The sequence below is a fragment of the Ruegeria sp. CDSC079 genome (assembly GCF_059610505.1).
Genome location: NZ_JBXWNT010000008.1, coordinates 109,965 through 165,635 on the forward strand (window position 1 = coordinate 109,965; position 55,671 = coordinate 165,635).

General features: G+C 58.0%; 58 protein-coding genes, 1 other RNA gene and 1 riboswitch (2 of these 60 running past the window's edge). Of the genes, 32 read left to right on the top strand and 27 right to left on the bottom strand.

Going from position 1 to position 55,671, the window contains the following annotated elements:
* A protein-coding gene (rarD, locus tag AC2FIC_RS15810; protein ID WP_496692500.1) for an EamA family transporter RarD crosses the window boundary here: on the top strand, positions 1-513 show its 3' portion. 390 nt of this gene lie to the left of the window's left edge; 513 of the gene's 903 nt are visible here — the last part of the coding sequence; the start codon falls outside the window, past its left edge; the stop codon is at positions 511-513.
* Here the strand turns inward: rarD and AC2FIC_RS15815 are convergent.
* Both AC2FIC_RS15815 and AC2FIC_RS15820 read right to left on the bottom strand, forming a co-directional pair.
* Positions 504-1,220: an SGNH/GDSL hydrolase family protein gene (locus AC2FIC_RS15815; RefSeq protein ID WP_496692499.1), complete on the bottom strand. Its 717-nt coding sequence runs from the start codon at positions 1,218-1,220 to the stop codon at positions 504-506. The genes rarD and AC2FIC_RS15815 overlap by 10 nt on opposite strands.
* Positions 1,217-1,627, bottom strand: a complete 411-nt coding sequence (locus AC2FIC_RS15820) for a nuclear transport factor 2 family protein (RefSeq protein WP_496692498.1) — start codon at positions 1,625-1,627, stop codon at positions 1,217-1,219. The genes AC2FIC_RS15815 and AC2FIC_RS15820 overlap by 4 nt, the downstream gene beginning before the upstream one ends.
* 60 nt (positions 1,628-1,687) lie before the next feature.
* On the opposite strand from AC2FIC_RS15820, the gene AC2FIC_RS15825 reads away from it, so the two are divergent.
* The gene (locus AC2FIC_RS15825; protein WP_496692576.1) at positions 1,688-2,371 is read left to right on the top strand and encodes an RluA family pseudouridine synthase; all 684 of its coding nucleotides are present in this window, start codon (positions 1,688-1,690) and stop codon (positions 2,369-2,371) included.
* A 2-nt stretch (positions 2,372-2,373) separates the two neighbouring features.
* Here the strand turns inward: AC2FIC_RS15825 and AC2FIC_RS15830 are convergent, their stop codons facing one another.
* Complete coding sequence (locus AC2FIC_RS15830) at positions 2,374-2,559, bottom strand: hypothetical protein (RefSeq protein ID WP_496692497.1); 186 nt, start codon at positions 2,557-2,559, stop codon at positions 2,374-2,376.
* 103 nt (positions 2,560-2,662) lie between these two features.
* Between AC2FIC_RS15830 and AC2FIC_RS15835 the strand changes: the two genes are divergently transcribed.
* The 4 genes from AC2FIC_RS15835 to AC2FIC_RS15850 all read left to right on the top strand — a co-directional run bounded on the left by AC2FIC_RS15835 (position 2,663) and on the right by AC2FIC_RS15850 (position 5,640).
* Positions 2,663-3,355, top strand: a complete 693-nt coding sequence (locus AC2FIC_RS15835) for a helix-turn-helix transcriptional regulator (protein WP_271949714.1) — start codon at positions 2,663-2,665, stop codon at positions 3,353-3,355.
* Between the two features lie 117 nt (positions 3,356-3,472).
* On the top strand, positions 3,473-4,144 hold the full coding sequence (locus AC2FIC_RS15840; protein ID WP_142637036.1) for a YiaD family glycine zipper/OmpA-like lipoprotein: 672 nt from the start codon (positions 3,473-3,475) through the stop codon (positions 4,142-4,144).
* Between the two features lie 115 nt (positions 4,145-4,259).
* Complete coding sequence (locus AC2FIC_RS15845; protein WP_496692496.1) at positions 4,260-4,802, top strand: NADPH-dependent FMN reductase; 543 nt, start codon at positions 4,260-4,262, stop codon at positions 4,800-4,802.
* A gap of 49 nt (positions 4,803-4,851) precedes the next feature.
* Positions 4,852-5,640 carry an HTD2 family dehydratase gene (locus AC2FIC_RS15850; protein ID WP_496692495.1) on the top strand — a complete coding sequence of 263 codons (789 nt, stop codon included), beginning with the start codon at positions 4,852-4,854 and terminating at the stop codon, positions 5,638-5,640.
* Here the strand turns inward: AC2FIC_RS15850 and AC2FIC_RS15855 are convergent.
* Positions 5,632-6,111 (bottom strand): GNAT family N-acetyltransferase, encoded by a 480-nt coding sequence (locus AC2FIC_RS15855; RefSeq protein ID WP_496692494.1) that lies wholly within the window; start codon positions 6,109-6,111, stop codon positions 5,632-5,634. The genes AC2FIC_RS15850 and AC2FIC_RS15855 overlap by 9 nt on opposite strands.
* Positions 6,108-7,148, bottom strand: coding sequence for an NAD(P)/FAD-dependent oxidoreductase (locus AC2FIC_RS15860; protein ID WP_496692493.1), 1,041 nt, complete (start codon positions 7,146-7,148; stop codon positions 6,108-6,110). The genes AC2FIC_RS15855 and AC2FIC_RS15860 overlap by 4 nt, the downstream gene beginning before the upstream one ends.
* Positions 7,149-7,197: 49 nt before the next feature.
* Between AC2FIC_RS15860 and mnmC2 the strand changes: the two genes are divergently transcribed.
* Positions 7,198-7,863, top strand: coding sequence for a tRNA (5-methylaminomethyl-2-thiouridine)(34)-methyltransferase MnmC2 (gene mnmC2 / locus AC2FIC_RS15865; RefSeq protein WP_496692492.1), 666 nt, complete (start codon positions 7,198-7,200; stop codon positions 7,861-7,863).
* The gene (locus AC2FIC_RS15870; protein ID WP_281973084.1) at positions 7,860-8,729 is read left to right on the top strand and encodes a DMT family transporter; all 870 of its coding nucleotides are present in this window, start codon (positions 7,860-7,862) and stop codon (positions 8,727-8,729) included. The genes mnmC2 and AC2FIC_RS15870 overlap by 4 nt, the downstream gene beginning before the upstream one ends.
* On the opposite strand, the gene AC2FIC_RS15875 is transcribed toward AC2FIC_RS15870, so the two are convergent.
* Positions 8,703-10,667: a lytic transglycosylase domain-containing protein gene (locus AC2FIC_RS15875; RefSeq protein ID WP_496692575.1), complete on the bottom strand. Its 1,965-nt coding sequence runs from the start codon at positions 10,665-10,667 to the stop codon at positions 8,703-8,705. The genes AC2FIC_RS15870 and AC2FIC_RS15875 overlap by 27 nt on opposite strands.
* 133 nt (positions 10,668-10,800) lie before the next feature.
* Between AC2FIC_RS15875 and dapA the strand changes: the two genes are divergently transcribed.
* Positions 10,801-11,673, top strand: coding sequence for a 4-hydroxy-tetrahydrodipicolinate synthase (gene dapA, locus AC2FIC_RS15880; protein WP_496692491.1), 873 nt, complete (start codon positions 10,801-10,803; stop codon positions 11,671-11,673).
* A 7-nt stretch (positions 11,674-11,680) separates the two neighbouring features.
* Here the strand turns inward: dapA and AC2FIC_RS15885 are convergent, their stop codons facing one another.
* The 6 genes from AC2FIC_RS15885 to pdxR all read right to left on the bottom strand — a co-directional run bounded on the left by AC2FIC_RS15885 (position 11,681) and on the right by pdxR (position 20,584).
* Positions 11,681-12,553, bottom strand: a complete 873-nt coding sequence (locus AC2FIC_RS15885; protein ID WP_496692490.1) for a dimethyl sulfoxide reductase anchor subunit family protein — start codon at positions 12,551-12,553, stop codon at positions 11,681-11,683.
* A complete protein-coding gene (locus tag AC2FIC_RS15890) occupies positions 12,553-13,302 on the bottom strand; it encodes a 4Fe-4S dicluster domain-containing protein (RefSeq protein WP_496692489.1) in 750 nt (249 codons plus the stop codon). The genes AC2FIC_RS15885 and AC2FIC_RS15890 overlap by 1 nt, the downstream gene beginning before the upstream one ends.
* Positions 13,299-16,112 (bottom strand): molybdopterin oxidoreductase family protein, encoded by a 2,814-nt coding sequence (locus AC2FIC_RS15895; RefSeq protein ID WP_281995401.1) that lies wholly within the window; start codon positions 16,110-16,112, stop codon positions 13,299-13,301. Before AC2FIC_RS15895 ends, AC2FIC_RS15890 begins: the two co-directional genes overlap by 4 nt.
* Before the next feature lie 87 nt (positions 16,113-16,199).
* Positions 16,200-17,213 carry a phosphate acetyltransferase gene (gene pta / locus AC2FIC_RS15900; RefSeq protein ID WP_496692488.1) on the bottom strand — a complete coding sequence of 338 codons (1,014 nt, stop codon included), beginning with the start codon at positions 17,211-17,213 and terminating at the stop codon, positions 16,200-16,202.
* Between the two features lie 5 nt (positions 17,214-17,218).
* A complete protein-coding gene (gene xsc / locus AC2FIC_RS15905) occupies positions 17,219-18,997 on the bottom strand; it encodes a sulfoacetaldehyde acetyltransferase (protein WP_142637005.1) in 1,779 nt (592 codons plus the stop codon).
* A gap of 126 nt (positions 18,998-19,123) precedes the next feature.
* Complete coding sequence (gene pdxR / locus AC2FIC_RS15910) at positions 19,124-20,584, bottom strand: MocR-like pyridoxine biosynthesis transcription factor PdxR (protein WP_282021956.1); 1,461 nt, start codon at positions 20,582-20,584, stop codon at positions 19,124-19,126.
* 135 nt (positions 20,585-20,719) lie between these two features.
* Between pdxR and AC2FIC_RS15915 the strand changes: the two genes are divergently transcribed.
* Positions 20,720-21,028, top strand: a complete 309-nt coding sequence (locus AC2FIC_RS15915) for an ArsR/SmtB family transcription factor (protein WP_142637001.1) — start codon at positions 20,720-20,722, stop codon at positions 21,026-21,028.
* Complete coding sequence (locus tag AC2FIC_RS15920) at positions 21,021-22,052, top strand: permease (protein WP_496692487.1); 1,032 nt, start codon at positions 21,021-21,023, stop codon at positions 22,050-22,052. Before AC2FIC_RS15915 ends, AC2FIC_RS15920 begins: the two co-directional genes overlap by 8 nt.
* A 42-nt stretch (positions 22,053-22,094) precedes the next feature.
* Here AC2FIC_RS15920 and AC2FIC_RS15925 read toward each other — a convergent pair whose 3' ends face one another.
* Together AC2FIC_RS15925 and AC2FIC_RS15930 are read right to left on the bottom strand one after the other, a co-directional pair.
* The gene (locus tag AC2FIC_RS15925) at positions 22,095-22,484 is read right to left on the bottom strand and encodes a hypothetical protein (RefSeq protein ID WP_142636997.1); all 390 of its coding nucleotides are present in this window, start codon (positions 22,482-22,484) and stop codon (positions 22,095-22,097) included.
* Positions 22,485-22,535: 51 nt separating this feature from the next.
* The gene (locus AC2FIC_RS15930) at positions 22,536-23,294 is read right to left on the bottom strand and encodes a DUF1013 domain-containing protein (protein ID WP_142636995.1); all 759 of its coding nucleotides are present in this window, start codon (positions 23,292-23,294) and stop codon (positions 22,536-22,538) included.
* Between the two features lie 130 nt (positions 23,295-23,424).
* On the opposite strand from AC2FIC_RS15930, the gene AC2FIC_RS15935 reads away from it, so the two are divergent.
* The gene (locus AC2FIC_RS15935) at positions 23,425-24,054 is read left to right on the top strand and encodes a ribonuclease T2 family protein (RefSeq protein ID WP_496692574.1); all 630 of its coding nucleotides are present in this window, start codon (positions 23,425-23,427) and stop codon (positions 24,052-24,054) included.
* Positions 24,055-24,423: 369 nt separating this feature from the next.
* Here AC2FIC_RS15935 and AC2FIC_RS15940 read toward each other — a convergent pair whose 3' ends face one another.
* The 4 genes from AC2FIC_RS15940 to AC2FIC_RS15955 all read right to left on the bottom strand — a co-directional run bounded on the left by AC2FIC_RS15940 (position 24,424) and on the right by AC2FIC_RS15955 (position 28,008).
* Complete coding sequence (locus AC2FIC_RS15940) at positions 24,424-25,011, bottom strand: hypothetical protein (RefSeq protein ID WP_496692486.1); 588 nt, start codon at positions 25,009-25,011, stop codon at positions 24,424-24,426.
* Positions 25,012-25,110: 99 nt separating this feature from the next.
* Entirely contained in the window at positions 25,111-25,704 is a 594-nt protein-coding gene (gene recR / locus AC2FIC_RS15945; RefSeq protein WP_496692485.1) for a recombination mediator RecR, read from the bottom strand.
* A 64-nt stretch (positions 25,705-25,768) separates the two neighbouring features.
* Positions 25,769-26,113: a YbaB/EbfC family nucleoid-associated protein gene (locus AC2FIC_RS15950; protein ID WP_496692484.1), complete on the bottom strand. Its 345-nt coding sequence runs from the start codon at positions 26,111-26,113 to the stop codon at positions 25,769-25,771.
* A gap of 143 nt (positions 26,114-26,256) precedes the next feature.
* On the bottom strand, positions 26,257-28,008 hold the full coding sequence (locus AC2FIC_RS15955; protein WP_496692483.1) for a DNA polymerase III subunit gamma/tau: 1,752 nt from the start codon (positions 28,006-28,008) through the stop codon (positions 26,257-26,259).
* A gap of 156 nt (positions 28,009-28,164) precedes the next feature.
* Here AC2FIC_RS15955 and AC2FIC_RS15960 point away from each other — a divergent pair, with 156 nt between their 5' ends.
* Positions 28,165-28,665: a protein-tyrosine phosphatase family protein gene (locus tag AC2FIC_RS15960; RefSeq protein WP_425595855.1), complete on the top strand. Its 501-nt coding sequence runs from the start codon at positions 28,165-28,167 to the stop codon at positions 28,663-28,665.
* A 1-nt stretch (position 28,666) separates the two neighbouring features.
* Here AC2FIC_RS15960 and AC2FIC_RS15965 read toward each other — a convergent pair whose 3' ends face one another.
* A complete protein-coding gene (locus tag AC2FIC_RS15965; protein ID WP_282021950.1) occupies positions 28,667-29,071 on the bottom strand; it encodes a hypothetical protein in 405 nt (134 codons plus the stop codon).
* A gap of 83 nt (positions 29,072-29,154) precedes the next feature.
* A riboswitch (cobalamin riboswitch) is annotated at positions 29,155-29,374 on the bottom strand.
* 139 nt (positions 29,375-29,513) lie between these two features.
* Here AC2FIC_RS15965 and AC2FIC_RS15970 point away from each other — a divergent pair.
* Complete coding sequence (locus tag AC2FIC_RS15970; protein ID WP_496692482.1) at positions 29,514-30,371, top strand: alpha/beta hydrolase family protein; 858 nt, start codon at positions 29,514-29,516, stop codon at positions 30,369-30,371.
* A 24-nt stretch (positions 30,372-30,395) separates the two neighbouring features.
* Here AC2FIC_RS15970 and rsgA read toward each other — a convergent pair whose 3' ends face one another.
* The 3 genes from rsgA to AC2FIC_RS15985 all read right to left on the bottom strand — a co-directional run bounded on the left by rsgA (position 30,396) and on the right by AC2FIC_RS15985 (position 33,562).
* Complete coding sequence (gene rsgA, locus AC2FIC_RS15975) at positions 30,396-31,424, bottom strand: ribosome small subunit-dependent GTPase A (protein ID WP_496692481.1); 1,029 nt, start codon at positions 31,422-31,424, stop codon at positions 30,396-30,398.
* Positions 31,425-31,582: 158 nt separating this feature from the next.
* Positions 31,583-31,681, bottom strand: an RNA gene (gene ffs, locus AC2FIC_RS15980) — signal recognition particle sRNA small type.
* A gap of 39 nt (positions 31,682-31,720) precedes the next feature.
* A complete protein-coding gene (locus tag AC2FIC_RS15985; protein ID WP_496692480.1) occupies positions 31,721-33,562 on the bottom strand; it encodes a 5'-nucleotidase C-terminal domain-containing protein in 1,842 nt (613 codons plus the stop codon).
* 195 nt (positions 33,563-33,757) lie between these two features.
* Between AC2FIC_RS15985 and nudC the strand changes: the two genes are divergently transcribed.
* From nudC to AC2FIC_RS16000, 3 genes are read left to right on the top strand one after another with little or no spacing between them, the layout of a single operon-like run.
* Complete coding sequence (gene nudC / locus AC2FIC_RS15990; protein ID WP_496692479.1) at positions 33,758-34,738, top strand: NAD(+) diphosphatase; 981 nt, start codon at positions 33,758-33,760, stop codon at positions 34,736-34,738.
* Between the two features lie 40 nt (positions 34,739-34,778).
* A complete protein-coding gene (locus AC2FIC_RS15995) occupies positions 34,779-35,246 on the top strand; it encodes an SRPBCC family protein (protein WP_142636970.1) in 468 nt (155 codons plus the stop codon).
* A 24-nt stretch (positions 35,247-35,270) separates the two neighbouring features.
* Entirely contained in the window at positions 35,271-35,738 is a 468-nt protein-coding gene (locus AC2FIC_RS16000; RefSeq protein ID WP_496692478.1) for a GNAT family N-acetyltransferase, read from the top strand.
* 1 nt (position 35,739) lies between these two features.
* Here the strand turns inward: AC2FIC_RS16000 and AC2FIC_RS16005 are convergent, their stop codons facing one another.
* On the bottom strand, positions 35,740-36,573 hold the full coding sequence (locus AC2FIC_RS16005; protein ID WP_496692477.1) for a prephenate dehydratase: 834 nt from the start codon (positions 36,571-36,573) through the stop codon (positions 35,740-35,742).
* Positions 36,574-36,692: 119 nt separating this feature from the next.
* On the opposite strand from AC2FIC_RS16005, the gene AC2FIC_RS16010 reads away from it, so the two are divergent.
* The 5 genes from AC2FIC_RS16010 to AC2FIC_RS16030 all read left to right on the top strand — a co-directional run bounded on the left by AC2FIC_RS16010 (position 36,693) and on the right by AC2FIC_RS16030 (position 43,057).
* The gene (locus tag AC2FIC_RS16010) at positions 36,693-37,202 is read left to right on the top strand and encodes a c-type cytochrome (protein ID WP_281973121.1); all 510 of its coding nucleotides are present in this window, start codon (positions 36,693-36,695) and stop codon (positions 37,200-37,202) included.
* 174 nt (positions 37,203-37,376) lie between these two features.
* A complete protein-coding gene (locus AC2FIC_RS16015; protein WP_496692476.1) occupies positions 37,377-39,281 on the top strand; it encodes an extracellular solute-binding protein in 1,905 nt (634 codons plus the stop codon).
* A gap of 9 nt (positions 39,282-39,290) precedes the next feature.
* Positions 39,291-40,376, top strand: coding sequence for a microcin C ABC transporter permease YejB (locus AC2FIC_RS16020; RefSeq protein WP_142636962.1), 1,086 nt, complete (start codon positions 39,291-39,293; stop codon positions 40,374-40,376).
* Complete coding sequence (locus AC2FIC_RS16025) at positions 40,377-41,483, top strand: ABC transporter permease (RefSeq protein ID WP_142636960.1); 1,107 nt, start codon at positions 40,377-40,379, stop codon at positions 41,481-41,483.
* The gene (locus tag AC2FIC_RS16030; protein ID WP_496689902.1) at positions 41,480-43,057 is read left to right on the top strand and encodes an ABC transporter ATP-binding protein; all 1,578 of its coding nucleotides are present in this window, start codon (positions 41,480-41,482) and stop codon (positions 43,055-43,057) included. The genes AC2FIC_RS16025 and AC2FIC_RS16030 overlap by 4 nt, the downstream gene beginning before the upstream one ends.
* A 19-nt stretch (positions 43,058-43,076) precedes the next feature.
* Here AC2FIC_RS16030 and AC2FIC_RS16035 read toward each other — a convergent pair whose 3' ends face one another.
* Positions 43,077-45,005, bottom strand: coding sequence for an elongation factor G (locus tag AC2FIC_RS16035; protein ID WP_496692475.1), 1,929 nt, complete (start codon positions 45,003-45,005; stop codon positions 43,077-43,079).
* A gap of 207 nt (positions 45,006-45,212) precedes the next feature.
* A complete protein-coding gene (gene hemN, locus AC2FIC_RS16040; protein ID WP_496692474.1) occupies positions 45,213-46,568 on the bottom strand; it encodes an oxygen-independent coproporphyrinogen III oxidase in 1,356 nt (451 codons plus the stop codon).
* Between the two features lie 61 nt (positions 46,569-46,629).
* Here hemN and fnrL point away from each other — a divergent pair, with 61 nt between their 5' ends.
* Positions 46,630-47,373, top strand: a complete 744-nt coding sequence (fnrL, locus tag AC2FIC_RS16045; protein WP_281973102.1) for a transcriptional regulator FnrL — start codon at positions 46,630-46,632, stop codon at positions 47,371-47,373.
* 72 nt (positions 47,374-47,445) lie between these two features.
* The gene (locus AC2FIC_RS16050) at positions 47,446-47,700 is read left to right on the top strand and encodes a GlsB/YeaQ/YmgE family stress response membrane protein (RefSeq protein ID WP_142636950.1); all 255 of its coding nucleotides are present in this window, start codon (positions 47,446-47,448) and stop codon (positions 47,698-47,700) included.
* Between the two features lie 28 nt (positions 47,701-47,728).
* On the opposite strand, the gene AC2FIC_RS16055 is transcribed toward AC2FIC_RS16050, so the two are convergent.
* Entirely contained in the window at positions 47,729-48,568 is an 840-nt protein-coding gene (locus tag AC2FIC_RS16055; RefSeq protein ID WP_142636947.1) for a universal stress protein, read from the bottom strand.
* A 195-nt stretch (positions 48,569-48,763) separates the two neighbouring features.
* Here AC2FIC_RS16055 and ccoN point away from each other — a divergent pair, with 195 nt between their 5' ends.
* From ccoN to ccoP, 4 genes are read left to right on the top strand one after another with little or no spacing between them, the layout of a single operon-like run.
* The gene (gene ccoN / locus AC2FIC_RS16060) at positions 48,764-50,371 is read left to right on the top strand and encodes a cytochrome-c oxidase, cbb3-type subunit I (protein WP_142636945.1); all 1,608 of its coding nucleotides are present in this window, start codon (positions 48,764-48,766) and stop codon (positions 50,369-50,371) included.
* Positions 50,372-50,385: 14 nt separating this feature from the next.
* A complete protein-coding gene (gene ccoO / locus AC2FIC_RS16065) occupies positions 50,386-51,114 on the top strand; it encodes a cytochrome-c oxidase, cbb3-type subunit II (RefSeq protein WP_142636943.1) in 729 nt (242 codons plus the stop codon).
* Positions 51,115-51,125: 11 nt separating this feature from the next.
* Positions 51,126-51,338 carry a cbb3-type cytochrome oxidase subunit 3 gene (locus AC2FIC_RS16070; RefSeq protein ID WP_142636941.1) on the top strand — a complete coding sequence of 71 codons (213 nt, stop codon included), beginning with the start codon at positions 51,126-51,128 and terminating at the stop codon, positions 51,336-51,338.
* Positions 51,335-52,198, top strand: coding sequence for a cytochrome-c oxidase, cbb3-type subunit III (gene ccoP, locus AC2FIC_RS16075; protein WP_142636939.1), 864 nt, complete (start codon positions 51,335-51,337; stop codon positions 52,196-52,198). The genes AC2FIC_RS16070 and ccoP overlap by 4 nt, the downstream gene beginning before the upstream one ends.
* Before the next feature lie 103 nt (positions 52,199-52,301).
* On the opposite strand, the gene AC2FIC_RS16080 is transcribed toward ccoP, so the two are convergent.
* Entirely contained in the window at positions 52,302-52,484 is a 183-nt protein-coding gene (locus tag AC2FIC_RS16080; RefSeq protein ID WP_281973103.1) for a hypothetical protein, read from the bottom strand.
* 100 nt (positions 52,485-52,584) lie between these two features.
* On the opposite strand from AC2FIC_RS16080, the gene AC2FIC_RS16085 reads away from it, so the two are divergent.
* From AC2FIC_RS16085 to AC2FIC_RS16100, 4 genes are all read left to right on the top strand, one after another.
* Complete coding sequence (locus AC2FIC_RS16085; RefSeq protein ID WP_281973104.1) at positions 52,585-53,460, top strand: LysR family transcriptional regulator; 876 nt, start codon at positions 52,585-52,587, stop codon at positions 53,458-53,460.
* A 100-nt stretch (positions 53,461-53,560) separates the two neighbouring features.
* Positions 53,561-54,988, top strand: a complete 1,428-nt coding sequence (ccoG, locus tag AC2FIC_RS16090; RefSeq protein WP_281973105.1) for a cytochrome c oxidase accessory protein CcoG — start codon at positions 53,561-53,563, stop codon at positions 54,986-54,988.
* A 2-nt stretch (positions 54,989-54,990) separates the two neighbouring features.
* A complete protein-coding gene (locus AC2FIC_RS16095) occupies positions 54,991-55,449 on the top strand; it encodes a FixH family protein (RefSeq protein WP_496692473.1) in 459 nt (152 codons plus the stop codon).
* Between the two features lie 3 nt (positions 55,450-55,452).
* Positions 55,453-55,671, top strand: the beginning of a protein-coding gene (locus tag AC2FIC_RS16100; RefSeq protein WP_496692472.1) for a heavy metal translocating P-type ATPase. Its footprint extends 1,959 nt past the window's final position; the window shows 219 of its 2,178 coding nt (coding positions 1-219); the start codon lies at positions 55,453-55,455; the stop codon falls past the right edge of the window.

The window sequence follows — 55,671 nt, forward strand, 5'->3', positions numbered from 1 at the left end:
TTGAACCGGACGCAGCTGATTGCTGTTGGGTTGGCCGCAGCCGGGGTGGTGGTTCTTGTTGTAGAGGCCGGAAGCCTGCCTTGGGCGGCGCTGGGGCTTATGTTCAGCTGGGGATTCTACGCCTTCTTCAAACGCTCACTCCCCATCGGGCCAAATCAGGGGTTCTTGCTGGAAGTGCTGATCCTGCTGATCCCCGCATTGGTTTATGTGACTTGGCTGGGGATCAACGGGACGGGGCATTTCGGGCTGGTCGCAACCGACACCATGCTGCTGGCCGGGGCAGGGGTGGTGACCGCGGTGCCGTTGCTGATCTATGCCAATGGTGCCAAACTGGTGCGCCTGTCGACGATGGGCATCCTGCAATACATCGCGCCGACCATGATTTTTGTGACTGCCATCGCGGTTTTTGGAGAGCAGATTGACCGTGGCCGCATGATTGCGTTTCCGCTGATCTGGGCCGCACTTGTGGTCTATTCGATCCCGATGATCCGGCAGATACGCGCTCAGGTCTGACGCAGCAATTCGGCAGCCTTCTGCGCCCAGATCGCATAGGCTTTGGGGCTCGGATGATAGCCGTCCGGTGCGGCCAGCGCCGGGTCATCGGGTAAATCAATGGACAGATGGCGGATTTGCGGGAAGCCGGTCGCAATCTGTTGCAGGCCTTGGTCCAGGCGGGCTGCCTGACGCCCCAGCACCCAGGCAAGCGGTTGAGGCAAGGCGGGAAACCGACCCATCTGGGGAACGGCCGTTACAACGACACGCCGGGCTCCAAGCTGGTCGGTGATCAGGTGCATCATACGGGATTGGTGTTCGACAAACCGCTTTTTAGTGACGCCACGGGTGACGTCATTGACGCCAAGCGCCGTAATGGCGGCATCAAATTGATCTGTCAGACCGTCAAGGCGTTTCAGTGTATCCAGCGTTGTATGCCCTGTCGTAGCCTCGAGCCGCCATTCGACACTGTGGCTTTTTGCTAGTTGTGCGACCAACTGCCCGGACAAAGCCTGCGCCTGGGTGCCAGCGCCAACACCTGCTGCCGAGCTGTCGCCTGCGATTAGCAACCGCAAACGCGGGCCGCGCCCTTCACGGCCTTCGCGCGGCCCGGTCGGTTCGGGCAGGAACCGCGCCTTTCGTCGAACTGAAATCCCCTGTGCCGCCAATAGTGGCAACAGCGGTAGTCTCAGAAACTGATCAGCTCCGATCCGGGCAGGCTTGGTCAACCCAAAGCGTCCTTAAAATTGATAAAGCGAGGGTCTTTTGCCACGCGTGCCATCATCTCGGTGCGCAGGGCTGCAATAGTTTTAAGTGGGCGCATGACCACTTCGAACTTTTCGATCAAGCCTTCATCATTCAGCCGGATCAAGTCCACACCAACCGCATCCAGATCACCAACCTTGCACTGAAATTCCAGCGCCCAGTCTTTGCCGTCACCCATGATCCGACGATAGCTGAAGTCCGAGAATACCTGCCCCACATGCCCTAGCAGAGCCGCCACGGGTTCGCGCCCGGCCCAGGTGCTGTAGTAGGTCGGCGGCAGAAAACGCACGTCTTCGGCCAGAAACTCGTGAATCAGACTGTCATCGCCTTTTGTGATGACATCTTTGAGTTGTTCGATTGTTGGGTGCATTGTTTCTCCTCCGAGTTGTCGCATGATTTGCTGAACTATTCAGTTCAGGCAAGCACGACGTTGCGGGAGGTTGTCGCTTGCGATAGGCAGACCCGCATGAGCGAGACCTACGATCCCCCGAAAACACCGCTGGATGTGCTGCACGAAGACGCGCATCTGATTGTGGTGAACAAGCCCTCGGGGCTTTTGTCCGTACCGGGTCGCGGAGAGCATCTGGCCGATTGTCTGTTGACCCGTGTGCAGGCGGCGTTCCCGCAAGCCCTGCTTGTGCACAGGTTGGACCGCGACACTTCGGGCGTGATGGTTTTTGCCCAAACCCCTCATGCTCAGCGCAATCTGAACATGCAGTTCGAACAGCGTCAAACTCGCAAGACTTATATTGCCCGCGTCTGGGGCATGGTAGAGTCAAAGACCGGAGCTGTTGATCTACCGTTGATTGTGGATTGGCCCAACAGGCCGCTGCAAATGGTGTGCCATGAGACCGGCAAACCTGCGGTGACGGATTGGCGCGTGGTCAAATATGAAGGCAACACTACCCGCATACGCCTGTTCCCGAAAACCGGGCGCTCGCACCAGCTGCGGGTTCACATGCTGGCGCTAGGGCATCCGATTTTGGGTGATCCGTTCTATGCAAAAGGTGAGGCACGGGCCTTCCCGCGCCTCATGCTGCATTCCGAGGAATTGCGGTTGAAAAGCCCCGATAGCGGGACGTCGATGAAGTTTCGCGCCAAGGCCGGGTTCTAGGCTCAGGCGGGATTGGTCCAAAGCAGTTTGAGATTGCCCAGTGAAAATCGTCTGACCTGTTTCCTAGGGGCGCAGGGCTGTCGGCTGGCCATGATCTCGCGTTCGATTTCAAAGGCGCGCAGGGTATGGTCCTGGGACCAGCGTCCCAGTTGCAGTGTCATCATTACGTGATTGTCGAGGCTGGGCATCAGTAATCTCCTGTGAATTGTTGAACCAGCATCCCGCATCACTCCTGACAGCGCGTTGTCAGGGGGGTGTGCTAAGGTGTCAGCAGAGAAACCGGAGTTTGCCATGCGCCGTTCGTCCCGCCTGTTTGAAATCATCCAGATTCTGCGTGCCGCCGACGCTCCGGTTACCGCTGAGATGCTGGCGCAAAAGCTCGAAGTCTCGGTGCGCACGGTGTATCGCGACATCGCGGCACTGCAGGCCCAACGCACACCGATCGAGGGCGAAGCCGGCGTCGGGTATCTGATGCGGCGGGGCTATGACTTGCCACCACTGAACTTCGACGCTGAAGAGGTCGAGGCGCTTTGGGTCGGTCTGTCAATGCTGGCACGGACCGGCGACAGTACCCTGCAGGAGGCCGCCAAACGCATTTGCCGGAAAATAGAAGGCCTGCGCGCAAGTCCCGACTGGTTGCAGGTCGCGCCTTGGGGGGCTCCGGTTGATGATCCGGCCAAGGGCTGTATCCCGGTCGTGAATTACCGCGAAGCCATCCGGGACGAGCGCAAGCTTCGCCTCACATATGTCAGCTCGCAAGACGTTCGCTCCGAACGGGTCGTCCGTCCGGTTGCCCTGATCTATCACATCGAGTGCACGATGCTGGTTGCGTGGTGCGAATTGCGCAACGGTTTTCGCCATTTTCGGACCGATCGCGTCTGGGCCTGCGAAATGGTTGACGATCATTTCTGCGGCCAAGGGCAGCCGCTGCGGGAGATCTGGCAGGAGCAGAACCAATGGGGTTCCCCTGCCGAGGCCCATTGAGCGGCGGGTATTCGCCGATATCACCTGATTGTTGCTTGAGCCTGCGGGGGGGCAGCGCGATATACTGTGCCAAACAATGGGACCCGGCAAACGGGCCTCTGAGCAGAAGGTGATATCATGACGATTTCCAAGCTTGTTGTTTCTGCTGGGCTTTGCTCGGCCTTGTTCTTGGCGGGCTGCACCGACCCCGGAACGCTGAACTTGCCCTCGGACCCCAACCAAAATACCAAACAGGGTGCGCTTTTGGGTGGGTTGGTTGGTGCCGGTGTCGGGGCCATTGCGAACGACTCGGATCCGCTTCTGGGTGCGCTGGCTGGTGGTGCAATCGGTGCAGCAGGTGGCGGCCTTATCGGCAATCAACTGGACCGCCAGGCGGCTGAGTTGCGCCAGCAGCTGGCAAATGACGGCATCACAATCGTCAACGCGGGCGACCGCCTGATTGTTACCGTCCCCAACGACATCACCTTTGACACCGACAGCTCGACCGTGCGGCCTGCATTGCGTTCTGATTTGGTCCGGGTGGGTCAGAATTTGGTGAGATATCCCAACTCGGCCGTTCAGGTCATTGGCCATACGGACAGTGATGGCGAAGCCTCTTATAATCAGGCCCTATCTGAGCGTCGGGCTAGGTCCGTGGCGGATGTTCTGCAAGCCAATGGTGTGAACGGGGCCCGTATCAGCACCATCGGATTGGGTGAGAACCGACCTGCGGCCTCGAATCTCACACCCGAAGGGAAGGCGCGGAATCGTCGAGTTGATATCGAAATCATCCCCAACGGCAACACCTGATGTGACCGGGCACCGTCTAGGTGCCCGTTATTGCACATTGACTGCGCGTCAACTGGGCTTTGGCTGGCGGTGATCAGGGGCTACCTTCTGGAAAACGCCTGAACGGAGACCTTTTATGTCCGAACCGATCCTTCTGAGCCTGTCAGGTTCACTGCGCCAAAATGCTACCAACCGAAAACTGCTTCGCGAGGCGGCGCGGCTGTTTGAGCCGGGCACTCATATCGAGGCCGATCTGAACTTGCCATTATATGACGGTGATCTTGAAGAAGGCGAAGGGGTTCCCGAGACCGTCCAGATTTTGGCGGATCAGATTGCCCGTGCGGATGCGGTCATCATTTCGACGCCGGAATATAATAAAGCGCCGTCAGGTGTGTTGAAGAATGCGCTGGACTGGGTCAGCCGCACCAAGGACAAGCCTTGGGCGAACAAGCCGGTTGCGGTGATGTCTGCCGCTGCGGGTCGTGCCGGCGGTGAACGTGCACAGATGATACTGCGCAGCTATATGGTTCCGTTCCAGACGCGCATCTTGCAAGGGCCGGAAATTCATCTGGCCGACAGTTCGAACGAATTCGACGCGCAGGGCAAGCTGGTTAACGAACGCTATGAAAACGCCCTTCGGACCTTGATGAAGAACTTGCGGTCAGAGGCCGGTTTCTGAAACTGCCGGTTTGCTTGCCCGTAGGGGGCAGGCCGCCTAATCTTGCGCTATGTCGATGGAAATTCAGACAGATGTGATGGACGCAGCCCGTGCTGGCGCGTTGCAGGTGGCGCTTGGGAAACAGGCAACTGTGAGGGGCGGCACTGCGTTGCCGCCGTTCTTTCATCACCTGTATTTCTGGACTCCGCAGCCACCCGGCCAACTTGGGCGCGACGGACATCCCAATGTCGGGGGCCTGATCCCCGATATGGGCCTACCCCGCAGAATGTGGGCAGGCGGACGCTTGGAGTTTTTCGCGCCTCTGATAGCAGGTCAGTTAGCCGAACGGCGATCGCTATGTGAAAGTTCGAGTTTGAAATCAGGACGCACCGGCCCCTTGGGCTTTGTCACGTTGCGCCACGAGGTTTGGCAGGGCGGTGCGCTGCGCCTGACCGAATGGCAGGATCTGGTTTACCGCCAAGACCCCTCGGCAGATACGGCCACCCCTCCGGCACCACTGGCCAGGCAGGATGAAACCGAACATCGCGAGCTGTCCTTCGACAGCACAATGCTGTTTCGCTACTCGGCCCTGACATTTAACGGACACCGTATTCACTATGACATCGACTATGCCCGTGATGTCGAAGGATATGCCGGGCTGGTCGTGCATGGCCCGCTTTTAGCGCAGCACCTGATGTTGTTTGCGGAAGATGTGATGGGCCCATTAGCGCAGTTTTCTTTCCGCGCAACCTCGGCATTGATGCATTTCGAAACTGCGAGCCTGTGCCGGAAGGGCAATACCCTGTGGGTGCGTGCGGCAGACGGGCGCCAATGTATGATTGCCGAAGCCTCAGCCTAAATGTTTCTGCATGGTAATCGAGGTCGCCCGGGTGAACCCGGGATGCGCCGTTTCCGCCGTTTTGACAAAGCCCATCCGGGCAAAGGAGGCATGGTTTTCGACCAATTCGACCCGTGTCTTCAGTTCCAGCGTAGCAAAACCTATTTCAACCGCCCGCGCGGATGCCAGATCGACCAGACGCTGTGCCAGCCCCTGACCACGTCGGGTTTCGTCCACAGCCAGTTTGCTCAGATACAGGCTGTCCTGTTTGGGTGTCAGAAAGACGACCGCATCCGGGCGATTGCCTATGATCCAAACCTCGTGGTCGCGGGCCTGTTGCCGAAGCGTTTCCTCGGTCAGGCGATGCATTGACGAGGGCGGGTCTATACGCCCCTCCATGAATGCAAAGCTGTGGCGGATCAGGCGTAACACCTGTGGCAATATAGGATCGTCTGGTTGCAGGCGAACTGGGGTGTTGTCGAGGGAGGTCACAAAGAAGCCTCGGGTTGAAAATCTGCGGGGATTTCATCGCGCCCTTCAAGCACCAGTTCGGCCATGACTTCTGCCACTTTGGGCGCCATGCCAAAGCCGATCTTGAACCCTCCATTGGCGATGAATTCTCCGGCGTGCAGCGGATGTGCACCCAACATCGGCGCTCGGCTTTTGCTGCGGGGTCGGATCCCGGCCCAGCGTTCGATCACTTCGGCACCGTGCAGGACCGGAACCGCCCGCGTGGCCCGATCCAGGACATCATCCAGCGCCGCATCGGTGCTGGTTGGGTCGTCATAGTCCCGTTCCGAGGTCGATCCGATGGCCAATGTGCCATCCGCATGCGGGATAATGTGAACGGCATCTGCAAACAGCTGGGAGACGTCCCCGGCATCGAACCGCAGCAAAGCCGCCTGTCCCTTGACGCCATTGCCGACCGTTTTGCCAAAGGCGTCGTTCAGTTCTAGCAGGCCAGAAAGCCCGGTGGCGTGAATGATATGCCCTTGATTGGCCGCATCGGTTTTGACCTCAACCCCCATCACCGCCAGCGCCGAAACCAGTGCAGAACATGCCCGCCTTGGGTGCATCCGGGCGCTAAGCGTGTCGTGGATTACAAAGCCGGTGGGGCTGGGAGGGCACCACGACCCGACCTCATCCATTGCAACAACGCGCCATTCGGCCCGCCCCTGCCAAAGCTCTGCGGCGGTGACCGTACGTGCATGGGCCAGATCCAGCGTGCGGCTATCTGCGATGGGCTGTAGCCTTCCCAACCGGGCATATCCGGCTGAGACGCCTCCGGTCGCCTCAACCTGTTTCCAGAAGGGTTCGGCCATGATCAGGCTTTCGAATTGAAAAGCTTTCTTGGCATTCCAATTCTCGGGCACATGTGGTGCCAAAGCCCCGACCAAACCGCCACTGGATCCTGCACCGGGCCCAAAAGGGTCAATGATCTGAACTTTTGCGCCGCGTTTTGCACAGGCCCAGGCGATCGAAAGGCCAAAAATGCCCGCGCCTCGCACCGTCACATCGACCATTGCCATTCCCCTTGTCCTTGTTCAGTGTCGCGCCGCTTAGCTACAGGATTCCCCGATGGCAGACCAGCGCGCCGAACTGACTTGGAAAGACGGGCAGATACCCGTCTCGGACCGTTTCGACGACCCCTATTTCTCGTTGCAGAACGGGCTGGAGGAGACGCGGCATGTGTTTTTGGCGGGCAATGACCTGCCCGCGCGGTTTGCGCCGGGGTTTCACATTACCGAGCTCGGGTTTGGCACCGGCCTGAATATGCTGACCGTCTGGGCCGAATGGGAAAAGGCTGGCCAAACGACCCCGCTGACATTCACCAGTTTCGAAGCCTATCCAATGGCGCCAGACGACATGTCGCGCGCTCTGGCCGTCTTTCCTGAGTTGTCCCCTTGGGCCGACCGGTTCCTGTCCCAATGGCAGGGCGGTACCTGCGATCTGGGCACCCTGCGGCTTGAGGTTATCGAGGGCGACGCGCGGTCCACCCTGTCCGCATGGTCGGGGCAGGCGGATGCGTGGTTTCTGGATGGGTTTTCGCCTGCCAAAAACCCCGAGCTTTGGGGCGCAGAGCTGATGCAGCAGGTATCCGACCACACGGCGCCCAATGGAACCGCCGCCACCTATACCGCCGCTGGGTTCGTCCGGCGCGGGCTCCAAGACGCGGGGTTCAACGTCACCCGCGCGCCGGGCTATGGGCGCAAGCGTCACATGACGCGGGCGGTCAAGCCATGACCCAACAGAACAACACTCGCGCCGGTATCGCGCTGATGATCGCGGCGACTGTGGTTTTTGCGCTGCAGGACGGTATCTCGCGCCATCTGGCCGGGACTTATAACACCTATATGGTCGTGATGATCCGCTATTGGTTCTTCGCAGCATTTGTCGTCGCTCTGGCGCTACGTGCGCCCGGCGGTATCGCGGCCACGGCCCGCACCAGCCAGCTTGGGCTGCAGATCCTGCGCGGGGTGCTCTTGGCGGGGGAAATCTGCGTCGCAGTCTATGCCTTCACCATCCTGGGGCTGATCGAAAGCCAAGCCGTATTTATCTGTTACCCCCTGCTGGTGGCGGCGCTCAGCGGACCCGTTCTGGGTGAGAAGGTCGGCTGGCGTCGGTGGTCGGCTATCGGCGTGGGATGTATTGGTGTTCTGATCATTTTGCAGCCCGGGGTGGGAGTGTTCAATCCGTGGGCGGTGATCCCGTTGATCTCGGCCCTGATGTTTGCCGTCTATGGCCTGCTGACCCGCTATGCGGCGCGGCGCGACACTACCGCCACCAGTTTTTTCTGGACCGGCATCGCCGGGGCGGTTGCCATGACGGCCGTGGGCGTGTGGTTTTGGGAGCCTATGCAGGGCGGTGACTGGCTTTGGATGGGCCTGCTCTGCCTGACCGGAGTTCTGGGACATTGGTTGTTGATTAAGTGCTACGAAATGGCCGAGGCCAGCGCCGTTCAGCCCTTTGCCTATTTTCACCTGATGTGGAGCGCCATTCTGGGAATCTCGGTCTTTGGTGAAAGCTTGAGACCCGCGGTTGTTGCAGGGGCCACATTGGTTATTGCCGCCGGATTGTTCACCTTATGGCGCGAACGACGCCAGAGTTGACCCGATCAGTTCCTCGGAAAATGGCACCGGCAACGCCTGCTGCCCCAACCGTGCGCGATACACAGGCAGGCTTTCGGCGACGCGCATGACATAGTTGCGGGTCTCGCTGAAGGGTATGAATTCGATCCAGTCGACGATATCGGCCTCACCCCGGCGCGGGTCGCCATTGCGTTTCATCCACGAGATCGGCCTGCCCGGTCCGGCATTATACCCCGCCGCCATCATCACCACATTGCCGTTGAATTCTGCTGCCAGCTCGGACAGGTAATTCGCCCCCAATTTGGCGTTATATCGCCAGTCCGAAGTCAGTTTTCCGGTTTGGTGGCTGCTTAGAATGCCCATGTTCCGGGCCACAACTTTCGCCGTCGCGGGCATCACCTGCATAAGCCCGCGCGCGCCCGCGCCGCTGATGACAACCGGGTCAAACTCGCTTTCGCGCCGGGCGATTGCTAGCGTCATTTCTTTGGCCATGGGCAGGCCCAGATCTGCCACGGGATGAACCGGGTAATACGCGGCGGGCAGGACAACGCCGGTGGTCGCGGCGCGCTTGGCGATCATCACCGCCAGATGTGGTTCGTTCAGTTCGATGACCAGATCGCCCAGTTGACTTGCCTGAACGGGGTCGAGCCCCTCAACCAGATGGGTCAGGAACCGCTCGGATAGGTTTGCCTCACCTGCGCGCAACAGCAATAGCCCCGCTTCCAGAACGCTGGAATCGGCAAACTCCGCTTGTTTCCAGTGCGGTGCCCTTCGCGGGTTTGCCAGATCGCTGTCGAAGGGGCGCCCTATCCGTTCGGCGGCAAGAAGCCCGTAGAACGAGGTCTGGTGATCAGCACCCATGGCATAGGCCTCATAAGCCTTTTCCGCATCCCCCTGCGCGGCATAGGCCCGACCTAGCCAATACCCGCCGCGTCCCTTGGAAATCGGTGACTGCACCGCGCCCGAGAAGTTTTGGAAATGCCGCACAGCCGTTGCCGGATCATTCAACCGACGCAGGGCAAGGAATCCGGAAAGCCATTCAAGATCGGCATAAGCATAGCCCATGTCCGGCGTCATATGGTGTCTAGAGGCAATCTTGTATGCGCGGCTCACATCACCGTTGCGCATCTCAAGCCGTGCCAGTCGGCGACGGCCCTCGGCCCATTTGCCTGGCTCGCCCAGAGCATCCGGGCTGGATGACCGCGCCAGCATCAGATCAATCGCGCTGTCATCCAGTTCCTTTTTATCTCGCCAGACAAAGCGGTCAAAGGCAAGCCCTGCCGATCCGGCCACGGATTCGGGAACCGCCCCTACTTTGGCATCAACACCCGGCGCACGTTTTTGCAATGCAATCCGCGCCTCGGCCAGCTTGCGCTGATCGTCATTCACCAATGGCAGCATTTGTCCTGCGCTGATCAGATGACCGTCCCACAGCATCCGGTCTAGCCGCGCCGCGTGGTGGGGTTTCAGCAATGTTTCAAAGTTCTCGATATAGTCTTTCTGCAGGCCCGATCCCATCGGCATCGTACGCCAGGCGGTTACGATATCCGCCTGCGCATCACCCTGCCGTCCCTTAGCCTTCAGCGCTACGGCGAAATTCAGCGCCCCTTCCGCCGTTTGTGGGGCAGTGCCGGCGTAGAATTTCAACACCCGGTCCGGGTCAGCCCCGGTAAAGGCGGGTTCGCTTTCGCGTCGTAACCATGCCAGCCCCGGCCAATCCGGCCTGCGGTTCAGAAATACCAGCACATCGCCCGAGCTTCCGAACCCCTCGCGCAGCCAATGCCATACGATGATGTCACGTGACACAGATCCGCGCGGGCCTGCCTCTTGCAGCGCGGCGTTCCAATCGCCCTTGCGCATTTCATACATGCCAGCGCGCAGATCGCCCACCGAGTCGGCTTGGGCCGGCCCGAAGGATGCCAGAATCACCGCTGTCAAAAGCGCCAGAACGCGTGTCATGCCTTGCATTTCCCAACCAACCAAGGATAGAGCCATTTAGGATAAACCTTGCGCCAGCGGGATCAACACACATTGCTAGGAATGTGATTGCCCAAGGCGCAAAAATTGCTAACCGCACAGCAAGGAGCGTGTCATGTTCAAAGGCTCGATGCCAGCCCTCGTTACCCCGTTTTCGAATGGCGAGTTGGATCTGGGCACGCTCAAACGTTTGGTGGAATGGCAAATTCAGGAAGGCTCGACCGGTTTGGTGCCGGTGGGGACCACCGGTGAAAGCCCAACCCTCAGCCATGAAGAACACGAAACGGTGGTGGCAGAAGTTGTCAATGCCGCAGCCGGTCGTGTCCCGGTGATCGCTGGTGCGGGCTCGAACAACACGGTCGAGGCGATCCGATTCGTTCAATTTGCGCAGCAAGTCGGCGCGAATGCCGCTCTGGTGGTGACCCCGTATTACAACAAGCCGACCCAGAAGGGCCTAATTCAGCATTTCCGCACCCTACATGATTGTTCTGATATTCCGATCATCATCTACAACATTCCAGGCCGTTCCGTCATCGACATGACGCCCCAGACGATGGGTGAGCTGGCCGAGTTGCCAAGGATCGTTGGGGTTAAAGACGCAACCGGAGATTTGGGGCGTGTCAGCCAACAGCGCGCCTCTTGCGGGCCTGAGTTTTGCCAACTGTCGGGCGAAGACGCCACGGCGCTGGGTTTCAATGCGCATGGTGGTGTGGGCTGTATCTCGGTCACGGCGAATGTTGCGCCCAAGCTATGTGCCGAATTCCAGCAGGCCACCCTGCAGGGGGATTATGCCAAAGCGCTGACTTATCAGGACCGCCTGATGCCTCTGCATGAGGCGATCTTTATCGAACCCGGTCTGGTCGGGGCCAAATACGCCCTCAGCAAGCTGGGCCTGTGCAGCGAAGAAGTTCGCTCGCCGCTGACCACGTTGGACGACAGCACCAAATCAGCCATTGACGCAGCCATGAACCACGCAGGTCTGCTGTAACCCTTCTTTACCGTTTGCCGTAATACAGACCCACGACATGCTCGGCCTGCGCAAAGAACAGCCAACGCGAAACTGCAACGCCGGCCACATGCGACAGCGCAGCCAGAAGAGCGAAGAAGTGGTTGAACGGCAGGATCAGCAGGATGACCGGCAATAGGAAGGCCAGCACAAACGAGATGACCCGCAATTTGTCCGCATGTTTCCTGCCAACCACGTGGACAAATTCGCGCAGAAGATAGTTTGTACCTGTATGTGGAGGCTCAAACGCACGCACTGCCCCGCGCTGCCCCAAACCCGTAGCGGTGCCAAGGTTTGTTCCTGAGTTCGCAAATGCCTTATCCCCTTGCCACCAGTAAAATGTCTGCGCAACGGCAGCGACCACCAACAGAGGGACGGCAAGGCTGACCTGACCGGCCAGAAGCGCGCCACCGGCAAGGCCGAAGCTCAGGAACAGAACAGGCGTCAGCTTCATGTTCCAACGCGGGATCGTCTTGAGCTGAGTGTAAATCATCGAGGTGGTGAAGATCGTCGCCAGTGAAAACAACGCGCCAAAGAGACCCAGCACACCCCAACGCTGACCAAAGATGACAGCGCCCAGCGCGTAGAGGCCCATAAGAATCAAGGCGATCACTGCGCACCAACCCTCACGGCTGAGCCAGCTTGACCGCCATTGGGTGAATGCTTTCCACGCACGTTCAGGATGGCCCAAGTGAAAGGTCGAGGCCATCAGCCCACCCACCGACAGGCCAAAGGCCATGGCATAGAATACGAAGGCCACCCACCCGGTGACATCCGGCATCCCAAGGCCCAGAAAAAACAGCAGCCCAAAGCCCAGACCGGACAAGGTGGTGAAGATAATGACGGATGGGGCCGGATGCATCAGAGCTTCTCCAGTGTCTTGTCGAGCCAACCCAGAAAGCCCTTGGGCTCTTCGGCTATCGGGGCCAGAAGGGGCGCGAGAATGTCGATCTGGTCCTCGATCTGATCTTTAGGGCGAGGTGGCAGGTATTTGTTGACGGGCTTGGTGCCCATTTCAGGCATCAGATCCATGCCACCACGTTCGGCGACCAATTTGCTGACATCGCTATCTGCGTCGCCCAGATCACCGAAATGGCGGGCTCCGGCGGGGCAGGTCCGCACACAGGATGGCACGCGGTCCACTTCGGGTATGTTCTCGTTATAGATGCGATCCACGCAGAGGGTACATTTCTTCATCACGCCCTCGGCCATATCCATCTCGCGCGCGCCGTAAGGGCAGGACCAGGCGCAAAGCCCGCAGCCGATACAGTCGCTTTCATTGACCAATACGATACCGTCCTCGACCCGCTTATAGCTGGCCCCGGTGGGGCAGACGGTGACGCAGGGCGCGTCCTCGCAATGGAGGCAGGATTTGGGGAAGTGGATCAGCTGGGCGTGACCCTGTTCGGGTTGGACCTCGTAGGAATGTACCCGGTTTAGGAAGGTGCCGGACGGGTTGCCGCCATAAGCGTCCTGATCCGACAGGGGCGCCCCGTAGTTTTCGGTGTTCCAGCCTTTGCAGGATATCACACAGGCATGGCAGCCGACACAGGTGTCCAGGTCGATGACCAGACCCATTTTCTTGTCTGTGGATTGGGGGAGCTGGGTCATTTTCCTACCTTCCACGCCAGATCTTTTGGTCCGGTGCCGACCGGTGATTTGATCGGTTTGAATTCGGGCTGGCTTTCTGCATCCGAAGGTGGCGCCGCCTTTTCGATCCTGACCTTCAGGTCGAACCAAGCCGCCTGACCTGTAATCGGATCAGAATTGGCCCAGCGCATTCCATCGCCTTTTGACGGCAGCAGTTCGTGGATCAGGTGGTTCAGCAAAAAGCCTTTGGTGGCCTCTGGTGCGTCTTCCTGCAGGGCCCAAGCACCTTTGCGTTTGCCGATGGCATTCCAAGTCCAGACAGTATTTTCATTCAGCGCGGCCATCTCCATGACCGGAACAGTAATTTCCCCGTGCGGAGACGTCACTTTGGCCCAGTCGCCGTCCTGCATCCCGTGTTCGCGCATCAGTTTGGTTGGCACATAAAGCGGGTTGCGCCCGTGTAGCTGGCGCAGCCAGGCGTTTTGGGTGCCCCATGAGTGATACATCGCCATCGGGCGCTGAGTCAGGGCATTGATTGTGAAACCTTCATTGCCCTGCTGATCGGTTTCGTACCAGATCGGCAGCGGGTCCATCGTGTCCTTGAGGCGCTGGCGCAGATTTTCCGGCGGTTGCCGGTCCCCGTGGCCTTCGGCGGCCAGCTGGAACTTACGCATCGGTTCTGAATAGAGCTGGAACAGATAGGGTTGCGGGCTGTCGTAGATACCCATCCCCACTGCCCAATCCTGATAGGCAGCGTTCCAGGGTTTGTAGTAATCCGCCCCTTCGGGGATATGCGCGACGTAGAAGCCGCCATTTTCGATGTAGCGATTTAGCTGGTCGGGGTTGACCTCGCCACGACCTTCTTTGTCGCCATTTTCGCCTCGAAACCCGGCCAGCGGGCCGATACCGGGCTTTCGCTGATGGTTAACGATATAGTCAGCGTAGTCTTTCCACTTCGGCGTACCGTCTTCGTTGGTAAAGCCTGGCAAGCTCATGCGGTTGGCCAGTTCCACCAGCACCGACTGAAAGCCTCGCACGTCGCGGTCGGGCTCGATCACCGGCCAGCGGATTGCGTCGGCGGCGGCGTCTGCCTCGCAGATCGGGCGGTCAAGCAGCGAGATACAGTCGTGCCGTTCAAGATAGGTGGTGTCGGGCAGGATCAAGTCGGCATAGGCCACCATTTCCGAGGAATAGGCATCGGAATAGATGATGTTTGGGATGACATATTTGCCGTCTTCGGTCTTGGCGGTCAGCATCTCCATCACACCTTTGGTGTTCATGGAGGAGTTCCACGACATGTTCGCCATATACATGAACAGCGTGTCGATCTTGTAGGGATCACCGGCGGCGGCGTTTGAGATTACCATATGCATCAGCCCATGGGCTGACATCGGGTTTTCCCATGTGAATGCTTTGTCGATCCGTTGGGGAGTGCCGCAGTCGTCCAGCAACAGGTCTTCGGGCCCGCGGGGGAAGCCTAGATGCGGGCCTTCCAGGGGTCTGCCGGGGCGGCGGTCGCCATGCGGGGTTGGGTGCGCCTCGACTGGTTTGGGATAGGGCGGTTTGAAGCGGAAACCGCCCGGAACTTCGACCGTGCCGAGGATGATCTGCAGCACGTGCAGCGCGCGGCAGGTCTGGAACCCGTTGGCATGGGCCGAGATGCCACGCATGGCGTGGAAGCTGACCGGGCGACCGATCATCTTAGCATGGGTTTCGCCGCGGAAATCGGTCCATTCCTGATCCAGCTCGATCGCCTCATCAAAGGCGACGCGGGCGATTTCCGCCGCGATGGCGCGAATGCGACTGGCCGGGATGCCACAGCGGTCAGCCACGGCCTCAGGGGCGTGCTCGTCGCTTAGGTATTTCTCGGCCATCAGGTGGAAAACCGGGCGATGGGTGACGCCGTCCTTTTCGTAAGTAGCCGACAAGTCCGGGCGTACGCCCGGCTTGTCGAACGCAGTGAGTTCGCCTGTGGCCCGGTCGATCACCAGCGGTTTGCCGTCACTATCGCGCAAGAACAGACCTTTGTCGGGGCCTTCGGATGCGTTCACCAGAACAGGCGCGTTGGTATAACGGCTGAGGTAATCCAGGTCGATCTTGCCGGCCTTCATCAGCACATGGATCAGCGACAGGATGAACAGCCCGTCGGTGCCGGGCGTAATCCCGACCCAGTCATCGGCGACGGCGTTATAGCCTGATCGAATCGGGTTCACACCGATCACCCGTGCGCCGCGTGCCTTGATCTTGCCGATGCCCATCTTGATCGGGTTGCTGTCGTGGTCTTCGGCTACGCCGAACAGCATGAATAGCTTGGTGTGGTCCCAGTCGGGCTGGCCAAACTCCCAAAACGCGCCGCCCATGGTGTAGATGCCGCCTGCGGCCATGTTGACGGAACAGAAGCCGCCATGGGCCGCATAGTTTGGGGTGCCGAAATTCTGAGCCCAGAAGCTGGTGAAGCTTTGGCTTTGGTCGCGACCGGTAAAGAAGGCCAGCTTTTGCGGCGCTGTCTCGTGCAGCTCATTCATCCAGCCGACGGCTGTGCTGATCGCTTCGTCCCACTCGATCTCGCGGAACTCGCCCGATCCGCGCGGGCCGACACGGCGCAGCGGTTTGCGTAGGCGCGACGGCGCGTTGACCTGCATAATGCCTGCGCTGCCCTTGGCGCACAGAACGCCTTTGTTCACCGGGTGGTCTCGGTTGCCCTCGATATAGGCGACCTTGCCGTCTTTCATGTGAACGTTGATGCCACAGCGACAGGCGCACATGTAACAGGTGGTCTGCCGGATCTCGTCCGAGACTTTGGGCGAGGTGTCAATCACTGGCTGGTTCATAGGCGCCCCTGTAGTTTGCAGACTGGTATTCCCCCGAGCATTGCCGGGAACCGGAATAAAATTTGTTTTTCACGGACTTGTCGAGACTTATATTCCGTTTTCGCCATGTTGCGCTTGAACAGCAGTCACGGCGATCATGTGAAGGATGTCCTCTGCCGTACAGCCGCGCGATAGATCATTTGCCGGCTTGGCCAGGCCTTGTAGGACTGGCCCGATTGCCTCAACCCCTCCGATGCGCTGTGCGATCTTATAGCCCAGATTGCCCGCATTCAGGCTGGGGAAGACAAAGACATTCGCTTCGCCCTTCAGTGGCGAATCCGTCGCCTTTTGCGCCGCAACCTCGGGGACAAAGGCGGCATCGAACTGCAGCTCTCCGTCGATCAGAAGGTTCGGATCTTTTTCGCGTGCGATCCGGGTTGCCTCGACGACCTTGGATACTTTTGGATGTTCGGCGCTTCCCGAGGTGGAAAAAGACAGCATCGCCACACGCGCCGTGTTTCCAGTCAAAGCTGAATAGGATGCGGCTGATGCGCGGGCAATTTCCGCCATTTCTTCGGCGTTTGGATCCACCACCAGGCCACAATCGGCAAAGATGCGCGCGCCTTTGACCTCGTGATGATCCTGACAGAACAGCATGAGAAAAAAACTGGATACCATTGTTGTACCCGGCGCTGTTCCGATGATCTGCAACGCCGCGCGAACTGTGTCAGAGGTGGTTTCAACCGCTCCGCCCACGGTGCCGTCAGCGATACCCTGATGCACCAGCATGGCGGCAAAGGTCAGCCGGTTGGTGATCTGTTGCCCTGCCTCTTCAAGGGTCATGCCCTTGTGCTTGCGGCGATTAAACAGCGCTTCAGCCAGTTCCGTGGTGATTGAGGAATGCGCCGGGTCAAGAATGTCTATCCGAGTGGGATCAAATCCTTCATGCGCATCCAGAAGGGCCGAAATTTTGGCCCCGTCGCCGATCAGGATGATCCGTGCAATGTCCTCTTTTACGGCCCTGACCGCACCTTCCACGACGCGGGGATCATCGCCCTCTGACAGGGCGATGATCTTGTCCGACGCGCTGGCCGTCCCAAGAATGGCGCGCAGCGGTTTCACGCGGATTATACCCCGGCCTGCGGTTCCATGTCGTCATTGCTGATGCCTGCCACCGCGACCGGTTTCTTCATTGCGTCCCGACGGAACGGCTCGCCCAGTTCCTGGTTGATCATGGCTTCGATCAGCGTGGTGATCCCATTCTTCTGATCCTCAATGGCCTGATTCAGGGCTGCAGTCAGCTCATCCTGTGTGCGGGCCACGACACCTTTCAGGCCACAGGCCTGAGCGATACCGGCATAGGACACTTTGGTGTCCAGTTCGGTTCCGACAAAGTTGTCGTCGAACCACAGGGTCGAGTTGCGCTTTTCAGCACCCCACTGATAGTTGCGGAAAACGATCTGGGTGACTGCGGGCCATTCATCGCGGCCGATTGCGGTCAGTTCGGTTACAGCAATACCAAAGGCGCCGTCACCCGAGAATCCAACGACAGGCACATCCGGGCAACCGATTTTGGCACCCATGACAGATGGCAATCCGTATCCACAGGGGCCGAACAGCCCGGGGGCCAGATATTTGCGGCCCGCTTCAAAGGATGGGTAGGCGTTGCCGATGGCACAGTTATTGCCGATGTCGGACGAGATGATCGCCTCTTTCGGCAGGGCTGCCTGAATGGCGCGCCACGCCATGCGCGGGCTCATCCAGTCGGGCTTGGCTGCACGGGCGCGTTCGTTCCAGGTTGTGCCCGGATCGTCCTGCTCGTGGTCCATCGAAGTCAATTCCTGCGCCCAGCGTGACTTGGTTTCCGCAATCTTCGCTTTGCGTGCATCGCGTCCTTCGTCACCTGCGGTGTCCGACAGCTGTGCCAGGATATTGGTTGCAACGGTGGCTGCGTCGCCAACAATACCGACAGATACCTTCTTGGTCAGGCCAATGCGGTCGGGGTTAATGTCAACCTGAATGATCTTTGCATTCGCCGGCCAGTATTCCATACCATAGCCAGGAAGAGTCGAGAACGGGTTCAGGCGAGTGCCGAGACACAGAACCACGTCTGCTTCTTTTATCAGCTCCATACCGGCTTTCGAGCCATTGTAACCCAACGGGCCAGCAAACAGCGGGTGCGAGCCCGGGAAGGCGTCATTGTGCTGGTAGCCAACACAAACCGGGGCGTCCAGACGCTCGGCCAGTGCTTTCGAGGCTTCGATGCCGCCAGCGGACAGAACCGTGCCCGCGCCGTTCAGGATGACAGGGTTCTTGGCATCCGACAGCAGCGCGGCGGCTTCGGTAACGGCTGATGCGCCGCCAGAAGGCAGTTCAAATTCAACTACGGCAGGCAGTTCGATATCGACAACCTGAGTGAAGAAATCACGTGGAACATTGATCTGTGCCGGTGCCGAGGCGCGCTTGGCTTTGGTGATAACGCGACTCAGAACTTCGGCCATCCGCGAAGGGTCGCGTACTTCTTCCTGGTAGCAGACGCAGTCTGCAAACATGCGCATCTGTTCCATCTCCTGGAAACCGCCCTGACCCATGGTCTTGTTTGCGGCCTGCGGGGTTACCAGCAGCAGCGGGGTGTGGTTCCAGTAGGCGGTTTTGACGGCAGTAACAAAGTTGGTGATCCCGGGTCCGTTCTGCGCGATCATCATCGACATTTTGCCGGTGGCGCGTGTGTACCCGTCAGCCATCATCCCACCCGAGCCTTCGTGTGCGCAATCCCAGAAGGTAATGCCAGCTTTTCCAAAAATATCCGAGATCGGCATCATCGCCGAACCGATGATCCCAAACGCATGCTCGATCCCGTGCATCTGCAGAACTTTAACAAAGGCCTCTTCGGTGGTCATTTTCATCTGATTTGTCTCCGCGGATTTGTGGATGAAGCCGGACGATCAGCCCAGCCTTTGGGTACGGTTGTGGCCCAAGGGACGGAATGGCGTTAGGTCCAAAACGAAATGCGGATTAGGTCCAGACGCGGGCTACTGCGTTTGGATGGCATCCGCGATCAGCTTCACGCCCGGAGCGATGCGGTCGGGCGCGATGGATGAGTATCCGAGCCGGTAGAAGTTCTGTGGCCTATCCGGCCCTGCGAAAAACGGTGCACCAGGCTCGATGTGAACGCTTTGGTTTTGCAGGCTGCGCGCCAGCTGGGACATGTCGACATGTTCGGGAGCGGACATCCACATCGAAGATCCGCCCATCACACCGCGCCCCGCCACCGACAGCCCGTATTCGTCGATAGCCTTGTCCATTGCATCCCGCCGCTTGGACAGCTCTTTGGACATGCGCCTGATCTGAGCATCGTAATGTCCCAGAGACAGAAAATACGCTGCAGTGCGCTGAATGTGGCCCGGCGGGTGGCGCAGCACCAAAGAGCGCAGCGCGCGCGCCTCGCGGATAAATGGCTCGGATCCAACCATGTAACCAAGGCGCAATCCAGGGAACAGCGATTTTGAGAAGCTGCCCACATAGATGACACGTCCATCCCGGTCCATGGACTTCAGCGCGGGTGAGGGCGCCCCGAGAAACGCCATTTCGAATTCATAGTCATCCTCGACCACCATTGCGTCCAGATCCCGGGCACGATCCAAAAGTTGGCGGCGGCGGGTGATCGGCATTGTTGCGGTTGTCGGGCTCTGATGGCTGGGCGTGGTGAAGATGACATCCGTTTCATCGGGCAGCGCCTCGGGTGGCAGGCCATCCTTGTCCACGCCAATGGGTACGACTGCGCAGTCCCAATGGTTCAACAGGCTGCGCAGCGCATAGTAACAGGGGTCTTCGATGACGGCGGTGTGATTGTGAGTCAGCAGAATGCGCGACGCCAGCCAAAGTGCGTTCTGCGCCCCCAGTGTGATCAATATTTCTTCGGGGCGTGCCGAGATTCCACGGCGGGGCAGAGTGTGGCGGGCGATGAACTCGATCAGCAACGGATCGTCCTGATCGACATAGTCGCGGGTCAGCGATTCGAAATCCTTGTGCCCCAATGCCCGCACTGCACATAGCCGCCAGTTGGCATGATCGAACAGGGTTCGGTCCGCCTGACCATAGATAAAAGGATAGGTATAGTCCCGCCAATTCCAGGGCTTGGGCAACACATCTGAATCTACAAACCGGCGGGCCAGCGCCTTGTCCCAATCCACGGTCTCAGTGCCCCGTTGGATGGGCGTGTATTTAGGCGGTACTGGCGCATTTTCCGACACATAATACCCAGATCGGCCCCGGGCCGTCAGGTAGTCATTGGCCAACAGCTCGGTATAAGCCAATGTCACGGTGATCCGGCTGACACCCAGATGCGAGGCCAGTTTACGCGACGAGGGCAGTTTTTCTCCGACATGGAAACGGCCTGACAGGATACCTTCTGCAATCATTTGCTGAATCTGGGCCTGCAAGGTGCCTTGCCCATTCAGCTCTAGAAAGAACGTATCTACTGAAATCCCCATAAGACCTTATAGAGTGGCCTTATTGATTGAGCAATCTGGACTTACGTCCTTTTCACGAATTCTGATCAGAATTTGTTGACGGCGCCTTTCCATATCTCTATATAACTAGAAATCTAGTTTATTGGAGTTGTGGATATGTGGGAAACCGCTGCAGCAGGATTTTCGGCGATGGGGTCAGAGGCGCGACTGAAAGTCCTCAAGACACTCGTTCGCGCCGGAGAGGCCGGGCTGACCGTAGGTGAGATCCAAGAGAGGACCGGCATCGCCCCGTCGACGCTGGCCCATCACCTCCGGTTTCTTGCGGCCGGTGACGTTGTCGAACAGGAAAAGATCGGGCGCACCACGATCAACCGTGCCCGGTATGACCATCTCAGAAACCTCGCGCAGTTCATTCTGTCGGAATGTTGTGCGGACGAAACTGGAAAGGCGGCAAACGATGGCTGACCTTACTCAGAGCCCTCGGGCTCCGTTCAAAACCGTCTTCGACCTGATCAAAACCCCATGGGCGGTGATTGTCGCCATTCTGATCGCGGTGGCGATACTCGACCCAGGCAATCTTACCGAGGTGATAACATTTGCCGGTAAGGCACTGGCCCATACCGGCCAATATATTCTGTTTGCTGTGCTGCTGTTGTCATACCTCAAGGCCACCGGTGCCGAAGTCATGGTGGCCCGAGCCTTTGAAGGCCGCGAAACGCGGATGATCCTTTTGGCTGCCCTGTTTGGCGGGTTGGCCCCATTCTGTTCCTGCGAGGTCATCCCGTTCATTGCTGGTTTACTGGCGCTTGGGGCGCCACTGTCTGCGGTTATGGCGTTCTGGCTCAGCTCTCCGCTGATCGACCCGCCGACGCTATTGATTACGGCTGGCGCATTGGGATGGCCCTTTGCTATCGGAAAAGCCATAGCCGCAGTGGCACTTGGCCTGTTTGGCGGATTCGTCGTGCGCACCATGACGCGCAGCGGTGTGTTGACTCAACCTTTGCGGAACTACCAACCAGCTGGATGCGGCAGTTGTGGACCTAAGCAAGAGGACAAACCGGTTTGGAAATTCTGGCATGACCCTGCGCGCCGGAATAGATTTCGTAGCGAGTTTTTTCGGAACGGCCTGTTCTTGTTGAAATGGCTGGCGCTTGCCTATGTTCTCGAGGCGTTGCTGATCAATTATGTACCCGCTGATCTGATCGCACGCGCGGTCGGAGGAGACGGCGTGTTGCCCATAATCATCGCGGCACTTGTTGGGATGCCGGCCTATCTGAACTCATACGTCGCGCCGCCGCTATTGGCAGGTCTGATGGAGCAGGGGATGAGCGCCGGGGCAGCAATGTCCTTTATGATCGCGGGTGCGGTCAGCTCGATCCCGGCCATGGCTGCGGTATGGTCGCTGGTCAGGCCGAAAGTGTTTGCGACCTATCTGGGCCTGGGGATAGTCGGCGCAGTGATCGCAGGAATCATCTTTCAGATGATCTGAAGGAAAAACCGCCCGGTGTGGACACCGGGCGGTTTTGCTTTGTCAGCTTGCTTCGCAATAACGCGGAAGTTTGAAGCGATACCTTGGTTCGCCACTTTCCACATAGACCCGCTTTTCGACACAGGCGCTTTGGCCGACGGTCTGGGAAATCGGGGCCTCGGTCGAAGTGATCGACGTCGCGGACCCGTCGGGTAAACGTACCGAGGCAATCACCCCGTTCTTGAGGTCGCCGTTGATAGCGGTGGCGGACAGAACCGGGACGGTCATGAAGGCTTCGTGTTCATGCGTGCCGTCGTCGTTCAGCAACAGCAGGGCTGCGGCAACTGCGATAACGCCTACGACACCGAACACGAGCAGGCCCCAGGTTCTTAGGAAGGCATAGATTGTCACGGCGCGGTGTGGGCCAAAAATGGCAGACAGTATGTTCAGCATCAGAGTCTCGTCAAAAAAGCCCCGGCCAGTTTGACCGGGGCTGTCTGCGTATCAGAAACGCGGATCGCTTTCGTCTTCATCCTCGGCCTCGCCTTTGGGCAAGTTGAAGAAACTGTCGGCGTCGATGATCGGCTCTTCTTTCTCCTCGGGGGAGTCATCAGACAACGAGAAGGTCTCGAGACCCTCGATCGCCGTTGGAATTTTGGGCGCTGCGTCCATTTCCAGTGACTGCTCGGTCGAAACCAGCTTGCGGCGTTCATCATCGCTCATGACGCCACCTTCAGCAGCTTTCTTGGCGGCGGCTTTCTGCACGATTGCGTCCAGCTCGGACTGTTTACACAAGCCCAGAGCGACGGGATCAATCGGTTGCATGTTCGAGATGTTCCAGTGCGTCCGTTCGCGGATCGACTGGATGGTCGGCTTGGTGGTGCCAACCAGCTTGGCAATCTGACCGTCGCTGAGTTCGGGGTGGAACTTGACCAGCCACAGGATCGAGTTCGGACGGTCCTGACGCTTGGACAGCGGGGTATAGCGCGGGCCACGACGTTTTTCCTCGCCACTGGCAGCGGGGTTGAACTTGAGCTTCAGCTTGTGCAGCGGGTTGCCCTGCGCCACGTCAATCTCTTCCTGCGTAAGCTGGTTGTTGGCGATCGGGTCGAACCCTTTGACGCCAGCGGCCACATCGCCATCGGCGATGCCCTGCACTTCCAACTCGTGCATTCCTACGAAATCCGCGATCTGCTTGAAGCTGATCGTTGTGTTGTCTACTAGCCATACGGCTGTTGCCTTGGCCATAAGCGGTTTTGCCATCAGCCCGTCTCCTATGCATACATCTTTCCCGTCGCCGGAATTCGGCGGCCCCGTGATCTTGGGGCAGGTTTCCGTTGTCGGGGAACTTGGGCTGTATATAGTCGCGGCAGGGCAAGAAGGGAAGAGGCGAATGCGCTGGCTGGTTCTATGGGTTTTTAGTGCAATGACGGCGCTGGCCGAGGGTGAAAAACCGGGCGCGTTCGACTACTATGTCCTGGCGCTGAGCTGGTCGCCGAACTGGTGCGCGCGCGAAGGCGACGCGCGTGGGTCGGATCAGTGTGATGTACGGCATGATCACGGCTGGATTCTACACGGGCTTTGGCCGCAATTCCATCAGGGCTGGCCATCTTATTGCCGCACGGCCGAGGCCTCGCCGACGCGGACTATGACCCGTGAAATGGAAGATATTCAAGGCAGTTCCGGCCTTGCCTGGCATCAATGGAAGAAGCACGGCACCTGCTCGGGCCTAAGCGCTTCGGACTATTACACCTTGTCGCGGCAGGCCTATGGGTCGGTCGAGCGTCCAAAGGTGTTCCGCCAGTTGGACACATCTGTAAAACTGCCCGCATCTGTCGTGGAAGAAGCGTTTCTAAAGGTCAATCCGGGGCTGGAGCGCGACATGATCACCGTCACCTGCAAACAAGGCTATATCGAAGAGGTGCGCCTGTGCCTGTCCCGCGATCTTGAACCGGTGCCTTGTGGCCGGGATGTGATCAAGGACTGCGCGGCCAAAGACGCGCTTTTTGATCCGATTCGATAGAGGGTTCGGATGGCAGTCGCGCTAACGAATGCGCGTCTTGAAAACACGGTCGCTTCCAGCGTGTCATAGCCCAGCCGCACGACCGGGAGGTCCTGATAGATCGACTGGATGAGGCACCCGTGTCCTAGCGCGGGGCCATCATGATGTTCCAGCCGTCGACAATGCCTTTGTCGGCGAGGTCCTGCACGAGCGCCGCGGTGGCAACAGTGAAGGTGGCGAGGGTGAGGGCGAGAAGGCGGGTCACTGATGCTCCCAGGACGAATAATTGAAAGGCTTTCATTGTCAGATTCTAGCCAACAGAGGCCAAAAAATCATCAGGAGGTAGAAAATTAGATTTGGGAGGTTTTGCTGCTTACTTAAGATGCACTCTCAGAGCTTTAGGACTTCGCATTTCTTGCCATCAACGCGAACGCGGTACTGAATCGCATCAGCTTCAATCTCAAAAATGTGAACAAGGTAGCCAAGGTAGAGTGTGTCTGGACTTTCCGATATTTGATCGCTTCTTGGCATCTGTTCCAAGCTTTCGTTGTCTCCAATATGCCTAACTCGATAACTCAGAAGCTCAATAGTTTTGGGCATACCGCCAATATCGTCCATCACCGCCTCTACAGCGAGGACAGACGCTCCGTGACGAGCGAGTAGCACCGGTCGACCAAAAAACTTCTTAATTTTCTTCGCAATTTCCCCCCAACTTTCAAGGTTCTCGTTTATGGGCTTCCCCAGAAAAAAGGCGCTCAGCAATAAAGTCCAAACCGGGACAGTGGAAGTTGCAATAATTGTCAAAAACGCTGGGATGTCGGCGCCCGGCCCAACGTTTGCCTCGATGAAGTCGGCAGAGAACTCGGTCTCGAGATCGCGCCTGTATCGTTCGCTTTCCTCCCAACTTTCTTCGGAATCTCCGTAAGTTTCATCAATCACAACTACGAAAATTTGTTGTTCGTCTTCTTTGGGCTGCATAAATACTATTCCAAAAAACTATTTCAGGAAAAGTCCTAAGAGAAGTCTAGGCGATGGACAAGGTGCGCTTACTTACCCAGCCTTTTTCAATTATTGAACTTATACTTCCTTCCGCGCCCTCAGCGCCGCCGTAATTGTCCCGTCATCCAGATAGTCCAACTCGCCGCCAATCGGCACACCCTGCGCCAGCGACGTCAGGCGCACCTGTCCCTCCAACTGATCGGCGATGTAATGAGCGGTGGTCTGGCCGTCGACGGTGGCGTTCAGAGCCAGAATGACCTCGGTGATCCCCTCTGCGGTGACCCGGTCCTTGAGGCGGGGGATGCGCAGCTCATCCGGGCCTATCCCGTCCAGCGCCGACAAGGTGCCGCCCAGCACGTGATAGCGGCCTTTGAAAACTGCGGCGCGTTCCATCGCCCAAAGGTCGGCGACGTCTTCGACGACGCACAGCTCTCCGGTCGCGCGGACTTCGCTATCGCAGATATCACAGATGTCCGAGGTGCCTACATTGCCGCAATTCAGGCACTCACGGGCAGTGATGGCAACCTGTTGCATTGCGTCCGCAAGCGGTGTCAGCAGAAGGGCGCGTTTGCGGATCAGATGCAGCACTGCGCGACGGGCCGAACGTGGGCCGAGGCCCGGCAGTTTGGCCATCAGGTCGATCAGATTGTCGATATCGCTGTTCGAACTCACCGCGCTTGCTCCTGCATAAGGGCCGGGCAGTTGGGCCCGGCCGGTATTTCGTCAGGAGTGCCTATCAGAACGGCAGCTTGATGTCTGCGGGCAGGCCCATACCTTCGGTCAGCTTAGCCATCTCAGCCTGCGACCGTTCAGCGGCCTTGGCCTGAGCATCTTTGATGGCGGCCAGGATCAGATCTTCGACCACTTCCTTGTCGTCGCCGTTAAAGATTGACGGGTCGATATCGAGACCTTTCAGCTCTCCCTTGGCCGTGGCTGTTGCCTTGACCAGCCCTGCACCGGATTCGCCGACAACCATGATGGTATTCAGCTCTTCCTGCATATCCGTCATCTTGGTCTGTAGATCCTGCGCGGATTTCATCATCTTGGCCATGTCACCCAGGCCGCCGAGTCCTTTGAGCATCGGTATTCTCCTAATATCCGGTTTGACGCCTAAATACGGGCGCGGTCGGCGCGGCACAAGGGCCGAGCTGGCTCCCGCCCGTCGTCAAGGCCTTTCCTCCCGTTGGGCCCGGGAGGCTTCCAGTTGGGTCAGATGGGACGGTTTCAGTCTTCCTCGAACGGGTCCCATTCGTCTTCGACCTCGGGCAGCGCCTCGGTTTCCACTTTGGCGGCACGTTCTTCCGGTGTTTCAATCCGCTTTATGCGTGCCTTCGGAAATTGCATGAGCACCGCCTGAACCAATGGGTGTTTCTCAGCCTCTGCTTTCAACGCCAGCTCGGCGGCGTCTCGAATCTCGGCGATGGTCGCAACCTCACCATCGGCCACAATCGACACAGCCCAGCGGTTGCCAGTCCATCGTTGCAGCGACGAACCCAGTCTCGCTGCCAGATCTGTGGGTGCGTTCTGTGTCGGGGTGAATTCGATCCGCCCCGGTTGGTAAGAAACCAGCCGCACCCCGTTTTCGACCTCGACCAGAAGTTTCACATCCCGATTGGTGCGGATCAATTCAACCACGTGGTCAAAACTCGGATACCGTGCCAGCGCCGATTGGATATCATGGGCCAGAGCGGCCGACGGCGCGCCGGCGGGGCTGCTAGTTGCGGACACGTAAGAAGATGATGCCGCTGGTACCGGAGCCTGAGAGGGCACGGCCATACCACCGCCCGGACCACCATTCGGAGGCGGTGGCGGGTTGTCCTGCAGGCGCTTGATCAGCTCTTCGGGGCTGGGCAAGTCGGCAACATGGGTCAGGCGGATAACGGCCATTTCAGCAGCCATCATGGCATTTGGCGCGGCCGATACCTCTTCCAGCGCTTTCAGCAACATCTGCCACATCCGGGTCAAAACGCGCATTGGCAGGGCCTCGGCCATTTGCTGACCACGAGCACGTTCATCAGGGGAAACCGTCGGGTCCTCGGCTGCGTCTGGCGTGATCTTCACAACCGAAACCCAGTGCGTGATTTCGGCCAGATCGCGCAGCACGGATAGCGGATCGGCCCCTTCGGCATATTGCCCGCCCAATTCAGTCAGCGCGTTTGCTGCATCCCCTCGCAGGATCATTTCCATCAAGTCCAATACCCGGCCTCGGTCGGCCAGACCCAGCATCGCGCGCACCTGATCGGCGCTGGTTTCACCGGCCCCATGGCTGATTGCCTGATCCAGCAGTGATGTTGCGTCGCGCGCCGACCCTTCGGCCGCGCGGGTGATCAGCGCCAGGGCATCATCCGCGATCTGTGCCTTCTCAGCCTCTGCGATCTTATTGAGCAGGCCAATCATGTCCTCGGGTTCGATCCGGCGCAGGTCAAATCGTTGGCACCGCGACAGAACAGTCACCGGGACTTTGCGGATTTCGGTCGTGGCAAAGATGAACTTCACATGCGCAGGAGGTTCTTCCAACGTCTTGAGCAGCGCGTTGAACGCGCTGGTCGAAAGCATGTGAACCTCGTCGATAATGTAGATCTTATAGCGCGCACTGGCGGCACGATAGCGCACCGAGTCGATGATTTCGCGGATGTCATTTACGCCGGTGCGGCTGGCGGCGTCCATCTCCATCACATCGACATGGCGGCCTTCCATGATGGCGACGCAATGTTCGCACTGGCCGCAGGGTTCGGTCGTGGGCTTGCCTTGCCCATCAGGACCGATGCAGTTCATGCCCTTGGCGATGATCCGGGCCGTGGTCGTCTTACCGGTGCCGCGGATGCCAGTCATGATGAAGGCTTGTGCAATCCGGTCGGCCTCGAACGCGTTTTTCAGCGTGCGCACCATTGCGTCCTGACCGACGAGGTCAGCAAAAGTTTCCGGGCGGTATTTTCGCGCGAGAACCTGATAGGCGGGGCTGGGCGTGTCGGTCATGTCTGCTCTGTTGGATTCGTGTCAGGTTTGCAGCGTAGAGACCCCCGCCGCCCGCGTCCACCGCGCGCGAAAAGGAATTTCGTTTTGGCAAGTTGCATCAGAGCCGGTAAATCATGAGGGGCATTAGCCCCATGTGGTGATGCAGGAAAAGGAGCTGTGTTGGAGAGTTTTGCAATTCACCCTCTTGGATTGGGCAAAGGGCAGATCGCTCTGTGCCCACTGCCGGGTGTCACGGGCGATTATGCTGGGGATTTCGCAGTAATCCGGGATTGGGCGCCGGACCTGGTCATCTCGATGACTACTCTGGATGAGTTCCAGCATTCCGGCGCGCGTTCATTCGAGGCGGACCTGCAGTGCGAACGGATTGCCTGGGTCCACCTTCCGGTCTCCGATTTCGGCGCCCCCACGCCTGAGGTTGAGGCGCTTTGGCCGCAAGCCAGCGCCGCCGCCCAACATGTCCTTGCCAGTGGCGGCAAGGTGCTGGTGCATTGCCGCGGTGGGTGCGGACGCTCGGGGATGGTTGTGATGCGGCTAATGGTGGAATGCGGCGAAGCGCCTGACCAAGCGCTTCGGCGGTTGCGTGCAGTGCGGCCCTGCGCGGTGGAAACCGACGCGCAAAAGGACTGGGCCGGGTTGCCGGCCCGAACCCTTCCCTGAATCAGGCAGACACTTGATACGGAATACTGTCGCTGCGCGGCGGCAGGATCGATACGTCGAGCATCGCACAGGGTGGTTCTGACAGAAAACCAGCGGATTTCTGGATGAACTCCGGCCCGAACATCATGTCGCCATAGGCGTCCAGCTTTTCTGTCGGCGTGTCTGTGCTGGTGCCGCAATAGACCCTGATCTGTTCTGATTGGGCCCGAAAACGGGCCGTGCAGCCTTCGGTGCAATGGGTCAGATCGCTGGTACCTTCGACCTCGAATGTTTTGGATGTTGCAGGCCTTGCCGTCGCCATCGCCTCGGCCATGGCGCGTGCCATTCGGGCAAGGGCGGGGCAGGGTTTCCCGGTCCTCTGACAGACGGTTGCGGTGAATTCGTGTGTTTTTGTCTTCCAGATCATAATGCGCCCTCCGCGCGCAGGACGAAGGGTGAGGATCAGGTGTGACAGCGCGCTGACGACCTGCCCGGACACCCCGCCCGAGTTTCGGTTTCGATACGATGGCAGGTCTCCTGACTTGCGGGTCGTCGCTTTGCCGACCTTCCCAGCCCTGGGGCCAGTGGTATTTCGGCATTGCTCACCGCTTACAGTTGCGGGGGCAGTCGCGGAGTTGGCCCTTTCCGGCATCGCCGGGGCAGACCGCACCGTGTTCCCTTTTCATCCCGCCCCAATTCCGGGACAAGAACCATCACCACATCGCTAGCGGCTATGCAGACCCCGAGTCAAGCCACCTGTTGGGGTGCAAACCGGACGTTTGGTCATCTTGATGCAGTGTTGACTCCGATGGTCGAAATCGGGCCGATTGTTGAGTGAACCGAGTAGTTCAGAATTTGTCGGAAGCGCCATGCTTGATACCACGCCCTGCGTCCAGACTAAGGACTTTGATTTTGCCTCAGGCTCTGCCAGCCTGTCGGCGCGGCTGTATTTGCCTGAAACCGAGCCGAAGGTCGCCGTGGTGATTCACAGCGCAACTGCAGTGCCGCGCGAATATTACCAGCATTTTGCCCGTTGGCTGGCCGCCGAACAGGGTATTGCCTGTCTGACCTATGACTACAGCGATTTCGGGCATTCGCTGCGCGACAAACTCAAAACCTCCGAGGTGACCATGGCGGATTGGGCCTTGGTCGACATGCCCGCCGCACGGGCTGAGATGCGCAGGCGGTTCCCGGACGCTTTGCAGTGGAGCATCGGTCATTCCCTTGGCGGCGTGCTGGGGCCGGTGCAGCCAGACATTGATCAGATCGACCGGATGATCTGTGTATGTTCGGGGCTGGTTACTCTGTCCGACCATCCCTGGCCCTATCGCGGGCTGGCGTGGTTGTTCTGGCACGGCCACGGGCGTCTGGCAGTGAATGCACTGGGGTATCTGCCGGGCAAAGCTGTGGGGATCGGTGCCGATTTGCCGGGCCCGGTCTATTGGCAATGGCGCAGCTGGTGCACGGCGCCGCAGAATTATGTGCCGCAGATCGGTGACGCTCTGCCCGAAGCGAGATGGGCGCAATCGAATACGCCGGTGGACCTGTTCGCCTTCGAGGACGACCAGATGGTGCCGCCAGACGCAGTCTGGCGGCTTGCCGATCTGTATGGGCCGAAGGCGCGGCGACATCTGTTGTCTCCGAATGAATTCGGAGCGCCTGAGATCGGTCATATTGGCGCTTTTGCCCGCAGAAACCGGGCGGTTTGGCCCCGGTTGATTGCCTGAAGACGAGGCGCCTTTCTGTCACGCTCAGTGTCTGCTGCGGGACTTTTTGTCATTCATGACGGATCGCACCATTTTGCCAAAGGCTTTGTCACGTGCCCGTGACTGCGCGAGGGTTTCGGAATTCCTCTGATCTTCGCGCCGAAGCTTGTGCCAGCGCGCCAGCCGGTCGGGCTCAATCACGTCATTGGCAATCGCCTCCTGCACAGCACAACCGGGTTCGGCCTGGTGCTGGCAATCTGAGAACCGGCATCTTGCAGCCAATTCCAGAAGGTCTGAGAAAACCTCATCCACGCCGTCTTGGGCATCCATCAAACGCAGGGCGCGCATTCCTGGCGTATCAATCAGCCACCCCCCGTTTCGCATCGGGTGAAGCGCACGATGGGTCGTGGTGTGGCGACCCCGTGCGTCATCCTCGCGGATCCCCGCCGTTGTCCCGGCCTGACCAGTCATGGCGTTCGCCAATGTGGTTTTGCCGACACCGGATGAGCCGACCAAAGCAGCAGTTTGCCCGGCAGGGCACCAGGACAGGATCGGATCAATCTCTGACGCCTCCAGCGCGTTGACGGTTAGAACGGTCAGAAACCGAGCCAGCGAACTGGCCTGACTGGCATAGCTCTCTGGGTCAGGGCAGCTGTCGGCCTTGGTCAGGACAACAACCGGATAGCACCCGGCCTGATGCGCCAGCGCCAGATAACGCTCAAGCCGTGCCAGATTGAAATCGGCATTGCAGGAACTGACGATATACAGCACATCCACATTCGCCGCGATCAGCTGAACCTGCGCACCGGTGCCTGCGGCCCGGCGTTGCAAGAGGCTTTTGCGCTCCAAAAGATGCCGAATGCGGTTTTGATCATCCGCAAGGACCCAATCGCCAACCGCAAATTCGCCGGTTGATCGGTCAGGGGTCAGATCAGATGTGCCGCCAAGCGCATTCAGGCCGATCAGGCGATCACGATGGACGGCGTTGATGCGATGCGGTGTGCAGGTAGGGTTCACAGCATGTTGGGCTGCAAAATGAGAGGACCATCCCAGGTCCGAAAGTGTTTTGGACATTGTTCTGCCTGTGTTCAGATACAGGAAACCATCAGGGTGGCAGGCGCGCACCCATCGGTAACGTGTTCAGGCAAAAGCGGGGGTTAGTCCCAGAAACGCTCTGCCCGAAGGGTCATTGCTACAATCATAAAGTCCCTCCTGCGGCAGTCGTTGCGCGTAAGTGAGAGGTTGGACATCGACCCAAGCGGGGCTCGTTGTGGCTGCTTCCTTCCGGATCTGACCAGGTTGGCGAGGCGCTCGCCCGCGCCAACCTCTCGAGGGTGGATATAGGCAGTTGGCCGGAAAAACACAACCCGTCAGAAGGTCAGAAGAATCCGTAAAAAGCCATTTCCGTCGGTTCCAAGGACTTGTGGATCAAATTCCTGAATGTCCTGCAGATGTCGGTGGGCATTTGGACCGGTGCGTAAGATCGCCTGCGTACCCGTGTTACTAGTGATTCTGAAGGGTTCCTGGGCCTCTTCCAGCGGATCGCTGACCAAGGTGCCTGACAGATAATCCAGCAGGGCTTGCTGGACCGGCAGGATGGGCATGTCGATACGTTGCGCATTACCCGCAAATGGGAAATGCCCGCCCCCGCTGGCGCGATAATTGTTAAGCGCGACGGCAAATTGCTGATCCGGTGCAATGGGGGTGGCACCGACCAGAACCTCTGAAACGCGCCGGTTTTCGGCGTTGATCAAGGTGCCCATATCGTCGAAACGCGGAGGTTGTGTCAGATCAATTCTACAGGACAGCCCGTATAGCACATCAAAGTTGTGACCCACCCGATTTTCGCAAACAAGTTCGGATGCAGATCCGTTCGAAATCTGGTTGAAAACAGCTGCGGACATCTCAAGCCAGTCCACGATTTGGTCACCGGATACGATGACACCCTGCAATTCGTTTGGAAAAACATGCAGGTCAACCACGTTACGCAGGAATATCTCGCCAGGCTTAACATCCGTATAGAATCGCGGCCCGGCCCGACCGCCGAATTTCGAAGGTGAAACCGCCGATAAAATCGGAATATCTGCCAGGTCGGTATCGGACATACACAGACGTAACGCGGCAGCCTGGGCGGCGGCGACCAGCCTCAGCCCACGGTCCTCGGTGCAAAAGCTGAAATAGCTGTGCAGATGGTGCGGGGTGCGGCCGACCGGCTGGCCCGCTCGCCTGCGGGTTTCGGCATGACCAGAGGAAAAAAGATGCAACAATTCCGGATCTTCGGGCGCCAGTGATACCATTTCGTCGGGACGCCCCGCAGATATCGGTCGTAGCGCCGCCCGGGCTTCGCCAACGGTCCAGCCGCCGCGCTCTGCCGAGTGAAGTTTCAGGTCGACCACCCCCAGATGTGATCCGGCCGTTCCGGGTAAGACAACTGGTTTGCCATGCACCAGAGTGTTTTCAGAGCCGGCCTTGGCGGGATAGGTCAAATGGGAATGACCAGCAATTATTGCGTCGATACCTTCGATTTCGGCCAGCGGAATAATCGCGTTTTCCATATTCCGTTGTGACGTGTCCGGTCCGAAACCGGTATGGGCCAACGCGATGATCAGGTCGCAATTTTCGTCTTGGAGCTTTCTGACTTTGTTTGCCGCACAAGTCAGGATGTCCTGAGTGGTAAGGGTGTCGTGCAGCTTGTGCGCCTCCCATTGCGCTGTCTGAGGGGGAAGGACCGAAAATACACCAATCTTCAGGGCCATAGGTGTCGGCGCGCCAGGGATCTCTTTGTGTAAAATGACATGATCTTGCCAGATCTGTGGCCCATTCGTGCGCAAGGCATTGCTGCTGAGCACAGGGCAGGGGGCGTCAGAGATAACGTGCTGTAAGAATTGAAGCCCGAATCCGAAGTCGTGGTTTCCCAGGCCAATCGCGTCATATCCCAGGCTGCCGAAGGCCTGCATCAGGATGTGCGGCGCATTGGCGGGATCGGCAGCCCAATCCCCCAGCGGTGTACCCTGCAGAGCGTCTCCGTTGTCGAAGAGCAAGACGATATCTCCGTCTGCCTCAGCCTCGTTCCGCGCCTGCCGGATCAGGCTGGCCGTTCGGGTCAATCCGATCGTAGGTTCGTCTTGATCCGCGTAATAATCAAAACTGCACAGGTTCATGTGCAGATCGGTGGTCGCCAAAATCCGGATACCTACAGACTGATCAGACAAATGCGAAATTGTTTTCAATACTCTACTTTTGGCAGTTTTATGAATAACAACTTCAACAAAAAGCATAGTAAGTGCAAATTTTTTTATGCACTTGCGGTAATTTGACGGGATCGCCTCGGTTTTTGGTCGTGGAATTGTCGTTGCAACACCGACGCTGTCATGGCAGCCCTGTACAGGCGAACCAGAGGAATTTAAATGAAGAACGCGGAACAGGTAACGTTTGGTGGATCAGGGCTGGATCGTGCCGCACATCTTCGTGGAGACGTCGACACGATGGCAGCAGCGCGAGCACATCCGAAAGCGAAATGCCTGTTGCTGTGGCGCGGAAAGCTGCTGGTTCAAGGAGAGGCCCTTGATCAACTCTGCTTGTTACCTGTCTTGCACGAGCTGATCGCAAATGGTCCCGGTGGGATCGTCCCAGCGCCAGTATTGCTTGGTCTCTCGGATGAAGTTCCGGTTTTTGCCTTTGATATATCCGATTGGATGCCCGAGGGCGTTGATCTGTCCGAGCTTGGAGCATTCTTTGACCGATCAGAGCAACAGCACCCGGATTTGCCTGAAGGTCAGGTTTTTGTCGAATTGCGCCGCATCATGGCGCGCCTTTCCCCACGTGATGCCGAACTTTCGGCTTCCGCGAAGGCGGTCATCGCCTGGCATGAAACCCATAGGTTTTGCGCCCGTTGCGGCGCCGCCAGCGAGATGTCGCAAGCAGGATGGCAACGCAGTTGCCCGTCGTGTGGGGGGCAGCATTTCCCACGCACCGACCCGGTCGTCATCATGTTGATCACATATGGGAATTCGGTGCTGATGGGGCGATCCCCGGGATGGCCTGAAGGGATGTATTCGCTACTGGCCGGATTTGTCGAACCCGGAGAAACGCTGGAAGCGGCGGTGCGCAGAGAGGTGATGGAAGAGGCCGGTGTCCCCGTCGGGCAAGTAACCTATCTTTCCAGCCAGCCCTGGCCCTTTCCGGCGTCACTGATGTTTGGCTGTGCAGGCGAGGCATTGTCGCAAGAAATCACTATAGATCCGGTTGAAATCGAAGATGCGATATGGGTGAATAAGGCTGAAATGATGCAGGTCTTTGCTGGGGAACATCCCAGCCTTCTGCCAGCGCGCAAAGGCGCGATTGCGCATTTTCTGCTGCAAAACTGGCTTGCAGATACGCTCGACTGACAAAATACTGGGCGAATAGGCAAGAGAACGATAACCCACCATGCAATTCTCCGCACGTGAAGATATTCAGGCCCCCGTCAACGCAGTGTTCGAAATGTTTGCGGATTTCGAACGGTTCGAGCGGATGGCAATGCGCCGCGGGATCGAGGTCCGGCGTTTGTCAGGGCATATGGGCGTTGTGCCCGGTACATCCTGGGAGACCGAGTTCCGTATGCGCGGAAAGCCTCGGCGCGTGGAAATCAATATGGCCGAATGTGATCCGCCGACCCATATGCGGTTCGAGGCGGCAAGCAAGGGAATGAATGGCTCAACCAGGGTCGAGTTTCTGGCCCTGTCGCAACGTAGAACCCGGCTGACCGTGGATATGTCGCTATCGGCCAAATCCCTGCCTGCACGGCTGTTGCTGCAATCGCTCAGATTGGGTCAGTCGCGGTTCCGGCGACAGTTTCAGGCCCGCCTCAGCGAATTCGCGCGGGAAATGGAAGAACGTCATCTGCACGGTTCTTGAGAATTCCGAGACAAGAGGCCCTGAATGTCTGATGTGATATTGCGCAGCGCTGTTGTGGATGACGCCAAAGGTATTTCCGATGTCCTGCAAGAGATCGTGACCGCCGGTAAGCGCACCAAACCCAGCGATGAGAGTTTTGCCAAAGAGCATTACATCAGCCACCGCGGCAGCATCCAATGCACCGTGGCGGTGCGGGGTTCACAGGTATTGGGCTTTCAGGCGCTGAAACTGGCCGTCGACGGAAACCCTTATGGCGTAACAGCCGGTTGGGGCATCATCGGAACACATATCCGCCCGTCAGCCGCGCGCATGGGGATCGGACGGGCCCTGTTTCAGGAAACGCTGCTGGCGGCCCGCGCCGCAGGTCTGCCTGCAATAGACGCGACCATTGGCGCGCAAAATGCCGAAGGCCTCGCCTATTACGCGGCCATGGGATTTGTCGATTACCGCTCACATGAAGGAGCGGTGTGCAAGAAATACCTGCTGGGTTGAGCTAGCCGCGCGGCTGGACCGCCGGATAGACGCCCAGAATCTCGACATTGGTGGTGAAATGTTCCAGCTCTTCCAGGGCCAGTTGTACATTGCGGTCATCCGGGTGCCCGACAATATCCGCATAGAACTGAGTGGCCGTGAACGACCCGTCGACCATATAGCTTTCCAGCTTGGTCATGTTGACACCATTGGTGGCGAACCCGCCCATCGCCTTATACAGCGCGGCCGGGATGTTGCGGACCTGAAACACAAAGCTGGTGATCATCCCATGCGCCCCGCGCCGTGACAGATCCGCGTCGCGCGACATGATCAAAAAGCGCGTGGTGTTGTCGTCGCTGTCCTCGATATGGCGGGCAAGGACGTTCAGGTTATAGATCTCTCCGGCCAACTCGCTGGCCAGCGCGGCAGAGTGCGGTTCAGCAGCCTCGGAAACCTCGCGCGCGGCGCGGGCGTTGTCCGGGCTGACGCGCCCCTGAATGCCGTGCTGTTTCAGGAACCCGGCGCATTGTGGCAGCAACACCAGATGTGAATGCGCTTCGGTGATGTCGCTCAGCTTGGCGCCGGGGACGGCCAACAAATTGATGTGTACGCGAACAAAAGCTTCATCGATGATATGCAATCCGCTATGGGGCAGCAGGCGGTGAATATCGGCCACCCGCCCATAGGTCGTATTTTCGACCGGAAGCATCGCCAGGTCTGCTTTGCCGGACCGAACTGATTCGATCACATCCTCAAATGTGCGGCAGGGCAGGGCCTCCATATCGGGACGAGCGTTTCGGCATGCCTCGTGGCTATAGGCACCGGGTTCTCCCTGAAATGCGATACGTTTTGTCATTTGGTCGATTCCGTGCAACAAGTTCCAGAATTGGGCGTTTAGTCGCGGTGTCTATACCTTGCCTCTTGTAAGGGGAAGCCTTAGACACCCCGCAGACAGCTGAAATGGACTCGCGATCAATGTTCGACACGATGACAGTTACCAAGGCCGCAGCAGGCCTGTTTGGCACCTTCCTGGTGCTGCTTCTGGCCAAATGGGCCGCAGAAGAGCTTTACCACGCCGATGCCCATGGCGAGACGGCTTCGTACATCATCGAAACCGAAAGCGCAGGCGAAAGCGCCAACGGTGAAGAGGTAGTATTTGAAGAGCTTCTGGCCGCCGCCGACGTTGAAAAAGGCGCCAAAGTTTTCCGCAAGTGTACCGCGTGTCACAAGCTGGAAGACGGTGCAAACGGCACAGGCCCCTATCTGTATGGTGTCGTTGACCGCCCTGTCGCAACGGCCAGCGGTTTTACCGGCTATTCGCCACCGATGCAGGCCCATGGCGGCAACTGGACACCCGAAGCACTGGATGCCTTCCTGACCAAGCCAAGCAGCTATATCTCGGGCACATCCATGAGTTTTGCTGGCCTGAAAAAACCGCAGGACCGTGCCGATCTGATTGCCTATCTGCAGACAATCGGCAACTGATGCCAGACCGGCACATCTGAAATTCAAAGCCGCTGCCCCGTGCAGCGGCTTTTTTTGTATGAAGAAACCTTCACAATGCGCTCACGCATTCTAAACTTGAATCAGTCAACGCTGGACCTTTAGCTTCGTTCAGGCGCAAGACTATAAGAAGTGACGCAACAGGGGATGAGCCAAATGGAATCCAACCGACAGATTGTTCAGGCACGTGCATTGGATTTCAGAGGTTGGTTGACCATACCGATTACCGGCTTTTTGCTGCTTACGCTCTTGACCTCTCAACTGTTTGCCGAAGAGACCATCATCAAAAGCCACGGATTCTCGGAATTTGGCGATTTGAAATACCCTGAAGGGTTTGCCCATTTCGATTATGTAAATCCTGATGCGCCGCGCGGCGGAGAGTTGTCTTATGCAGCGCAAGGGACATTTGATAGTTTCAACCCCTACACGCGGCAGGGCCGCGCGGGTGCGCGTTCTGCGGATCAGTATGAATCCCTGATGGTCGCGTCCTATGATGAAACGGCCACTTACTACGGTCTGCTGGCAGAAAGCCTTGAATACCCGGAAAGCCAGGATTGGGTCATCTTCAACATGCGACCTGAGGCGCGGTTTTCCGATGGAACCCCGGTGACTGCCGAAGATGTTGTGTTTTCGCATAATCTGCTGCTGGAACAGGGGTTAAAATCCTATGCCGACGCCGTCCGCGAGATGATTCCGCGTGCCGAAGCGCTGGATGATCATCGGGTTAAATTCTACTTCGCACCGGATATCCCGCGCCGTGGCCTAATAAGTCAGGTTGCCGGGACATCTGTGTTTTCCAAGGCCTGGTTTGAAGCAGACCCCGAAAACCGGCGGCTCGACAAATCCCGGCTTGAGCCCGGTATCGGATCCGGACCTTATGTTTTGGACAGCTATGACATCAACCGGCGCATCGTCTACAAGCGCAACCCGGACTATTGGGGCGACCACGTTAATGTGAATGTTGGCCGCAACAACTATGACTCCATCCGGATCGAATATTTCGCGGACTCGATTGCTGCGATGGAAGGGTTCAAGGCGGGCACGTTCACACTGCGCCAGGAAAACAATTCAAAAAGCTGGGCAACGGCCTATGATTTTCCTGCCATAGCAAACGGAACAGTGGTTCGGGTAGAGCTGGAAGACGGGGATGTCCCCAACGCTTCGGGCTTTGTCATGAACCTGGACCGACCGCAATTTCAGGATCCCAAGGTGCGCGAAGCCGTCCAGTTAGGGTTCAACTTCGAATGGACGAATGAAAGCTTGCAATATGGCCTGTTTCAGCAGCGCGACTCATTCTGGCAGGGAACTCACCTAGAGGCGACGGGGCTGCCCGAGGGGCGTGAACTGGAGGTTCTGCAAAGCCTGGGCGATGCGCTGGACCCTGCGGTACTGACCGACCAACCGGTCGTTGCCCATGAATCCCGCGCCGAGCGTCAGAATGATCGTCGCAATCTGCGCGCCGCGATGAAGCTGCTGGATGAGGCCGGTTGGCAGGTGGGCGAAGACGGTATCCGCCGCAATCAAAACGGTGAAGTACTGGCCATAGAATTTCTGTCAGACCAGCCGACTCTTGATCGTATCATCCAGCCATTTGTCGCTAACCTTAGGACGATGGGCATAGATGCGACCTACAATCGTGTGGACAATGCGCAGTTCACCCTGCGCCGCCGTGACCGGGATTTCGACATGATTTTCGGCGGGTACCCAAGTTCGCTGCAACCTTCGACGGGACTATACCAGCAATTCGGAACCGAGGCGGCCTCGTATTCCGTATTCAACCCGTCCGGTGCGTATGGCCCGGATATTGAACCGTTGATCGACAACATCGTAGGAGCGACCAACAGCGAAGAGTTGTTTGCCAATGTTCGCGCCCTGGACCGTGTTTTGCGGGCCAAGCGGATCATGGTGCCCACTTGGTATTTGGGCAAATACTGGGTTGCCTATTGGGACATGTATGAATACCCGGAAAACCTGCCGCCTTATTCATTGGGTGTCGAAGACCTGTGGTGGATCAACGCCGAGCAGGAAGCCCAGTTGAAATCCTCCGGCGCCTTGAGGTAATCCGCCCAAATGGGAGCATATATTCTAAGACGCCTGCTGCTGGTCATTCCCACACTGCTGGGAATCATGATCGTCAACTTCACCCTTGTGCAGTTTGTGCCAGGCGGCCCGATTGAACAGATCATCGCCCAGATGGAGGGTGGTGGAGATGTATTTGAAGGTATCGCTGGCGGTGGTGGCGATATCGAACAGCAGACCGGCGGCACAAATGACCGCTATATCGGCGGGCGTGGCTTGCCGCCTGAATTCATCGAAGAACTGGAAAAAGAATTCGGGTTCGACAAACCGCCCTTGGAACGGTTTCTGAATATGATGGGTAATTACCTGACTCTGGATTTTGGCGAGAGCTATTTCCGGTCGATCAGTGTGACCGATCTGGTGCTGGAAAAGATGCCGGTGTCTATTTCGCTAGGGCTTTGGTCGACGCTGATTGCCTATCTGGTGTCGATCCCTCTGGGTATTCGCAAGGCGATCAGGGACGGATCAAGCTTTGACACCTGGACCAGTGGCGCCATCATCGTGGCCTATGCCATCCCGGGATTTCTGTTCGCCATTTTGCTGTTGGTGCTATTTGCCGGTGGGTCCTATTGGCAGATCTTTCCGTTGCGGGGGCTTACCTCGGACAACTGGGACAGTCTGAGTGTATTTGGCAAGATTGCCGATTACTTCTGGCATATCGCGTTGCCGATCCTAGCGCTGACCATCTCGGCCTTCGCAACGCTCACCTTGCTGACCAAAAACTCGTTTCTGGACGAGATTAAAAAGCAATATGTCATGACCGCCCGCGCCAAGGGCCTGAGCGAAAGCCGGGTGCTGTACGGCCACGTGTTCCGCAATGCGATGCTGATCGTAATCGCGGGTTTTCCGGCCGTCTTCATCGGTGTTTTTTTCGGAGGGTCAATCATCATCGAAACCATCTTTTCGCTGGATGGATTGGGTCGCCTTGGGTTCGAGGCGGCGGTCGCGCGCGATTACCCGGTTATCTTTGGAACGCTGTTCATCTTTGGCCTGATGGGTTTGGTGGTCGGCATCATCAGTGATCTGATGTATGTGTTGGTTGATCCGCGCATCGACTTTGAAAAGCGGGAGGGGTAAATGGCGCTTTCCCCCCTGAATCAGCGCCGGTGGCGCAACTTCCGTCGCAATGGCCGGGCGTTCTGGTCGCTGATCATCTTCTCGATCCTGTTCGGCCTGTCGCTATTTGCTGAATTTATCGCAAATGACAAACCGATCCTCGTGAAATACCGCGGTGAGCTTTATACGCCGATCTTCAATTTCTACCCAGAGACCGAGTTTGGCGGTGATTTCCAAACCGAAGCAATCTATCGCGACCCCGAAGTGCGTTGTCTGATAGACAGTGGCGGTTTGGATCAGTGCTTTGACGATCCTGACGGCATTATCGAACAGATCGAGGCCGGATCCTTTGCCGCCGACGGGTTCGAGCGCGGCTGGGCCATCTGGCCGCTGATCCCATACTCTTTCAAAACCAGCGTTGATCGGCCGGGCGCCGCCCCGCTGCCGCCCAACGGTCAGAACCTGTTGGGCACCGATGACACCAAGCGCGATGTGCTTGCACGGGTGATCTATGGGTTCCGTCTGTCCATTCTGTTCACGCTGATGGTCACAGGTGTTGCCAGCCTGATCGGTATCTTCGCAGGCGCCATTCAGGGCTTTTTTGGCGGCTGGCTGGATTTGATCTTTCAACGGATCATCGAGATTTGGTCGGCCACCCCATCGCTTTATGTGATCATCATCATGTTCGCTATTCTAGGGCGCAGTTTCTGGTTGCTGGTGTTGCTCATGATCCTGTTCAGCTGGACCGGATTGGTTGGCGTTGTCCGAGCTGAGTTCCTGCGGGCGCGAAACCTTGAATATGTCCGGGCGGCGCGGGCGTTGGGCGTCAGCAACAGGACGATCATGTTCCGCCACATGCTGCCCAATGCAATGGTCGCCACGCTGACCTTCATGCCCTTCATCGTCACCGGAACGATTGGCGGGCTTGCCTCGCTGGATTTTCTGGGCTTCGGCCTGCCGTCCTCGGCCCCGTCACTTGGCGAGCTGACCTTGCAGGCAAAACAGAACTTGCAGGCCCCTTGGCTGGCCTTTACCGCCTTTTTCACCTTTGCCATCATGCTGTCGCTTCTGGTCTTCATTTTCGAAGGCGTCCGCGATGCGTTTGATCCCAGAAAGACCTTCTCATGAGCCTGCTGGATGTAAACAACCTCAAGGTTTCGTTCCGGCAGGACGGGCAGGTCAGTGCGGCGGTCAAGGGCGTGTCCTTCACGGTGGATCGTGGGGAAACCGTGGCTTTGGTAGGGGAATCCGGGTCCGGAAAATCTGTGACCGCCTTGTCGACCGTTTCGCTGTTGGGCGACAGCGCGATTGTCGAAGGATCGGTGAAATACGACGGGCAAGAGATGATCGGAACGTCCGAGAAGCATCTCATGGATGTGCGAGGCAACGACATCAGCTTCATCTTTCAAGAGCCGATGACATCGCTCAACCCTTTGCACACGATCCAAAAGCAGATGGCTGAATCGCTGGCGCTGCATCAGGGCGTTGTGGGCGACGCGGCCCGTGGTCGGATTGTCGAGCTGCTGACCAAGGTTGGCATCCGTGATCCGCAGGATCGGTTGGACAGCTATCCGCACCAACTTTCGGGCGGACAACGGCAGCGCGTCATGATCGCCATGGCGCTTGCCAATAAGCCGGACATTCTGATCGCAGATGAACCGACCACGGCGCTGGACGTGACCATTCAGGCACAGATACTCGAGTTGCTGGCAGACCTGCAGAAAGCCGAAAACATGGGGATGCTGTTCATCACCCATGACCTTGGCATCGTGCGCCGGATCGCCGATCGAGTTTGCGTCATGAAGGACGGAGAGATTGTCGAAGCCGGTGCAACCGCGGACATCTTCGAGAACCCTCAGCATCCCTATACCCGGAAATTGCTGGCGGCCGAACCGTCGGGCCAACCCGATCCGGTCGCCGCGGATGCAGAAGAGGTCGCCCGCACTGATCATCTGAAAGTCTGGTTCCCGATCCAGCGCGGCTTTCTCAAGCGAACTGTCGGCCATGTTAAGGCGGTGAATGACGCCAGCCTCAGCGTGCGCGCCGGCGAAACCGTGGGGATCGTGGGCGAAAGCGGGTCGGGCAAGACCACGTTGGCGCTGGCCATCATGCGGCTGATCGCGTCCGAGGGTGGTATCACCTTTCGCGACCAGGATGTGCGCCGTTGGTCCACACGCGAATTGCGCCGTTTGCGCAAGGATATGCAGATTGTGTTTCAGGACCCGTTTGGCAGCCTGAGCCCGCGCATGACCTGTATGCAAATCATCGCCGAGGGTCTGGCAATCCACAAGGTTGATCCACACCGCTCCCCGCGTGATCTGGTGGCGGATGTGATGACCGAAGTGGGGTTGGACCCGGCGTCGATGGACCGGTATCCGCACGAGTTCTCGGGCGGGCAGCGGCAGCGTATCGCCATCGCACGGGCGATGGTGCTCCGTCCCAAACTTCTGGTGCTGGATGAGCCGACAAGCGCGCTGGACATGACGGTTCAGGTGCAGATCGTAGACTTGCTGCGAGATCTGCAGCGGAAATACGGGTTGGCATATCTGTTCATCAGCCATGACCTAAAAGTGGTCCGGGCGATGTCACACAATGTCATCGTTATGCGGAACGGTGACGTGATTGAAATGGGCGCTGCCGAAGACCTGTTCGAAAACGCGCAGACAGATTACACCCGCGAATTGATTGCGGCAGCGGGCTGAAGCCCGCTCGCCGTGTTTTTCACGCGTTTGCGGTTTCCCGCGTTGCCGTTTTCGGTATAGGGCCGCGCAGTTCTTCATAGTGATCAAAGCTTAACTTTACCCAACCGGTGCCGCGCGTGGCGCTGGCCAGGGTGCGATGCAACTCATCCTCGGCCACGGCAGGAAGTTGGGCATTGAAAATCTCCCAGCCCGAAGCGTTGGGGTTGCCTTCGAAACCCAGCACTTGACCCTGTAAGGAACTGATCGTGGGGACAAGGTCGCCGACGAAATCGGATGGCAGGTGAATCTCTGCGTTCAGAATGGGCTGCAGGACCACCGGTTTGGCCTGAGGCAGCGCCTCGCGTACGGCGTTCTTGCCTGCGGTGCGGAAAGCATAATCGGAACTGTCCACATTGTGGTGTTTGCCGTCACTCAGCGTGATTTTGACATCAACAACAGGGAAGCCCTCGGGTCCCTGCTCCAGCGCGTCCTTGGCTCCGTGTTCAACTGAGGGAATATAGTTGCGCGGCACCGAACCGCCTTTCACGATCTCTTCGAACTGAAACCCTGATCCGCGCGGCATGGGCGTGACCGAGATCACGACATCTGCAAACTGACCCGCACCACCGGATTGCTTGCGGTGACGGTGGCGGTGTTCGATGGGCGCACGGATGGTTTCGCGATAGGCGGTCTCGATCGGGTCGGCCACGATTTCAATCCCGAAATCTTCGGCCAGTTTGGCGGTGATCCGGCGCATGTGCTGCGGGCCTTGAGAGCCCAGCACCGCATGGCCGGTCAGCTCATCCTGTTCCAGATGGAGACCGGGGTCGATCTCGACCAGACGGGTCAGAGCGTTCGACAGGCGCACGTCATCTCGCTCATGCGCGGGTGATACGATCTGACGTTGGGCGACTGGATGTGATGATGCCCATTCCGGCAACGGAGATTCGGATTTGCTGTCGTAAATATTGCCTGGGATCAGGTGATCGGATTTCACGGCCAGCCCGATCTGACCTGCCTCCAGCCCGGAAATCTGGGTCTTGGCGTCAAGTGTCGTCAGATTGCCGACTGTCTCACCTCCCAAAGCTTCATGCGCACGCACGCCATCTCCCAGGCCACGAAGGACGATGATCTTGCCGATATGTTTCTTCACGTCCGCGAATCCCGCAATGGCGCGGGCAGTCTCGGTGGCCTCATCGCGGTTGGCGGCAATGTTGAACTCAGGGGCTTCGTGCCGCAGGGCTTTCATCAGGCGGGTCAGGCCATTGCCATGGCTGGCCGCGCCCAGACAGGCGGGGATCAACTGGTGGTTCTGCAAAACCTGCGCGGCCAGATCGTAGATCTCGGCACTTGCGGGCTGTTTGTCTTCGATCAGCTGCTCCAACAGGTGATCGTCAAAATCCGACAGCGTCTCTAGCAGCTCGGTGCGGGCTTCTTGTTCGCGGTCCTCGACCGAGTGCGGCAGTTCGATCAGGGCCGAGGGCTGGCCTTCCTGATATTTCCAAGCCCGCTCCGAGATCAGATCGACCGCGCCGACTATTGTCTCGCCGTCGCGAATAGGGACCTGACGTAGGGCGATGTGGTGGGTGCAGTAGGTCTGTAGCGCGGCGATGATATCCCGGATACGGCCATTTGGGGCATCCATCCGATTGATGAACAGGAAACAGGGAATGCCCGCCTCTTCAACCAGCCGCAGATAGGGCGCGCACAAGACAGCCGCGTCTGGGTCCGGCGGGACAACCACAACCGCCGCATCCGAAATCGCCATGGCTGGTCCGACATAACCCAGATTGTCGCTGCCCCCGTCCACATCGATCGCGCACCAGGGCTCGTCCAAGTAAGAAAAACCGTGCAAGTGCACGGTTCCGGAGACATCGAATGTGGTGGGTCGGTTGTCGAGGCGGCTTATGGCCTCGACCAGGGTTGTCTTGCCAGATTGGCTGGGGCCGAGGACGGTGAATACGCGCATGAGTGATGTCCCTCTTTTCAGGTTGCAGTAATACCTGCACGAAAAGGGCCGACCCACACGGCTGCGTGGGCGAGGACTGACTGCGAATTCACCTGCCTCAGGGTTCGGATCGTTCCGCCCAAGTGTGAAGACAACCAGAGGCTCGCGTCAAGCCCCTGTACTGGTATCTAAGCGGCAGGCCGCACAACCGGGCCCACCTGTAAGCAATCAGATCGCCGAGCTGTGGCCTGCCTTGCTCAGGTCATAGGCGTCAAAGCTGCGGGCAATCATTCGGGTCAGCGGCCGGGCCTCGGGTGGAATGAACAGGCCATCCTTGGTGACGTGTAGCAGATTGTTGAAGTCGGCATTGGCCCTCTGGTACATCTCGTTCAGCTCTTGGGCGGATATGTTGTGGTCACGCAGAATCTCAGCCGAATTGATCTGAAAATCACACATCAGCGCTTCGATCAGACGTGCGCGCAAAATGTCCTGACCTTTGAACAAATGCCCGCGCGAGGTCGAAAAGCGCCCCTCGCGGATGGCTTTCGTATAGGCCGATGTTGCCGGTGCGTTCTGGGCGTAGCCCTGAGGAAATCGCGAGATCGAGCTTGCGCCCACACCGATCAGCACCTCGGCCTGATCATCCGTATAACCCTGAAAGTTCCGTTTCAGTCGCCCGGCCCTGAGCGCATGTGTCAGACCATCATCCTGCGTGGCAAAGTGGTCAATTCCGATCTCGGCGTAATCATCCCAGAGGAACAGTCGACGCGCTGTCTCGAACAGCTCCAGACGTTGCTCGGGCGTGGGCAATGCGTCCGAAGGAATCAACTGTTGCCGTTTGGCCATCCACGGCACGTGGGCGTATCCATACAGCGCAACGCGGTCGGGGTTCAGTGACAGCAGTTTCTGTACGCTTTCTGTCATCCTTGATTTGGTCTGATGCGGCAGACCGTACAGGATATCAGCGTTCAGGCTGGTAATGCCGCGGGCACGGATCATGTCCACAGCTGCGCGCGTGGTGTCATAGCTTTGGACGCGACCGATAGTTTTCTGAATCTCATCGTCGAAATCCTGCACGCCGATCGAGGCACGGTTCATGCCCGCTTCGGCCAACGCGTCCAGTCGGGCTTGGTCAATCTCGTTCGGGTCGATTTCGACCGAGAATTCAGCACCCGGACCCAGCGGTACAACATCCAGAATGCGTGTGGCCAGATCCCGCATCAGATCGGGATTCAACAGCGTTGGTGTGCCGCCGCCCCAGTGCAGACGCGAGAGGGTGACGCCTTGAGGCAGGCACGCGGCCAGCAGATCAAGCTCGGCCTTGAGGACGTCGACATAGGCGATGACCGGGTTGTCAGTTTGAGTCCCCTGTGTTCGGCAGGCACAAAACCAACACAGCCTGCGGCAGAAGGGCACGTGTATGTACAACGAGACGGAGCTGCCGGGTTTAATGCTGGTAATCCAGTCTTCGTAAAGGCTTACCCCCACATCATTGCTGAAGTGAGGGGCTGTTGGATAGCTTGTGTAGCGCGGTACTTTCGCGTCAAATAGTCCAAGCTTAGCAAGTTGTGGTTTAACTATCATGGCGATACCGTTAGAGGACGGCACGCCTAGCAACCTTGATAGAGATCAAGTGGGAACGCGCATGACACAGATTTTCAAAATCGATCATACAAACTGTGAAGATTGTCCAATCCGCCACAGAGCAGTCTGCGCGCATTGCGATGTTCATGAGCTGGAGCTTCTTGAAGGTATTAAATATTATCGCAGCTTCGAGGCTGGGCAGACAATCATCTGGTCCGGTGATCAGATGAATTTCGTGGGCTCGGTCGTGTCGGGGATCGCTTCTTTGACTCAGACCATGGAAGATGGGCGCACGCAGATGGTTGGCCTTTTGCTGCCCAGCGATTTCGTCGGTCGTCCCGGTCGAGATTCAGCGCCTTACGACGTCGTGGCAACGACTGACATTGTCATGTGCTGTTTCCGTAAGAAGCCGTTCGAAGAACTGATGGGTGCTACTCCGCATATCGCGCATCGTTTGCTTCAGATGACATTGGATGAGCTTGACGCTGCCCGTGAATGGATGCTGGTGCTGGGGCGCAAGACTGCGCGCGAAAAAATCGCAAGCCTGTTGTCCATCATCGCGCGCCGGGATGCGTCGATTGGGCAGAACGGGAGTTCCAGCCCAATCGTTTTTGATCTTCCGCTGACGCGCGAGGCGATGGCAGACTACCTTGGCCTTACACTGGAAACCGTCAGCCGTCAGATATCCGCCTTGAAGAAAGACGAGATCATCTTGCTAGAAGGAAAGCGCCGTGTATCTGTTCCGGATATGGGCCGGTTGATGGAAGAGGCAGGCGACGATTCCGATGGCGGGTATCTGGTGTGATTCACATACGGCGTGACCCGTTGTCTTAACCGTGGTTTAGTGGGACCAGTGAAACTGCGTCAGGAGTAAGTCATGGGATTCAGCAGCCTTTTGGCCATGCTGCTTATTGGTGCCATCGCGGGATGGTTGTCCGGAAAGATCATGGAAGGCCGGGGATTCGGCTTGATTGGTAACATCATCGTTGGCGTTGTCGGGGCATTTCTGGCCGGGCTGATTTTCCCAGCCCTTGGTTTTGCCGTTGGCGGCGGTCTGGTCTCGTCAATTATTTTCGCCACCATTGGGGCAATCATTCTGCTTTTCCTGATCGGCCTTGTGAAACGCGGATAAAAGCCGCCCGCTGGCCGGCTCTGCCGTTTCAATGTGCCATGAACACCGGAACAGTCGATTGTTCCAGCATATTGCGTGTCGCGCCGCCCAGGATGGCTTCTCGGAATCGGGAATGCCCATAGGCGCCCATGACGATCATATCTGTTTCGGTATCCGTCGCATGGCGGTTCAGGATGTCCGATACACGCGACATTGTTTTGCTGAGCACGTCGATTTCGCACTTAACTCCGTGGCGCGACAGCATCTGGGACAACAACCCACCGGGGTCCGAGCGATCCGGCCCATGCGTTGGTGGGTCGATCACCACGATCCGCACCTGATCGGCCCCGATCAGGAAGGGTAGGGCGCAGCGAATTGCGCGCATGGCTTCGACGCTTTCGTTCCAGCCGACCAAGACAGTACCGGGCTTGTCAAAAGGCGTCGTGTTTTCGGGTATGACCAGAACCGGAGCGTGACCTTCGAACATGGCTGCCTCGACGATAGGCTCTGCTTCGACGCTGCGGTCTTTTCCGTAAGGTTGCGGCAAAATAACAAGGTCCGAGAACCGCGCCCGATGGGCAACGTGGCGACCAATATCGGCAATCTGGGCCACGCCGCTTTCCGCAGACCAGCGTACGCCGGAACTGTTCAGATAGGTCTCAGCATAGTGCAGGGTGTCCTCGGCCTCTGCTTTGGCGCGGGACAGGGTCTCCTGCAGAATCAGCGCGTTGGCGCCAGCATAGTAATAGCCGGTCTGACTGCGATCGACCCCCAGGCACAGGGCTTCGGCATGCGCATCCTGGGCTGTGGCCAGGGCTGCCATCTGTGCCAGCGCCGGGGCCGATTGTTCCGTTTCCGTTAGAACTGTGAGAAGGGACTTATACGCCATCTTGACCTCTTGCCTCCAGGGCCGTTCCGTCCGCGACATTCCGGCCAAATCATTTCTGTAGCCTTGTCATAATATTCGCTATTCTGTCTTGATACAGATCAAAGCAGTTTGGGCTGTCCTCGGACAAAACAACGACCAGTCAAATGGGTTCCGCGACAAAAAAGAATCGCGCGGAGCATGGCAAAGGGACGCAATATGTCAAATTACATCAAGCTGATCGTGCTTGGTCTGATCGTGCTGTTTGCAGCGATCGGGACCAATTATGCACGCGATTTGGCGTATCAGGTGCATGCAATTCTGGTGATGTTGATCGCCGCGGGATTGTTCATCTGGACGCTTAGAAACACGGATGAGCCAGATATCCTCATAGATCGTTCAGGCGAGTACATGGACGATGTGGTCCGTTACGGCGTAATCGCGACGGCCTTTTGGGGCGTGGTTGGTTTTCTTGCCGGGACATTCATCGCCTTTCAGCTGGCCTATCCGGTGCTGAACTTTGAATGGGCACAAGGATATCTGAATTTTGGCCGATTGCGTCCGCTGCATACATCGGCGGTTATCTTTGCCTTTGGCGGCAACGCACTAATCGCAACGTCCTTCTACGTCGTCCAGCGGACCAGCGCCGCGCGCCTGTGGGGCGGCAATCTGGCATGGTTCGTTTTCTGGGGCTATCAGCTGTTCATTGTGCTGGCTGCGACCGGGTATGTGCTGGGCGGAACCCAGTCCAAGGAATACGCCGAGCCGGAGTGGTATGTCGATCTGTGGTTGACCATCGTCTGGGTGGCCTATCTGGCTGTGTTCCTTGGGACGATTGTCAGGCGGAAAGAGCCTCATATCTATGTGGCGAACTGGTTCTACCTGGCCTTTATCGTTACGGTCGCCATGCTGCATCTGGTCAACAACATGACTATCCCTGTCAGCATCTGGGGTTCGAAATCTGTCATCGTCTGGTCAGGCGTTCAGGACGCAATGATCCAGTGGTGGTACGGCCACAACGCTGTGGGCTTTTTCCTGACAGCCGGCTTTCTGGGTATGATGTACTACTTCATCCCGAAACAGGCCGAGCGACCGGTGTTCAGCTACAAGCTGTCGATCATCCACTTCTGGGCGCTCATCTTCCTGTATATCTGGGCCGGACCGCACCACTTGCACTATACCGCGCTGCCCGACTGGGCCTCGACACTGGGCATGGTGTTCTCGATCGTGCTGTGGATGCCGTCCTGGGGTGGCATGATCAACGGCCTGATGACCCTATCGGGTGCGTGGGACAAGCTGCGTACGGACCCGGTGATCCGGATGATGGTGATTTCGGTCGGCTTCTATGGCATGTCCACTTTTGAGGGCCCGATGATGTCGATCCGAGCGGTTAACTCTTTGAGCCACTATACCGACTGGACCATTGGTCACGTGCATTCGGGTGCGCTGGGTTGGAACGGCATGATCACCTTTGGTGCGCTGTACTTCCTGGTTCCTGTCTTGTGGAAGCGTGAGCGTCTGTATTCGTTGCAAATGGTCAGCTGGCACTTCTGGCTCGCCACTATCGGCATCGTGCTCTACGCCGCGTCGATGTGGGTGACAGGTATCATGGAAGGCCTGATGTGGCGCGAAGTGGATGCCAACGGTTTCCTTGTGAACTCGTTCGCCGACACCGTGGCTGCCAAGTTCCCGATGTATGTGGTGCGAGCTCTGGGTGGGGTCATGTTCCTCGCTGGGGCGCTGATCATGTGCTACAACCTGTGGATGACTGTGCGGAAAGCGCCGGCCAAAGAGGCCAGCCTGACCGTCGCGGTCCCGGCTGAATAAGGAGGGCCGGAGCAATGGCAATTCTCGACAAACATAAGATCCTCGAGACCAACGCGACCCTCCTGCTGATCTTCAGCTTTCTGGTCGTGACCATCGGTGGCATCGTGCAGATCACCCCGCTGTTCTATCTTGAGAACACCATCGAAAAAGTGGAGGGCATGCGCCCTTACACCCCCTTGGAAATGGCGGGCCGTGACATCTATATCCGCGAAGGCTGCTATGTCTGCCACAGTCAGATGATCCGCCCGATGCGGGATGAGGTCGAGCGCTATGGCCACTACTCGCTGGCGGCTGAATCAATGTATGATCATCCGTTCCAGTGGGGGTCCAAACGCACCGGCCCTGATCTGGCCCGTGTCGGTGGTCGTTATTCTGACCAGTGGCATGTGGATCACCTGCGCAACCCGCAGTCGGTGGTGCCTGAATCTGTAATGCCGAAATACGGCTTCCTCGAGCATCGCAAGATTGACGGTAAGTATATCGGTGATGTCATGAAGGCGAATGCGCTGGTAGGCACGCCCTATACCGAAGAGATGCTGGAGAACGCCGTGGCGGATTTCCGGGCGCAGGCCGATCCCGACAGTGACTATGACGGCCTGCTGGAACGCTATGGTGACAAGGTCAGCGTGCGGAACTTCGATGGTCAGCCCGAGCTGACTGAAGCGGATGCGATGGTCGCTTATCTGCAGATGCTGGGAACGCTGGTCGATTTCTCGACCTTCACCCCAGACGCGAACCGGTAAAGGAGGGTGTGATGGAAGAATATACACTCTTACGGCAATTCGCGGATAGCTGGATGTTGCTGCTGCTCTTTGTTTTCTTTGTTGGGATCATAATCTGGGTTTTCCGCCCGGGATCCAGCAAGGAATACAAGGACACCGCGAATATCCCGTTTCGGCATGATGATGCACCAGCGCCCCTGCGGGGCGACGACAATCCCGCCACATCCAAGGAGGCGCGGCAATGAGCAAGACACCTGAAAAACAGCCGGGTGATCCGAGTACAACCGGCCACAGCTGGGATGGTATCGAAGAATTCGAAAACCCGATGCCGCGCTGGTGGTTGTGGACATTCTACGCCACCATCTTCTGGGCGGTAATCTATACGATCATGTATCCCGCATGGCCCTTGGTTCAATCCGCCACTGCTGGCGTTTTGGGCTGGTCCTCTCGCGCTCTGGTACAAGAAGAGATGATTGCGTTTGAAGAGGCGAATGCCCCTTGGAACGCCAAGCTTGTGGAAACATCGCTTGAAGATATCTCGGCAGATCCCGAACTGCAGCAATACGCGGCGAATGCCGGGGGCGCGGTGTTCCGTACCTGGTGTGCGCAATGCCACGGCTCAGGCGCGCAGGGTGCACCAGGATTCCCGAACCTGCTGGATGACGCCTGGCTGTGGGGTGGTTCGCTTGAGGATATCGAGACCACAATCGCCTATGGCATTCGCAACGAGGAAAGCGACGATGCGCGCTATTCCGAAATGCCTGCATTTGGCGAAATCCTGGAACATGACGAGATCACCCAAGTGGTTCAATACGTGATGTCCCTGACCAATGCGCAGACTGATGACGTAGCTGCGCAGGCAGGCAAGGTTGTCTTCGAAGATAACTGTTCGTCCTGTCATGGCGAGGATGGCACTGGTGACGTCTTTCAGGGCGCACCCAACCTGACCGATGCGATCTGGCTCTATGGTGGCGACGCAGAGGCATTGACTGAGACCGTGACCAATAGCCGTTTCGGTGTAATGCCTGCTTGGGAAAACCGCCTTACGGACGCGCAGATCCGCGCTGTGACGGCCTATGTCCACCAGTTGGGTGGCGGTCAGTAAGGCCAAAAGAATACCTTCGGACGGTTCGCCGCCCGAAGGTTAAGGCACCGGCTGTTCTCTCTGTTCGCGCGTTTCCTGAACAGCCGGTGCTACTATTATCAGACTACAGGCCCCCATTGGTGCAGTCCAGATGCGCCTTTTCGCGCGGGCCAGACTTTTCAATCCACCAGTGATGGTCCGGCAGCCAGCTGCTGCGCGCAAGGTCGCGGCTATCTGTGCCAGTGCCTTTGCCGTTAGCCTCTGTTTTGGTGGCTACCATGAAACTTCGTGCCAGTATCGCAAGCATCTGATCCCTCCTGGATTGTGTTGCCGCTGTTATCAGGATTGATCTTTAGCCTGATAAATGCGACTCAATTACCATTCCAATATGTAAGTAGGACTTACAGATGAACTGGATGGATATGCCGCCGCTTGCGGCTTTGCGCGCCTTTTCTGCCTTTGCTGAGACTGGAAATGTTGTTCAGGCAGGGGCGTCGCTGAATGTCAGTCACGCAGCGATCAGCCAACAACTGCGTGCGCTTGAAAAACACCTGGATCTGGCCCTTCTGGACCGATCCGGTAAATCCATGACCCTGACGGCCGAGGGCAAGGTTCTGGCGCGTGCCCTGTATTTGGGATTTGGGGCCATAGGTGCGGCGGTCACTGACCTGAAGCGTACAACCGAGGATCGCCCGGTCCACGTATCGCTGACGGCCTCTTTCGCAGCTTCGTGGCTTATGCCGCGCTTGCCCGCATTTCAGGCCGAGCATCCAGGCATTCACCTTGCGCTGGATCCTTCGCCCCGGTTGGTCGATCTGCGCCCGGGCGGCGTGGATCTGGCGATCAGATATGGGGCAGGGGACTGGCCCGATGTGACGGCCGAACTGCTGTTGCAAAGTCCGATCGTGATTGTCGCTGCGCCATCCCTGTTGACTGGGCGGGCACCTGTGACACCTAAAGCACTCAGCCGTCTGCCCTGGCTTGAGGAGTTCGGCACAACGGAGGCAACGCAATGGCTGGCCCGTCACGGCGTGGACCACAGCCCCGGCGCTGGCCGCATCGCCTTGCCGGGAAACCTGCTGCTTGAGGGAGTGCGCGCCGGGCAGGGTGTAACAGCCACCGTGCGGCATTTTGTCGAAGCGGATATCATTGCGGGTCGATTGGTCGAACTGTTCCGCGAACCCGACGGGCGCGGATACCATATTGTCACCGGTAATATGCCGCTTCGTCCTGGGGTGAAGATATTTATCAGGTGGCTCAGGCGGCAAGCTGGTAAGATGTGACAAAAGGTGTCTTTACGATGCGCTTTTGACCCATGTCAAAGTGGCTGCCCGTATGATCTGGAAGAAGACGCCGTAGAACAGCTACATCTGGAGCCAGCCCGTGAGCGATTCCGACCCCGCCCCCAGCCTATACGCAGCGCGCGAACCGATCTTTCCCCGCCGCGTGTCCGGCCCGTTTCGCAACCTGAAATGGTTCATCATGGCGGTAACGCTGGGGATCTATTACGTCACACCCTGGATCAGATGGGATCGCGGTCCCAGCCTTCCGGACCAGGCGGTGCTGCTGGATCTGGCCAACCGGCGCTTTTACTTTTTCTGGATCGAGATCTGGCCGCACGAGTTCTATTTCGTGGCCGGGTTGCTGATCATGGCCGGTCTGGGCCTGTTTCTGTTTACATCGGCGCTGGGGCGCGTGTGGTGCGGCTATGCCTGCCCGCAGACCGTCTGGACTGATTTGTATATCTTGGTCGAGCGCTGGATCGAAGGTGATCGAAACGCCCGTCTGCGCCTGCATCGTCAGAAAAAGATGGATTTCCACAAAGCAAGGCTGCGTGTCACCAAATGGGTCGCTTGGCTGTTTATTGGTCTGGCAACGGGTGGTGCGTGGGTGTTCTATTTCGCGGATGCGCCAACGCTGGTCCGTGACCTAGTGACCGGAAATGCACATCCGGTCGCCTATACAACCATATTGATCCTGACGGGGACGACCTTTTTGTTCGGTGGGTTCGCACGCGAGCAGATCTGTATTTACGCCTGTCCTTGGCCGCGCATTCAGGCCGCGATGATGGACGAGGATACTCTGGTGGTTGGGTATCGCGAATGGCGCGGTGAACCTCGCGGCAAAGGCAAGCGGACCGCGGATTCCGATCTTGGGGACTGCATTGATTGTATGGCCTGTGTGAATGTCTGCCCTGTCGGTATCGACATCCGCGACGGTCAGCAGCTTGAATGTATCACCTGTGCGCTGTGCATCGACGCTTGCGATGACATGATGGCCAAAATTGGCAAGCCGCGTGGCTTGATCGACTACATGGCGTTGAGCGACGAATCGAGTGAACGCGCCGGTCATCCGCCCAAGAATGTCTGGAAACACATCCTGCGGCCTCGGACCATTATGTATACGGGTATGTGGTCTGCGGTTGGCTTCGCGCTTTTGTTCGCCCTGTTCATCCGGTCTGACATTGATCTGACCGTAGCGCCGGTGCGAAACCCGACATTTGTAACCCTTTCCGACGGCACTATTCGTAACACTTATGATGTACGACTGCGGAACAAACATGGCGAGGACCGCCCATTTCAATTGACCCTGTCCGGTGATCCGGCCCTGAAGATACAGATCGAGGGGGTTGAAGGTGAGACTGTCAATGTGACGGCGGATACGGCACAATTGACCCGTGTTTACATCGTCGCATCGGGCGACACCGGGCCAGCAACTTTGGATACAACGCCGGTCCGCATCTGGGTCGAAGACCTGCAGAGCGGTGAGCGCGCCTATAAGGACACCACGTTTAACGGACGAGGGAACTGAACATGGCTGAACGTAAATTCACCGGCAAACATGCGCTGGTTGTATTCGTAGCATCCTTTGGCGTGATCATCACGGTGAACCTGGTTCTGGCCTATAGCGCGGTGAAGACCTTTCCGGGGCTCGAGGTCAAGAATTCCTACGTCGCCAGCCAGGAATTCAACGAACGCCTGAAGGAACACCAGGCGCTGGGCTGGTTTATCCGCGCCGAGATTTCGGGCGGCTTGCTGATCCTGCATATAACCGATCAGACGGGCGCACCGGTCAAGGTGGCTGACCTGCAGGCCGTTGTGGGCCGCGCGACCCATGTCAAAGATGATTTTGCTCCTGATTTCACATTCGACGGGACTGCATATGCGACTCCGGCATCGCTGGGTCCGGGCAACTGGAACATTCGGCTGGTTGCCAAAGATCACAGCGGGGCCGAGTTTGCACAGCGCGTGCCGCTTTATGTGAAAGGCTAGGGGATGTCTGCGCAGATGTCCTCTGGCACCGCAGCTTGCCCCGGCTGTATCGCCGCCCCGGCAGAGCCCGCAAGGCCGATCCCGCAGGATGTGCAGATCGCGCTGTCATTACCGGGAATTCACTGCTCGGCCTGTATTGCCACGGTCGAGCGTGAATTGAATGCCCAGCCCGGGGTCGAGGACGCGCGCGTGAACCTGACCTTGAAACGTGCGATGGTCAAA

Coding starts and splice junctions, on each gene's coding strand:
- AC2FIC_RS15820 (WP_496692498.1), bottom strand. CDS start 1,627: ATGCACCCAACAATCGAACAACTCAAAGATGTCATCACAAAAGGCGAT.
- AC2FIC_RS15830 (WP_496692497.1), bottom strand. CDS start 2,559: ATGCCCAGCCTCGACAATCACGTAATGATGACACTGCAACTGGGACGC.
- AC2FIC_RS15835 (WP_271949714.1), top strand. CDS start 2,663: ATGCGCCGTTCGTCCCGCCTGTTTGAAATCATCCAGATTCTGCGTGCC.
- AC2FIC_RS15840 (WP_142637036.1), top strand. CDS start 3,473: ATGACGATTTCCAAGCTTGTTGTTTCTGCTGGGCTTTGCTCGGCCTTG.
- AC2FIC_RS15845 (WP_496692496.1), top strand. CDS start 4,260: ATGTCCGAACCGATCCTTCTGAGCCTGTCAGGTTCACTGCGCCAAAAT.
- AC2FIC_RS15850 (WP_496692495.1), top strand. CDS start 4,852: ATGTCGATGGAAATTCAGACAGATGTGATGGACGCAGCCCGTGCTGGC.
- AC2FIC_RS15860 (WP_496692493.1), bottom strand. CDS start 7,148: ATGGCAATGGTCGATGTGACGGTGCGAGGCGCGGGCATTTTTGGCCTT.
- mnmC2 (WP_496692492.1), top strand. CDS start 7,198: ATGGCAGACCAGCGCGCCGAACTGACTTGGAAAGACGGGCAGATACCC.
- AC2FIC_RS15870 (WP_281973084.1), top strand. CDS start 7,860: ATGACCCAACAGAACAACACTCGCGCCGGTATCGCGCTGATGATCGCG.
- AC2FIC_RS15875 (WP_496692575.1), bottom strand. CDS start 10,667: ATGACACGCGTTCTGGCGCTTTTGACAGCGGTGATTCTGGCATCCTTC.
- dapA (WP_496692491.1), top strand. CDS start 10,801: ATGTTCAAAGGCTCGATGCCAGCCCTCGTTACCCCGTTTTCGAATGGC.
- AC2FIC_RS15885 (WP_496692490.1), bottom strand. CDS start 12,553: ATGCATCCGGCCCCATCCGTCATTATCTTCACCACCTTGTCCGGTCTG.
- AC2FIC_RS15890 (WP_496692489.1), bottom strand. CDS start 13,302: ATGACCCAGCTCCCCCAATCCACAGACAAGAAAATGGGTCTGGTCATC.
- AC2FIC_RS15895 (WP_281995401.1), bottom strand. CDS start 16,112: ATGAACCAGCCAGTGATTGACACCTCGCCCAAAGTCTCGGACGAGATC.
- xsc (WP_142637005.1), bottom strand. CDS start 18,997: ATGAAAATGACCACCGAAGAGGCCTTTGTTAAAGTTCTGCAGATGCAC.
- pdxR (WP_282021956.1), bottom strand. CDS start 20,584: ATGGGGATTTCAGTAGATACGTTCTTTCTAGAGCTGAATGGGCAAGGC.
- AC2FIC_RS15915 (WP_142637001.1), top strand. CDS start 20,720: ATGTGGGAAACCGCTGCAGCAGGATTTTCGGCGATGGGGTCAGAGGCG.
- AC2FIC_RS15920 (WP_496692487.1), top strand. CDS start 21,021: ATGGCTGACCTTACTCAGAGCCCTCGGGCTCCGTTCAAAACCGTCTTC.
- AC2FIC_RS15925 (WP_142636997.1), bottom strand. CDS start 22,484: ATGCTGAACATACTGTCTGCCATTTTTGGCCCACACCGCGCCGTGACA.
- AC2FIC_RS15930 (WP_142636995.1), bottom strand. CDS start 23,294: ATGGCAAAACCGCTTATGGCCAAGGCAACAGCCGTATGGCTAGTAGAC.
- AC2FIC_RS15935 (WP_496692574.1), top strand. CDS start 23,425: ATGCGCTGGCTGGTTCTATGGGTTTTTAGTGCAATGACGGCGCTGGCC.
- AC2FIC_RS15940 (WP_496692486.1), bottom strand. CDS start 25,011: ATGCAGCCCAAAGAAGACGAACAACAAATTTTCGTAGTTGTGATTGAT.
- AC2FIC_RS15950 (WP_496692484.1), bottom strand. CDS start 26,113: ATGCTCAAAGGACTCGGCGGCCTGGGTGACATGGCCAAGATGATGAAA.
- AC2FIC_RS15955 (WP_496692483.1), bottom strand. CDS start 28,008: ATGACCGACACGCCCAGCCCCGCCTATCAGGTTCTCGCGCGAAAATAC.
- AC2FIC_RS15965 (WP_282021950.1), bottom strand. CDS start 29,071: ATGATCTGGAAGACAAAAACACACGAATTCACCGCAACCGTCTGTCAG.
- AC2FIC_RS15970 (WP_496692482.1), top strand. CDS start 29,514: ATGCTTGATACCACGCCCTGCGTCCAGACTAAGGACTTTGATTTTGCC.
- rsgA (WP_496692481.1), bottom strand. CDS start 31,424: ATGTCCAAAACACTTTCGGACCTGGGATGGTCCTCTCATTTTGCAGCC.
- nudC (WP_496692479.1), top strand. CDS start 33,758: ATGAAGAACGCGGAACAGGTAACGTTTGGTGGATCAGGGCTGGATCGT.
- AC2FIC_RS15995 (WP_142636970.1), top strand. CDS start 34,779: ATGCAATTCTCCGCACGTGAAGATATTCAGGCCCCCGTCAACGCAGTG.
- AC2FIC_RS16000 (WP_496692478.1), top strand. CDS start 35,271: ATGTCTGATGTGATATTGCGCAGCGCTGTTGTGGATGACGCCAAAGGT.
- AC2FIC_RS16005 (WP_496692477.1), bottom strand. CDS start 36,573: ATGACAAAACGTATCGCATTTCAGGGAGAACCCGGTGCCTATAGCCAC.
- AC2FIC_RS16010 (WP_281973121.1), top strand. CDS start 36,693: ATGTTCGACACGATGACAGTTACCAAGGCCGCAGCAGGCCTGTTTGGC.
- AC2FIC_RS16015 (WP_496692476.1), top strand. CDS start 37,377: ATGGAATCCAACCGACAGATTGTTCAGGCACGTGCATTGGATTTCAGA.
- AC2FIC_RS16020 (WP_142636962.1), top strand. CDS start 39,291: ATGGGAGCATATATTCTAAGACGCCTGCTGCTGGTCATTCCCACACTG.
- AC2FIC_RS16025 (WP_142636960.1), top strand. CDS start 40,377: ATGGCGCTTTCCCCCCTGAATCAGCGCCGGTGGCGCAACTTCCGTCGC.
- AC2FIC_RS16030 (WP_496689902.1), top strand. CDS start 41,480: ATGAGCCTGCTGGATGTAAACAACCTCAAGGTTTCGTTCCGGCAGGAC.
- AC2FIC_RS16035 (WP_496692475.1), bottom strand. CDS start 45,005: ATGCGCGTATTCACCGTCCTCGGCCCCAGCCAATCTGGCAAGACAACC.
- hemN (WP_496692474.1), bottom strand. CDS start 46,568: ATGATAGTTAAACCACAACTTGCTAAGCTTGGACTATTTGACGCGAAA.
- fnrL (WP_281973102.1), top strand. CDS start 46,630: ATGACACAGATTTTCAAAATCGATCATACAAACTGTGAAGATTGTCCA.
- AC2FIC_RS16050 (WP_142636950.1), top strand. CDS start 47,446: ATGGGATTCAGCAGCCTTTTGGCCATGCTGCTTATTGGTGCCATCGCG.
- AC2FIC_RS16055 (WP_142636947.1), bottom strand. CDS start 48,568: ATGGCGTATAAGTCCCTTCTCACAGTTCTAACGGAAACGGAACAATCG.
- ccoN (WP_142636945.1), top strand. CDS start 48,764: ATGTCAAATTACATCAAGCTGATCGTGCTTGGTCTGATCGTGCTGTTT.
- ccoO (WP_142636943.1), top strand. CDS start 50,386: ATGGCAATTCTCGACAAACATAAGATCCTCGAGACCAACGCGACCCTC.
- AC2FIC_RS16070 (WP_142636941.1), top strand. CDS start 51,126: ATGGAAGAATATACACTCTTACGGCAATTCGCGGATAGCTGGATGTTG.
- ccoP (WP_142636939.1), top strand. CDS start 51,335: ATGAGCAAGACACCTGAAAAACAGCCGGGTGATCCGAGTACAACCGGC.
- AC2FIC_RS16080 (WP_281973103.1), bottom strand. CDS start 52,484: ATGCTTGCGATACTGGCACGAAGTTTCATGGTAGCCACCAAAACAGAG.
- AC2FIC_RS16085 (WP_281973104.1), top strand. CDS start 52,585: ATGAACTGGATGGATATGCCGCCGCTTGCGGCTTTGCGCGCCTTTTCT.
- AC2FIC_RS16095 (WP_496692473.1), top strand. CDS start 54,991: ATGGCTGAACGTAAATTCACCGGCAAACATGCGCTGGTTGTATTCGTA.